At 38.9% G+C, this 57,060-nt stretch carries 58 protein-coding genes, 4 tRNA genes and 3 pseudogenes (1 of these 65 only partly in view); 29 read left to right on the top strand and 36 right to left on the bottom strand.

Annotated elements, in window-relative coordinates; all coding sequences use genetic code 11:
- The 4 genes in view from C1642_RS09185 to C1642_RS09170 are tightly spaced (at most 54 nt apart) and all read right to left on the bottom strand, a layout consistent with a single transcriptional unit that may run on beyond the window.
- Positions 1-1,054 carry the 5' end (the start) of an efflux RND transporter permease subunit gene (locus C1642_RS09185; protein WP_103236232.1) on the bottom strand. Its footprint begins 2,105 nt before the window's first position, so only the first 1,054 of its 3,159 coding nucleotides appear in the window; its start codon is at positions 1,052-1,054; its stop codon lies off the left edge, out of view.
- Positions 1,044-2,261 carry an efflux RND transporter periplasmic adaptor subunit gene (locus C1642_RS09180; protein WP_103236231.1) on the bottom strand — a complete coding sequence of 406 codons (1,218 nt, stop codon included), beginning with the start codon at positions 2,259-2,261 and terminating at the stop codon, positions 1,044-1,046. Before C1642_RS09180 ends, C1642_RS09185 begins: the two co-directional genes overlap by 11 nt.
- Before the next feature lie 2 nt (positions 2,262-2,263).
- Positions 2,264-3,679 carry a TolC family protein gene (locus tag C1642_RS09175; protein ID WP_103236230.1) on the bottom strand — a complete coding sequence of 472 codons (1,416 nt, stop codon included), beginning with the start codon at positions 3,677-3,679 and terminating at the stop codon, positions 2,264-2,266.
- A 54-nt stretch (positions 3,680-3,733) separates the two neighbouring features.
- Entirely contained in the window at positions 3,734-4,132 is a 399-nt protein-coding gene (locus C1642_RS09170) for a cation efflux protein, CzcI-like (RefSeq protein WP_001138085.1), read from the bottom strand.
- Between the two features lie 148 nt (positions 4,133-4,280).
- Here C1642_RS09170 and C1642_RS09165 point away from each other — a divergent pair, with 148 nt between their 5' ends.
- Positions 4,281-4,973: a hypothetical protein gene (locus tag C1642_RS09165; RefSeq protein ID WP_103236229.1), complete on the top strand. Its 693-nt coding sequence runs from the start codon at positions 4,281-4,283 to the stop codon at positions 4,971-4,973.
- A gap of 342 nt (positions 4,974-5,315) precedes the next feature.
- Positions 5,316-5,696, top strand: coding sequence for a tetratricopeptide repeat protein (locus tag C1642_RS09160; protein ID WP_001056509.1), 381 nt, complete (start codon positions 5,316-5,318; stop codon positions 5,694-5,696).
- Between the two features lie 42 nt (positions 5,697-5,738).
- Here C1642_RS09160 and ettA read toward each other — a convergent pair whose 3' ends face one another.
- Positions 5,739-7,400 (bottom strand): energy-dependent translational throttle protein EttA, encoded by a 1,662-nt coding sequence (gene ettA, locus C1642_RS09155; RefSeq protein ID WP_000090021.1) that lies wholly within the window; start codon positions 7,398-7,400, stop codon positions 5,739-5,741.
- Positions 7,401-7,697: 297 nt separating this feature from the next.
- On the opposite strand from ettA, the gene C1642_RS09150 reads away from it, so the two are divergent.
- On the top strand, positions 7,698-8,975 hold the full coding sequence (locus C1642_RS09150; protein ID WP_000221152.1) for an O-acetylhomoserine aminocarboxypropyltransferase/cysteine synthase family protein: 1,278 nt from the start codon (positions 7,698-7,700) through the stop codon (positions 8,973-8,975).
- A gap of 273 nt (positions 8,976-9,248) precedes the next feature.
- Complete coding sequence (locus C1642_RS09145) at positions 9,249-10,139, top strand: SDR family NAD(P)-dependent oxidoreductase (RefSeq protein WP_001035486.1); 891 nt, start codon at positions 9,249-9,251, stop codon at positions 10,137-10,139.
- A gap of 67 nt (positions 10,140-10,206) precedes the next feature.
- Here the strand turns inward: C1642_RS09145 and C1642_RS09140 are convergent, their stop codons facing one another.
- On the bottom strand, positions 10,207-12,396 hold the full coding sequence (locus C1642_RS09140; RefSeq protein WP_103236228.1) for a bifunctional SulP family inorganic anion transporter/carbonic anhydrase: 2,190 nt from the start codon (positions 12,394-12,396) through the stop codon (positions 10,207-10,209).
- 301 nt (positions 12,397-12,697) lie between these two features.
- A complete protein-coding gene (locus C1642_RS09135) occupies positions 12,698-15,046 on the bottom strand; it encodes a Tex family protein (RefSeq protein WP_000131196.1) in 2,349 nt (782 codons plus the stop codon).
- A gap of 655 nt (positions 15,047-15,701) precedes the next feature.
- On the opposite strand from C1642_RS09135, the gene ompR reads away from it, so the two are divergent.
- The 5 genes from ompR to C1642_RS09110 all read left to right on the top strand — a co-directional run bounded on the left by ompR (position 15,702) and on the right by C1642_RS09110 (position 20,209).
- Positions 15,702-16,466, top strand: a complete 765-nt coding sequence (ompR, locus tag C1642_RS09130) for a two-component system response regulator OmpR (protein WP_000060753.1) — start codon at positions 15,702-15,704, stop codon at positions 16,464-16,466.
- Positions 16,467-16,483: 17 nt separating this feature from the next.
- The gene (locus C1642_RS09125) at positions 16,484-17,941 is read left to right on the top strand and encodes an ATP-binding protein (RefSeq protein WP_000051217.1); all 1,458 of its coding nucleotides are present in this window, start codon (positions 16,484-16,486) and stop codon (positions 17,939-17,941) included.
- A gap of 27 nt (positions 17,942-17,968) precedes the next feature.
- A complete protein-coding gene (locus tag C1642_RS09120) occupies positions 17,969-18,097 on the top strand; it encodes a hypothetical protein (protein ID WP_086221416.1) in 129 nt (42 codons plus the stop codon).
- Between the two features lie 35 nt (positions 18,098-18,132).
- Positions 18,133-19,647 carry an acetyl-CoA hydrolase/transferase family protein gene (locus C1642_RS09115; RefSeq protein ID WP_000059344.1) on the top strand — a complete coding sequence of 505 codons (1,515 nt, stop codon included), beginning with the start codon at positions 18,133-18,135 and terminating at the stop codon, positions 19,645-19,647.
- 130 nt (positions 19,648-19,777) lie between these two features.
- Positions 19,778-20,209 (top strand): GNAT family acetyltransferase, encoded by a 432-nt coding sequence (locus tag C1642_RS09110; RefSeq protein WP_000469965.1) that lies wholly within the window; start codon positions 19,778-19,780, stop codon positions 20,207-20,209.
- A 169-nt stretch (positions 20,210-20,378) separates the two neighbouring features.
- On the opposite strand, the gene C1642_RS09105 is transcribed toward C1642_RS09110, so the two are convergent.
- The 3 genes from C1642_RS09105 to C1642_RS09095 all read right to left on the bottom strand — a co-directional run bounded on the left by C1642_RS09105 (position 20,379) and on the right by C1642_RS09095 (position 21,146).
- Positions 20,379-20,454 (bottom strand) — tRNA-Phe (locus C1642_RS09105).
- Positions 20,455-20,581: 127 nt separating this feature from the next.
- Positions 20,582-20,657: transfer RNA gene (locus C1642_RS09100), tRNA-Phe, on the bottom strand.
- A gap of 105 nt (positions 20,658-20,762) precedes the next feature.
- A complete protein-coding gene (locus C1642_RS09095) occupies positions 20,763-21,146 on the bottom strand; it encodes a GNAT family N-acetyltransferase (RefSeq protein WP_001123235.1) in 384 nt (127 codons plus the stop codon).
- Between the two features lie 102 nt (positions 21,147-21,248).
- Between C1642_RS09095 and hisB the strand changes: the two genes are divergently transcribed.
- From hisB to hisA, 5 genes are all read left to right on the top strand, one after another.
- Positions 21,249-21,842, top strand: a complete 594-nt coding sequence (gene hisB / locus C1642_RS09090) for an imidazoleglycerol-phosphate dehydratase HisB (RefSeq protein ID WP_000194096.1) — start codon at positions 21,249-21,251, stop codon at positions 21,840-21,842.
- Complete coding sequence (gene hisH / locus C1642_RS09085; protein WP_000196733.1) at positions 21,842-22,459, top strand: imidazole glycerol phosphate synthase subunit HisH; 618 nt, start codon at positions 21,842-21,844, stop codon at positions 22,457-22,459. The genes hisB and hisH overlap by 1 nt, the downstream gene beginning before the upstream one ends.
- Positions 22,460-22,612: 153 nt before the next feature.
- Complete coding sequence (locus tag C1642_RS09080; RefSeq protein ID WP_103236227.1) at positions 22,613-23,161, top strand: DUF805 domain-containing protein; 549 nt, start codon at positions 22,613-22,615, stop codon at positions 23,159-23,161.
- Positions 23,162-23,247: 86 nt separating this feature from the next.
- The gene (locus tag C1642_RS09075; protein ID WP_001287558.1) at positions 23,248-23,889 is read left to right on the top strand and encodes a 3'-5' exonuclease; all 642 of its coding nucleotides are present in this window, start codon (positions 23,248-23,250) and stop codon (positions 23,887-23,889) included.
- Positions 23,890-23,983: 94 nt separating this feature from the next.
- A complete protein-coding gene (gene hisA / locus C1642_RS09070; protein WP_000905538.1) occupies positions 23,984-24,715 on the top strand; it encodes a 1-(5-phosphoribosyl)-5-[(5-phosphoribosylamino)methylideneamino]imidazole-4-carboxamide isomerase in 732 nt (243 codons plus the stop codon).
- A gap of 56 nt (positions 24,716-24,771) precedes the next feature.
- On the opposite strand, the gene C1642_RS09065 is transcribed toward hisA, so the two are convergent.
- Positions 24,772-26,463, bottom strand: a complete 1,692-nt coding sequence (locus tag C1642_RS09065; RefSeq protein ID WP_103236226.1) for an ATP-binding cassette domain-containing protein — start codon at positions 26,461-26,463, stop codon at positions 24,772-24,774.
- 203 nt (positions 26,464-26,666) lie between these two features.
- Positions 26,667-27,218: a helix-turn-helix domain-containing protein gene (locus C1642_RS09060; RefSeq protein ID WP_000083600.1), complete on the bottom strand. Its 552-nt coding sequence runs from the start codon at positions 27,216-27,218 to the stop codon at positions 26,667-26,669.
- A 98-nt stretch (positions 27,219-27,316) separates the two neighbouring features.
- Between C1642_RS09060 and C1642_RS09055 the strand changes: the two genes are divergently transcribed.
- Positions 27,317-28,219 (top strand): DMT family transporter, encoded by a 903-nt coding sequence (locus C1642_RS09055; protein ID WP_103236225.1) that lies wholly within the window; start codon positions 27,317-27,319, stop codon positions 28,217-28,219.
- A 25-nt stretch (positions 28,220-28,244) separates the two neighbouring features.
- On the opposite strand, the gene C1642_RS09050 is transcribed toward C1642_RS09055, so the two are convergent.
- Genes C1642_RS09050 through C1642_RS09035 form a run of 4 tightly spaced genes read right to left on the bottom strand, consistent with a single transcriptional unit; the run spans position 28,245 to position 30,581 of the window.
- On the bottom strand, positions 28,245-28,556 hold the full coding sequence (locus C1642_RS09050; protein ID WP_000582730.1) for an antibiotic biosynthesis monooxygenase family protein: 312 nt from the start codon (positions 28,554-28,556) through the stop codon (positions 28,245-28,247).
- A gap of 3 nt (positions 28,557-28,559) precedes the next feature.
- A complete protein-coding gene (locus tag C1642_RS09045; RefSeq protein ID WP_001088854.1) occupies positions 28,560-28,952 on the bottom strand; it encodes a DUF4870 family protein in 393 nt (130 codons plus the stop codon).
- A 36-nt stretch (positions 28,953-28,988) separates the two neighbouring features.
- Positions 28,989-29,618 carry a DUF1294 domain-containing protein gene (locus C1642_RS09040; protein ID WP_001205591.1) on the bottom strand — a complete coding sequence of 210 codons (630 nt, stop codon included), beginning with the start codon at positions 29,616-29,618 and terminating at the stop codon, positions 28,989-28,991.
- Between the two features lie 12 nt (positions 29,619-29,630).
- On the bottom strand, positions 29,631-30,581 hold the full coding sequence (locus tag C1642_RS09035) for a homoserine kinase (RefSeq protein WP_000118179.1): 951 nt from the start codon (positions 30,579-30,581) through the stop codon (positions 29,631-29,633).
- Positions 30,582-30,693: 112 nt separating this feature from the next.
- On the opposite strand from C1642_RS09035, the gene hisF reads away from it, so the two are divergent.
- Entirely contained in the window at positions 30,694-31,452 is a 759-nt protein-coding gene (gene hisF, locus C1642_RS09030; RefSeq protein ID WP_000880078.1) for an imidazole glycerol phosphate synthase subunit HisF, read from the top strand.
- Positions 31,453-31,493: 41 nt separating this feature from the next.
- Here hisF and C1642_RS09025 read toward each other — a convergent pair whose 3' ends face one another.
- A complete protein-coding gene (locus C1642_RS09025) occupies positions 31,494-32,132 on the bottom strand; it encodes a hypothetical protein (protein WP_103236224.1) in 639 nt (212 codons plus the stop codon).
- Between the two features lie 109 nt (positions 32,133-32,241).
- Between C1642_RS09025 and C1642_RS09020 the strand changes: the two genes are divergently transcribed.
- Both C1642_RS09020 and aqpZ read left to right on the top strand, forming a co-directional pair.
- The gene (locus tag C1642_RS09020) at positions 32,242-33,246 is read left to right on the top strand and encodes an AraC family transcriptional regulator (protein ID WP_103236223.1); all 1,005 of its coding nucleotides are present in this window, start codon (positions 32,242-32,244) and stop codon (positions 33,244-33,246) included.
- 132 nt (positions 33,247-33,378) lie between these two features.
- Positions 33,379-34,068, top strand: a complete 690-nt coding sequence (gene aqpZ, locus C1642_RS09015) for an aquaporin Z (protein WP_001045987.1) — start codon at positions 33,379-33,381, stop codon at positions 34,066-34,068.
- 178 nt (positions 34,069-34,246) lie between these two features.
- Here the strand turns inward: aqpZ and C1642_RS09010 are convergent, their stop codons facing one another.
- The 3 genes from C1642_RS09010 to C1642_RS09000 all read right to left on the bottom strand — a co-directional run bounded on the left by C1642_RS09010 (position 34,247) and on the right by C1642_RS09000 (position 36,310).
- On the bottom strand, positions 34,247-34,489 hold the full coding sequence (locus C1642_RS09010; RefSeq protein ID WP_000476053.1) for a hypothetical protein: 243 nt from the start codon (positions 34,487-34,489) through the stop codon (positions 34,247-34,249).
- 45 nt (positions 34,490-34,534) lie between these two features.
- Positions 34,535-35,134: a LysE family translocator gene (locus C1642_RS09005; RefSeq protein ID WP_213064267.1), complete on the bottom strand. Its 600-nt coding sequence runs from the start codon at positions 35,132-35,134 to the stop codon at positions 34,535-34,537.
- Between the two features lie 96 nt (positions 35,135-35,230).
- The gene (locus C1642_RS09000) at positions 35,231-36,310 is read right to left on the bottom strand and encodes a DNA/RNA non-specific endonuclease (protein WP_000157128.1); all 1,080 of its coding nucleotides are present in this window, start codon (positions 36,308-36,310) and stop codon (positions 35,231-35,233) included.
- A 255-nt stretch (positions 36,311-36,565) separates the two neighbouring features.
- On the opposite strand from C1642_RS09000, the gene C1642_RS08995 reads away from it, so the two are divergent.
- Complete coding sequence (locus C1642_RS08995; protein ID WP_011860463.1) at positions 36,566-37,009, top strand: hypothetical protein; 444 nt, start codon at positions 36,566-36,568, stop codon at positions 37,007-37,009.
- 55 nt (positions 37,010-37,064) lie between these two features.
- Here the strand turns inward: C1642_RS08995 and C1642_RS08990 are convergent, their stop codons facing one another.
- A complete protein-coding gene (locus C1642_RS08990) occupies positions 37,065-38,942 on the bottom strand; it encodes a potassium transporter Kup (RefSeq protein ID WP_001181667.1) in 1,878 nt (625 codons plus the stop codon).
- Between the two features lie 118 nt (positions 38,943-39,060).
- Here C1642_RS08990 and C1642_RS08985 point away from each other — a divergent pair.
- Positions 39,061-39,150: transfer RNA gene (locus tag C1642_RS08985), tRNA-Ser, on the top strand.
- A gap of 64 nt (positions 39,151-39,214) precedes the next feature.
- Here C1642_RS08985 and C1642_RS08980 read toward each other — a convergent pair.
- The 4 genes from C1642_RS08980 to C1642_RS08965 all read right to left on the bottom strand — a co-directional run bounded on the left by C1642_RS08980 (position 39,215) and on the right by C1642_RS08965 (position 41,778).
- Positions 39,215-39,556 (bottom strand): DHCW motif cupin fold protein, encoded by a 342-nt coding sequence (locus C1642_RS08980; RefSeq protein ID WP_057054648.1) that lies wholly within the window; start codon positions 39,554-39,556, stop codon positions 39,215-39,217.
- Between the two features lie 81 nt (positions 39,557-39,637).
- Complete coding sequence (locus C1642_RS08975) at positions 39,638-40,096, bottom strand: hypothetical protein (protein WP_103236222.1); 459 nt, start codon at positions 40,094-40,096, stop codon at positions 39,638-39,640.
- Positions 40,090-41,046: an AbaSI family restriction endonuclease gene (locus tag C1642_RS08970; protein ID WP_031961442.1), complete on the bottom strand. Its 957-nt coding sequence runs from the start codon at positions 41,044-41,046 to the stop codon at positions 40,090-40,092. The genes C1642_RS08975 and C1642_RS08970 overlap by 7 nt, the downstream gene beginning before the upstream one ends.
- Positions 41,047-41,220: 174 nt before the next feature.
- A complete protein-coding gene (locus C1642_RS08965; RefSeq protein ID WP_002048205.1) occupies positions 41,221-41,778 on the bottom strand; it encodes an NAD(P)H-dependent oxidoreductase in 558 nt (185 codons plus the stop codon).
- A gap of 117 nt (positions 41,779-41,895) precedes the next feature.
- Here C1642_RS08965 and C1642_RS08955 point away from each other — a divergent pair, with 117 nt between their 5' ends.
- Both C1642_RS08955 and C1642_RS08950 read left to right on the top strand, forming a co-directional pair.
- Positions 41,896-42,231 (top strand): winged helix-turn-helix transcriptional regulator, encoded by a 336-nt coding sequence (locus C1642_RS08955; RefSeq protein WP_000128772.1) that lies wholly within the window; start codon positions 41,896-41,898, stop codon positions 42,229-42,231.
- A 27-nt stretch (positions 42,232-42,258) separates the two neighbouring features.
- Positions 42,259-42,477, top strand: coding sequence for a DUF6500 family protein (locus tag C1642_RS08950; protein WP_103236221.1), 219 nt, complete (start codon positions 42,259-42,261; stop codon positions 42,475-42,477).
- 65 nt (positions 42,478-42,542) lie between these two features.
- Here C1642_RS08950 and C1642_RS08945 read toward each other — a convergent pair whose 3' ends face one another.
- Genes C1642_RS08945 through C1642_RS08935 form a run of 3 tightly spaced genes read right to left on the bottom strand, consistent with a single transcriptional unit; the run spans position 42,543 to position 44,918 of the window.
- Positions 42,543-43,424, bottom strand: a complete 882-nt coding sequence (locus C1642_RS08945; protein WP_103236220.1) for a hypothetical protein — start codon at positions 43,422-43,424, stop codon at positions 42,543-42,545.
- Complete coding sequence (locus C1642_RS08940; RefSeq protein ID WP_103236219.1) at positions 43,408-44,559, bottom strand: DUF2515 family protein; 1,152 nt, start codon at positions 44,557-44,559, stop codon at positions 43,408-43,410. The genes C1642_RS08945 and C1642_RS08940 overlap by 17 nt, the downstream gene beginning before the upstream one ends.
- Positions 44,556-44,918 (bottom strand): hypothetical protein, encoded by a 363-nt coding sequence (locus C1642_RS08935; RefSeq protein ID WP_032046310.1) that lies wholly within the window; start codon positions 44,916-44,918, stop codon positions 44,556-44,558. The genes C1642_RS08940 and C1642_RS08935 overlap by 4 nt, the downstream gene beginning before the upstream one ends.
- Positions 44,919-44,997: 79 nt before the next feature.
- Here C1642_RS08935 and C1642_RS08930 point away from each other — a divergent pair, with 79 nt between their 5' ends.
- The gene (locus tag C1642_RS08930) at positions 44,998-45,660 is read left to right on the top strand and encodes a hypothetical protein (protein ID WP_005109310.1); all 663 of its coding nucleotides are present in this window, start codon (positions 44,998-45,000) and stop codon (positions 45,658-45,660) included.
- A 79-nt stretch (positions 45,661-45,739) separates the two neighbouring features.
- Here C1642_RS08930 and C1642_RS08925 read toward each other — a convergent pair whose 3' ends face one another.
- Positions 45,740-46,054, bottom strand: coding sequence for a winged helix-turn-helix transcriptional regulator (locus C1642_RS08925; protein ID WP_000654310.1), 315 nt, complete (start codon positions 46,052-46,054; stop codon positions 45,740-45,742).
- A 111-nt stretch (positions 46,055-46,165) separates the two neighbouring features.
- Here C1642_RS08925 and C1642_RS08920 point away from each other — a divergent pair, with 111 nt between their 5' ends.
- Complete coding sequence (locus C1642_RS08920; protein WP_072689039.1) at positions 46,166-46,582, top strand: carboxymuconolactone decarboxylase family protein; 417 nt, start codon at positions 46,166-46,168, stop codon at positions 46,580-46,582.
- 71 nt (positions 46,583-46,653) lie between these two features.
- Here C1642_RS08920 and C1642_RS08915 read toward each other — a convergent pair whose 3' ends face one another.
- Complete coding sequence (locus tag C1642_RS08915; protein WP_103236218.1) at positions 46,654-47,205, bottom strand: TetR/AcrR family transcriptional regulator; 552 nt, start codon at positions 47,203-47,205, stop codon at positions 46,654-46,656.
- A 769-nt stretch (positions 47,206-47,974) separates the two neighbouring features.
- On the opposite strand from C1642_RS08915, the pseudogene C1642_RS08910 reads away from it, so the two are divergent.
- Both C1642_RS08910 and C1642_RS08905 read left to right on the top strand, forming a co-directional pair.
- Positions 47,975-48,776: pseudogene (locus C1642_RS08910) on the top strand (helix-turn-helix domain-containing protein).
- A gap of 111 nt (positions 48,777-48,887) precedes the next feature.
- Positions 48,888-49,889 (top strand): aldo/keto reductase, encoded by a 1,002-nt coding sequence (locus C1642_RS08905; RefSeq protein ID WP_103236217.1) that lies wholly within the window; start codon positions 48,888-48,890, stop codon positions 49,887-49,889.
- Between the two features lie 46 nt (positions 49,890-49,935).
- Here C1642_RS08905 and C1642_RS08900 read toward each other — a convergent pair whose 3' ends face one another.
- Together C1642_RS08900 and C1642_RS08895 are read right to left on the bottom strand one after the other, a co-directional pair.
- A complete protein-coding gene (locus C1642_RS08900; RefSeq protein ID WP_103236216.1) occupies positions 49,936-50,328 on the bottom strand; it encodes a hypothetical protein in 393 nt (130 codons plus the stop codon).
- A gap of 24 nt (positions 50,329-50,352) precedes the next feature.
- Positions 50,353-51,096, bottom strand: a complete 744-nt coding sequence (locus C1642_RS08895) for a hypothetical protein (protein WP_000597377.1) — start codon at positions 51,094-51,096, stop codon at positions 50,353-50,355.
- 228 nt (positions 51,097-51,324) lie between these two features.
- Between C1642_RS08895 and C1642_RS08890 the strand changes: the two are divergent.
- A pseudogene (locus tag C1642_RS08890) lies at positions 51,325-52,211 on the top strand (DMT family transporter).
- On the opposite strand, the gene sxtR reads toward C1642_RS08890, so the two are convergent.
- The gene (sxtR, locus tag C1642_RS08885) at positions 52,208-53,128 is read right to left on the bottom strand and encodes a multidrug efflux pump transcriptional activator SxtR (RefSeq protein ID WP_025465816.1); all 921 of its coding nucleotides are present in this window, start codon (positions 53,126-53,128) and stop codon (positions 52,208-52,210) included. The pseudogene C1642_RS08890 and the gene sxtR overlap by 4 nt on opposite strands.
- 138 nt (positions 53,129-53,266) lie before the next feature.
- On the opposite strand from sxtR, the gene sxtP reads away from it, so the two are divergent.
- Entirely contained in the window at positions 53,267-54,511 is a 1,245-nt protein-coding gene (gene sxtP, locus C1642_RS08880) for a multidrug efflux MFS transporter SxtP (protein WP_103236215.1), read from the top strand.
- 124 nt (positions 54,512-54,635) lie between these two features.
- Positions 54,636-54,711: transfer RNA gene (locus C1642_RS08875), tRNA-Thr, on the top strand.
- 640 nt (positions 54,712-55,351) lie between these two features.
- Here C1642_RS08875 and C1642_RS08870 read toward each other — a convergent pair.
- From C1642_RS08870 to C1642_RS08860, 3 genes and pseudogenes are all read right to left on the bottom strand, one after another.
- On the bottom strand, positions 55,352-55,774 hold the full coding sequence (locus C1642_RS08870) for a GFA family protein (protein ID WP_000114353.1): 423 nt from the start codon (positions 55,772-55,774) through the stop codon (positions 55,352-55,354).
- Between the two features lie 8 nt (positions 55,775-55,782).
- Positions 55,783-56,610 carry an SAM-dependent methyltransferase gene (locus tag C1642_RS08865; protein ID WP_103236214.1) on the bottom strand — a complete coding sequence of 276 codons (828 nt, stop codon included), beginning with the start codon at positions 56,608-56,610 and terminating at the stop codon, positions 55,783-55,785.
- 4 nt (positions 56,611-56,614) lie between these two features.
- Positions 56,615-57,060, bottom strand: a pseudogene (locus C1642_RS08860) (monoamine oxidase); the annotation flags it as partial.

Genomic DNA, 57,060 nt, shown 5'->3' with positions numbered 1-57,060 from the left:
CTTTATTTACTAAGCTCGTCCGGTCATAAACCGTCTCAATTTCCACTCCTTTAGGCAAGGTAGATTGTATTTCCTTAATTTTGGCATCAACCGCCTGAGCAACTGTACGGCTGTTTTCTCCCATCATCATCATGGCAATGCCAAGAACGGTTTCCTCACCGTTGTAAGTTGCAGCCCCTGTTCTTAAATCGTGTCCAATAGAGACATTCGCCACATCTGCCACGCGGATCGGCAAACCATTTTTGGTACTTACAGTAATGTTTTGAATATCTTCAACACTACTTAACATGCCCGGCACACGAACGGTGAGTTGCTCTCCGTTTTCTTCGATAAAACCTGCACCGCGATTTTCATTATTTTCTTGCAGAGCAGTTTGAAATTCATTGATTGAAATCTGAAGCTGCTGCAAACGTTTTAAATCAGGTGACACAATATAGGTTTTATTGTAGCCACCGATACTGTTAATTTCGGCCACGCCTTTCACACGCTGCAATTGAGGACGTACAATCCAGTCCTGAATTTCACGTAAATCCATGGCTGTATAGGCGGTGCCATCTGCTTTCTTAGCGCCTGTTTTTGCTTTTACCACCCATTGGTAAATTTCACCCAAGCCCGTTGAAACAGGAGACATGATAGGATCAACTGATTCGGGTAGTTGGCCGTCCGCTTCTTGTAAACGCTGGTTAATCAGTTGTCTTGCCCAATAAATATCTGTCCCATCTTTAAAAATGATGGTGACTTGGGAAAGCCCATAACGAGAAATAGAGCGAGTTTGTTCCAGATTTGGAATTCCTGCCATCGCATTTTCAATAGGATAGGTAATCCGCTGTTCGACCTCTAAAGCGGTATACCCATTGGCTTGAGTATTAATCTGGACTTGGGTATTGGTAATATCTGGAACGGCATCAATAGGGAGTTTTTGATAACTCCAAATGCCAACACCAATCCACGCCAGAACAAAAAGCATGACCCAAATAGCATTTTGAATAGCAAACTGAATAACTCTGTCAAACAGTCCTTCTGGCTTGGGCAGCTCAGGTTTATTAATGTCCATGCTCAGCCTCTCCTTTTTCCAATTCGGATTTCAATAAGAAGCTGCCGTCTGCAACATAGCGCTGGTTTGGATTAATTCCTTTTACAACTTCAACCCATTGACCATCTTTAGAACGTTGGCCTAGCTGTACAGTGACAGGTTCAAACTCAAAACCTGTTTTGACCATTTTTGGTGTAAAGATAACGTCTTTACCTTCAACTTGTTGAACTGCTTGCGCTTTTACACGAGTCACTTTTTGTGTTGACTCTGCATTTAGCTCAACGTTAACCATCAAGTTTGGACGCAACTCACTGCTATTTGCCAAAACTTTGGCACGCACTTGTAAGCGTCCAGTCTGAGCATCTGCCTCTGTTGTTAAACTTTGAACCTGAGCAGAAAATGTATTCCCAGTTTGTAAAGATTTAAATTCAATCTCTTGATTTGGCTGTACATTGATATTTGCATTGCTTGGTAAAATAAATTCCAGCCATAACCGATCAAGCTGATTAATAATAAAAAGCTGATCTGCTAACTGTACGTTTTCACCCACTACAATATCTTTATTACTCACGATACCCGCAATTGGCGCTGTTAAGGTATAACGCCCTGCTGAACCAGAACCTGCCCCGAATGCACTTAAGCGTGAGCGAGCTGCTTTAACCTGAATTTGTGCTTGCTGATAAGCGTTATAAGCTCGTTGATAATCTTGTTTCGCGGAAATTCCTTGAGACCATAAGCTACGTTCACGCTCATAGTCCTGACGTGCTAACTCAAGATTAGACTGGGCTATTTGCAAATTGGCTTGCTGATCGACTAAATCTGGCACTAATAAGCTTGCAAGTACCTGGCCTTTTTTAACTTGTTGTCCTAGTTCAACATATACCGCTTCGACTCGACCACTAAAACTTGGCGAAACATGGGCTTGGCGGTCAGTATTGACTACTAGTTTGGCTGGATAAGTCTGAAGTTGAGGAACTTCACCTAGTTCAGCTTGTTCAATTTTTAAATTTTGTTCCTGCATTTGCTGAGCAGTGAGTAGTAGTGGTTTTTCTCCCTCATCATGGTGTTCTTCACCCTCTTCTTCAGCATGCCCGTGGCCTTCCGATGGTTCCGAAGAATTAGATTTATTTTTTGAATTTAAAACGAGTAAACCAATTAATATTGCAGTAATGGCAGCAATTACTCCAACCCAAAGCCATTGAGAATTTTTCTTTAAATTTGCCGACATTATTATTCTCCTGCCTGAGTTGAAAAAGTTTGAGCTTGTTGCCAAGCACGTTGATTAAGTTGCATTAAGGCATCTTTCGCCATGATCTGTTCTGGCTCTAGCCCAAGGCGTAAACTTTGAATTTCAATTGAATTTTGCCAAGCCTGTTTTAATAGCTCGACTTTACGTAAGCGCACATCTTGCAACTGCATTGTGGCTTGCTGCACATCGGTAACGGCAAACTTACCCAAACGGAAACCTTGCAATGTTTTTTGTTGAACCTGAACGGCAAGAGGAACTTGCTGATCATTTAATTGCTTGAACTGAATATGTAAGCCTTTTAACTCTGACATCAGAGTTTCAATATCCACTTGATTCTGCTGTCGATAAAAGCTCTGTTGTCGTTGAGACAGCTCTTGTTTGGCCTGAGCAATCTTGATTCCGTATTGTTGACGATTAAAAAGATTTAAAGGAATTTCCACCCCTAAGCGGATTTGATTTTCCGTACGCTGCTCTGGGGAACGAGTGTTATTCACCCCCAAAGTTACCGCAGGTTGTGGTCTTGCTTTTGCCTTCAGCTGTTGAATAGTGGCTTGCTGCGCAAGAGCATCTAGTTGAAAAGAGCGCTCTAGCAAATTGTTTTGTCGATCTTGACCAGACTCTACATCCGCTGCCAATACCCACAGCTGATTAGAACTTTGAGATAGTTGGATCTGATTTGAATCACCGCCCCATAAGTTGGCCAGTTGCTGTTTAGCAACTTGTAGTTTCAAATCGACCTGCTGATATAAACGCTGGTTTTCCAAGTGAGACATACGTACCCGATCTACATCAACCTGAGCAATACTCCCTGCCTGATAACGCTTTTCCGATGCAGACAAGTTCTCTTGGCTAACTGCTAACTGTTCTCCAATGAGAGACTTTTCAAGTTCAAGCAAGGCCACTTGTGACCAGAAATATTTAACTATTAACTCAAGCTCAGCCTTATAACGTTGTTCGGCCAAGTCAACCTTTGACATTTCTACTTTAGCTAAATGCTGTGCGGCCTTACGCTGCCCAAAAATATCTAAAGGCTGAGAGATGCCGATCGCGAGTTCTTTTTCTTGGTCACTCTGCAAACCTGTTTGCTCAATAGAAAGACTTGGATTTGCCCATAAGCGACTTTGTTTTAATTGCGCCTCAGCCATTTGCTGCTGTGCCTGCCAGACACCTTGTTGAGTTTGATAGCTTTGTGCTCGCGCTAATGCCTGTTCAAAACTAAAAGCTGCTTTTTGGGTATAAGAGCCCTGTTGAATATCAGAAGCAGCATTTGCCATTTGTCCCGCCAATAACATGACAATAGACAGGCTTGAGATGGTTACAACCTTTTTCAACGTTATCTTAACGTTACAACCCAATAAGTCGGGATGGTTCACCCGATTTGAAAAAATAGAAGACATGTTTTAGCCCCGCAATAAATAAAAGATGCGGTGGGCTTTTTTTGGCTACCCCACCTATAGCGGGGTTAAAACAGGAGGCGGTTTTAAGGCACTAAGATGTGGAGACTGGTAAGAATTAGACCAATGATAAATTTGTGAAAGTTCATGCACATGCAAAACAGGGGTTTGAGCTTGTTTTGCAACTTCTGTCATGACGACATGAAAACATGTCGGTAAATGATCATGATGGTCTTGTAAGTTTAAAGGTGCTTTATGAGCAGCATCTAAAGTCTCAGTATGTTCAACATGGGTATGTGAAGACGTTTGATATACATTTAAAGCTGCATGATGACCAAAATGATGTAGTGCTTTTTCTTGATTTTCATGCGCGCAAAAAGCCGCTGCTATATTCCATAAACTCTGGAATATAAGCAAACAGAATAAGACGGACATGAAAATTGCAGAACGTGGCAACAGTACACCATGGCTGTTAGAAATTGCACGAAGCAACTATAGCAGGCGAGCTACATGTAATAAAATTACAAAACGTTGATTTATGGGTTCCATTCTTAACCCAGATGTTTCCTAAGTTTTTTAAAAATAATTTTTAAGAGTAATGTTCATGTATAAAACATTGACCACTAGCCTACTAGTAACTTGTCTTGGCTTAAGTGGATGTGCAACTTCTATTTTATCGACTGCCCTTCCGAATGAGACGACTGAGGTCCAAACAACTATTTTAAAGACAGATCAAATTATTGCACTGGGGCAAACCATTAAAAACCAGCAAGAACAAGGCGTCGTATTTATAGGACAAGACTTTAATTATTTAATGACGGAAGGAAGTTCGGAATTTTTAAATATCATTAAAAATATTCCTGTAAATCAAAGAACTTTAATTATTCCATCTCCTCTGCTACTTGAAATGGATGACCCTACGCATTTTCATGGTGAACTCAAGTTTCAATACAATATTCCCGCTTCAAAACTTTCTGATCAACAGAAAGAAAATTTAAAAAATTTAGGTTTTAAAAATCATTTTATGGTTATGGAGAACCAAACACAGCTTTTATATCCCTACGCTATTATTCGTTTTAAAGGCCAAATTTATCAAACCAGTCCTACTTTAAAAGTTCAACAAACGATTCCAACTCCATATCCAATCGCCTTACAACAAAAAGATGAAATAACCAAGAAACATCCGTTTAAACGTGTAACGCGTATGGCGCTTTATCCTTTAGCGATGGCATTTGATATAGTGACGGTAGCCCCTTCTCTCATCTTGTCAGATTTACGAGGTGACTTTACTAAATAAGCACCCTTACTAATCTAAAAACAAAACCAGCCCTTAGGCTGGTTTTGTTTAAGAAAATTTCTTTTGTTTGATATTTATAAATTTTCTCAATTTTTTTATTTTGAATAATCATTTGTTCTTAAACTTTTTAAATTCTATTTTCATGTTTGTATACCAATACTTTTATAGAAATTTCGCTAAGCGTAAAAACACGTGTAACTTTTATGTAAGCTAAAACTTCATCATTTTTCATCCAAATGCGCTATATCAGATTTACAAAAAATAACATAAGATTTTCATATAAGGGACTAGCTTAAAAGTGTGAGTCAATTCAATCAAATTGAGGAACAAGGGGAGACTGTCATGAATATGAAAACAATCAAGCATGGGCTTAATCACTTGTTTGCCTTTGAAAACTTACCAGCCGATATGCATTCACAAGCTGAGGATGAAATTGAACAAGGCTTACGCTTTGAAGAGTTAGCCATACAAGATCATGAACGTATGCAGAATTGGTTAGATATTACCCCAAATGACCGCAATGCGATGTGGTGCTACCTCCGTGCAGCTTTAAGAGGTAATGCTGACGCTTCCTTTAAACTTGGTATTGGCTATTTAAATGGTCAATTTGGTTTAGATAAAAACTACACTGAAGCTGAAAAGTGGTTAAACAAAGCAGCAAGTCAGGGACATCCTGATGCTGAACGTTGCTTACAAGAAGCTTTTAGTAAACTTGCCTTCTAACAAAAAACCAGCCCTTAGGCTGGTTTTTAAATTTAGCAGTAATTAACCGCTAATTTTTTTGTATTTCTTGCGATGAGGCTGAGCGTCATCACCTAGCTTAGCACGGCGATAAGCTTCAAACTCGGTATAGTTACCTGTATAGAACTCTGGTTGTTCATCTTCAAATGACAAGATATGAGTCGCAATACGGTCAAGGAACCAACGATCATGCGATACAACCATTACTGTACCCGGGAATACCAAAATTGCATCTTCAAGTGCACGTAAAGTTTCTACGTCCAAGTCGTTTGATGGCTCATCCAGTAAGATAACGTTTGCACCTTGCTGTAAAATTTTCGCAAGTTGTAAACGGTTACGCTCACCACCTGACAATTCACCTACGCGTTTTTGCTGATCTTGGCCTTTAAAGTTAAAACGACCAATATAAGCACGTGATGCAATTTCATAATCGCCCACTTTCAAGATGTCTAAACCGCCAGAAACTTCTTCCCAAACCGTTTTGTTATCATCTAAAGTGTCACGAATCTGACCCACGTAAGCCACTTTAACTGAATCACCAAGTGTTACAGTACCGGTGTCAGGTTTTTGCTCACCTGTCATCATACGGAATAAAGTCGTTTTACCGGCACCGTTAGGACCAACAATACCTACAATTGCTGCTGGTGGTACGGTAAATGACAAGTTTTCGTAAAGTAAACGATCACCAAATGACTTGCTGATATTTTCTACTTCAACAACCTTGTTACCTAAACGTGGACCAGGTGGAATATAGATTTCAGAGGTCTCATTACGCTGTTGGAATTCGCGTGAGTTAAGCTCTTCAAAACGCTCCATACGCGCTTTGTTTTTCTTTTGCTGACCTTTCGCATTTTGACGAACCCATTCAAGTTCTTTTTTCAATGCTTTAGCAAAAGATTCTTCTTGTTTCTGCTCTTGTTCTAAACGAGCATTTTTTTGCTCCAACCAAGAAGTATAGTTACCTTGGTAAGGAATACCGTGTCCACGGTCAAGCTCCAAGATCCACTCGGCAACGTTATCTAAGAAATAACGGTCGTGCGTAATCGCCACGATTGTGCCAGGGAAATCTTTTAAGAATCGCTCTAACCAAGATACAGACTCTGCATCCAAATGGTTCGTTGGTTCGTCAAGAAGCAACATATCTGGTTTAGAGAGCAATAAACGGCAAAGTGCTACACGACGGCGTTCACCACCAGAAAGCTTAGTTACATCTGCATCCCAAGCTGGAAGGTTCAAGGCATCTGCCGCGATTTCAAGCTGGTTATTTAGGTTATGTGCATCCCAAGCATGGATAATTGATTCTAATTTTTCCTGCTCTTTCGCAAGCGCATCAAAATCAGCATCTGGGTCTGCATATTCTGCAAATACCTGATCAAGACGCTCTAAAGCATCTAAAGCTTCACGCACACCATCTTCAACGTTACCACGAACGTCTTTAGTTGGATCAAGTGGCGGTTCTTGCTCTAAATAGCCGATTTTAATTCCAGGTTGTGCACGAGCTTCACCAGAGAAATCTTTATCTACGCCAGCCATAATACGAAGCAAGGTAGACTTACCCGCACCGTTCAAACCGAGAACACCAATTTTGGCACCCGGGAAAAATGATAAAGAGATGTCTTTTAAGATTTCGCGCTTTGGCGGAACCATCTTAGACACTCGGTTCATCGTATAAATATATTGGGCCACGCAGGACTCCTCAATTGAAAAACCAATACATCGCAAGACGCGACAAAATAATCGCGCGTATTATACGATGAAAACACTAATGACTTGAAGTTATGATTTCCATCGTACGGATTTATCAAACAATTTTCTTTTTCAATAAGTTGCAAAATGTTTATGTATAAGATTTATACAACGTTTCAGCGTATATTTTTCTATCTATATTCCTAAAATTGGATAACAAACCAGAATTTCTGCAATTTTCTATATAAATTTTAAGCTAGACTCGCTCAATATTTAACTCACGAAGATGAAGTAATCATGACTTATAAAGATGAAACCTTAGCCATTCACGCAGGCTACACTCCAGAAGCAACCACTAAAGCTGTTGCAGTCCCTATCTATCAAACAACTTCGTATGCATTTGATAACACACAACACGGTGCCGACCTTTTCGATTTAAAAGTTCAAGGCAATATCTATACCCGTATTATGAATCCAACCACAGCCGTACTTGAGCAGCGCCTTGCTGCGTTAGAAGGCGGTATTGGGGCATTAGCTTTGGCATCGGGAATGGCAGCTATTACTTACGCAATTCAGACCATTACTGAAGCTGGAGATAATATTGCCTCAGTCTCAACTTTATATGGTGGAACGTACAACTTATTTGCTCATACCTTGCCAAAACAAGGCATTGAAGTTCGCTTTTTTGATTATCAAAAGCCTGAAAGTTTACGTAACTTAATTGATGATAAAACTAAACTTGTTTTTGTTGAGTCAATCGGCAATCCGCTTGGAAATATCATCGATCTAGAAGAAATTTCGAAAATCGCCCATGAATATGGCGTACCTGTCGTTGTTGATAATACAGTCGCTACCCCTGCTTTATTAAAACCATTCCAATATGGCGCCGATATCGTCATACATTCTTTGACTAAATATATTGGTGGTCATGGCAATAGTATTGGTGGTGCGATTATCGATAGCGGTAAGTTTCCTTGGGGTAAATATCCGGAGCGTTTTAAAGTATTGAACACGCCAGACCCAAGCTATCATGGTGTGAACTATGTAGAGGCATTAGGTGAAGCTGCCTATATAGCAAGGGCTCGCGTTGTACCATTACGTAATACAGGCGCAGCTATTAGTCCGCTCAGTGTTTTCTTAATTTTACAGGGTCTAGAAACGCTTAATTTACGGATGGAACGCCATACTGAAAATGCACAAAGAATTGCGGAATATTTGCAAAATCATCCGAAAGTAAAATGGGTCAATTACGCAGGCTTAAAAGATCATCCACAACACCAACTTGCGCAAAAATATGTAAAAGGTAAACCTTCTGCAATTTTATCTTTTGGGGTTCAAGATGGCCGTGAAGGCGGTACTCGCTTCATTGATGCCCTCCAGCTATTTACCCGCCTTGTGAACATTGGTGATGCGAAAAGTCTGGCGTGTCACCCTGCAACCACAACTCACCGCCAACTCAACGAACAAGAACTAAAAGCTGCTGGTGTAAGTGAAGATATGGTACGTCTTTCAATTGGTATCGAGCATGTTGATGACCTCATTGCCGATTTAGAACAAGCACTTTCATCCGTATAAATTTTAACCCCATCTAACAAGCCTCTGGAATATAGAGGCTTTTTTATTTTTAAGTGATTTAACTATTAAGAATAATTAATGGATTAGGGTAATAATTTAGAGTTTTTACTCTAAATAAATTGTTAAATTTCATATATTTACATACTAGACAATTTTTAAACATCTATTAAGATAAGGCAATATTTAGGAGTTCATCAGGATGAACCAACGGTTGTAAAAATAAAAATTACATACCGGAATAAATAGCCCCTGCCCCTACTTAGGTAAAATGCTGTGAATAAAAAATTAGAAGCTCTGTTCCAGGAAAAGGTACAAGGTAAAGTCATCTTAGTGACAGGCGCCTCAAGTGGAATCGGTTTAACGATTTCCAATAAACTTGCTGACGCTGGTGCGCATGTTTTACTGGTTGCCCGTACTCAAGAAACATTAGAAGAAGTCAAAGCAGATATTGAAAGCCGTGGCGGTCAGGCATCAATTTTCCCATGTGATCTGAACGACATGGAAATGATTGATCAGGTTTCTAAAGAGATTTTAGCTTCTGTTGACCATATTGATATTTTAATTAATAACGCAGGTCGCTCTATTCGTCGTGCCGTTCATGAGTCTTATGACCGTTTCCACGACTTTGAACGTACTATGCAATTGAACTACTTTGGCGCTGTACGTTTAGTGCTCAATATTTTGCCTCACATGATTCAACGCAAAGATGGGCAAATTATTAATATTAGTTCGATTGGTGTATTAGCAAATGCAACCCGCTTCTCGGCTTATGTTGCTTCTAAAGCTGCGCTTGATGCATTTAGCCGTTGTCTATCGGCAGAAGTTCATGCACATAAAATTGCAATCACTTCAATTTACATGCCTTTAGTGCGTACACCAATGATTGCGCCGACCAAGATTTATAAATATGTACCGACTCTCTCACCTGAGCAAGCAGCCGATTTAATTGCTTATGCAATTGTGAAACGTCCAAAACGTATTGCAACTAACTTAGGCCGTTTGGCTTCTATGACCTATTCAGTGGCCCCTGGCATTAACAATATGTTTATGTCGATTGGTTTCCGTCTGTTTCCAAGTTCAGATGCCGCAAAAGGCAAAAAAGCTGAAAAACTTAACTGGGTGCAAAAAGCATATGCACGCATTTTCCCTGGTGAGCATTGGTAATTTAAAATATTCAGCAAGCTTAAATAAAAAAGCGCCTCATGAAAGGCGCTTTTTTATTTGGTTCTATTTACGCATCTAAAAACTCGACATGCCCTGTTTTAACATCGTAAATCGCGCCAACAATCGCTATTTCACCACGATCCAGTAAGTCTTTAAGTACCCTACTGTTATTAATAATATATTGGATATTGTAGTGAACATTCATAGCAGTTACCTGATTTACGAAGGTCTTGTTTAATTCACGGGGTTGCATAATGTCATATACACTTTCTACCGAATGCATGAGCGGACCAAGCACATATTGAATATGCGGCATCTCTTTGACATCGGAGATTTGTTTTTGCTGTAAGCGTAACTGACATGCACTAGTCACTGCACCACAGTCAGTATGACCTAAAACTAAAATGACTTTTGAGCCTTTGGCCTGACAAGCAAACTCAAGCGAGCCTAATACCTTTTGACCTGCAATATTACCTGCAATCCTTAAACTAAATAGATCACCAATACCCACGTCAAAAATCATTTCAGTTGGAGCACGTGAGTCCATACAGCCCAAAACGGCAGCAATTGGGTGCTGGCCTTCATCTGCAGTAACACGAATTTGGCGATAAATATCACGTTGCAAGCGCTCATTTTTAACGAAACGTTCATTTCCTTCTTTAAGTAAAGTAATGACTTGCTGTGGACTTAATTTACGTTGTAGATCTCTCGTACTAATGTAGATATCCAGTACCGCATCATCTACCTCTTCATAGTGCTGCTTAAATCCAATAAGCTTAAGGTCGACTTGGCGTTTAACTGCCGTCTCATTTTGATAGTCTTGAATGACTTGATAAATATCCGGATCAATCGAATCACATTGAGTGGCATCAATAATCAACTGTTGATCTTTATGAACATGTTCCAAGGCAGAAATGAGCGCGGAACGATTCAGAAAAGTCACTTGTGAAGGAAGCTCAATACGCGTCACGATTCCATGTAAATGCTTTTCTTTATAAACACGAACACCTTTATTGAAGTTGCCATATAAAATAAATGCACTACTGGTAAATAGCCCCACCAAGATTCCGGTTAATAAATCTGTCAACAAGATCGCAACCAAGGTAATAATGAATGGTAAAAACTGTCTCCAACCTTTTTGGTAAAGCTGTTTGAATAACTTTGGATGAGTCAGTTTAAAACCAGTCACGATCAAAATTGCTGCAAGTGCAGACAAAGGAATCATGTTCATGAGTGGGACAAAAAATAGAATGGCAAGCAGTAACAACACACCGTGAATAATGGTTGAGCATTTACTACGTGCACCTGTATTGGCATTTACAGAACTACGGACAATCACTGAGGTCACTGGCATTCCACCAATTAAACCCGACACAATATTACCTGCTCCTTGCGCCCATAACTCACGATTAGGTGGAGATGAACGCTTTTGAGGATCAAGTTTATCTGCTGCTTCTAAATTTAGTAATGTTTCTAAAGATGCCACGATCGCAAGTGTAATGGCTCCGGTATAAATTAATGGTTCAGCTAAATAGCTAAAGTCAGGAAAAACCAATACCTCTTCTGGTGCTTGCAATATATTTGGTAGTTGAATCAAATTATTACTTTGCACAGCCCATGAAGAACCGATACTTATTAAAACAAAGTTAAAAACTGCTGCGAGTACCACGGCAATTAAGGCAGAAGGCAACGCTAACTTTTTAAGTGGGCTACTGTCCCAAGCTAAAATTAAAAATAAGCTCAATAGTCCAATCAATGCTGCTCCAGCATCAAATTTTTGGATAAACGTATCCGATGTAGCAGTCCAAACTTCTTTCCATGAAAAATCAGTCAACCCAAATAAATAAGGTAACTGTGTCACAATCAGAATGGCACCAATGGCTGCCAATAATCCTAAAATGACATTGTTTGGAATAAAGTTAGCAAAGAAACCCAACTTAAATACACCAAACAGAATTTGTAAAATTCCTGCAAATACAATACACAATAAAAAGGCGGCATAATTGCCGCCTAATTGATCGAGTTGTACAAGGATGACCGCAGTCAACCCTGCTGCTGGGCCAGAAACGCTGATATGAGAGCCACTCAGCAGGCCAACAATAATTCCACCCACTATTCCAGCAATAATGCCAGAAATAATTGGAGCACCTGAGGCTAAGGCAATACCCAAACATAAGGGTAAGGCCACGAGAAATACGACCACTCCCGAAAGGAGGTCGTTTACGTGAAATCTATTTTTCAGTTCTAAAGCCGGCATAAAAACAACCATTTATAATATAAAAAACAATCAATTTTTAATGTAACTGCCTGAAAGTGAGGAACTTACTTCAAGGCTTTATCGATATTGTCTGACAACTGAATCGGGTTAAAGTTGAGTTATGCTATAACGTTGTATAGTTGATTGTAGATTTCACGACGTTTTTGTTGATCTTAAGATTCACCTCATCTTTATGAGCGTGATGTTTTAATAAAACATAGCACTAGCCATTTGGAAGACGATTTAGAAACAATAAAAAAGCCTCCCGTTTAGGAGGCTTTTTTAAGTTCTCTAAAGGCTCTTATTTAGAACCCTTAATTCCTGCTTGTAATAATAATGCACCAAAACCACCAATTTTTTGCTCTTGTGGTTTTTCTTGCTTACTACGCTGCGGACGTTCAACTTGATCTTTACGCGGTTGTGGACGTTTACCTTGTGGTTTACGCTCAGAACGCTGTTCGTTATTTTGTTCACGACGTGGTGGACGCTGTGCTTTCACAGGTGCCGCACCTTCTGCACGCATACTTAAGTTTACACGGTTACGTTCAACATCAACTTGCATAACACGCACTTGTACGATCTGACCTGGTTTTACCACTTTATGCGGGTCAGAAACGAACTCATTGGCTAATTCAGAGATATGAACCAAACCATCTTGATGCACACCAATATCAACAAAAGCACCAAAATTCGTCACATTCGTTACAACACCTTCAAGCTGCATACCTTCAGTCAACTGAGCAACTTCAGTAATGTCTTCACGGAATTTAGCTGTGCGGAATTCTGGACGAGGGTCACGGCCCGGTTTTTCAAGTTCTGCTAAAACGTCTTGAATAGTTGGCAAACCGAATTTGTCATCAACAAACTCTTCTGCTTTAACCTGACGAATAATTTCGGTATTACCAATAATGTCTTTTACCGTTGTAGCTTTTGCTGCAACAATTTTCTCAACAAGACCATAACTTTCAGGGTGAACAGCAGATGCATCTAATGGCTCTGAACCATTTTGGATACGTAAGAAACCAGCAGCCTGTTCAAAAGTACGTTCGCCAAGACGCGGTACATTTTTAAGTGCCTGACGTGTGTCAAAACGGCCATGCTCTTTACGGTATTCAACAATTTGCTGTGCAATTGCTTTATTCAAACCTGCAATATAAGCCAAGATTGCTGGTGAAGCAGTATTTACATCTACCCCAACAGCGTTCACACAGTCTTCTACAACTGCATCAAGTGTTTTTGCTAAACCAGTTTGGTTCACATCATGTTGATATTGACCTACGCCAATCGACTTCGGATCAATTTTAACAAGCTCAGCAAGCGGGTCTTGTAAACGGCGCGCAATAGAAACTGCACCACGGATTGAAACATCAAGCTCTGGCAGTTCCGCCGCAGCAAGTTCACTTGCAGAGTAAACAGAGGCGCCTGCTTCACTTACGGTTACGCGAGTTAATTTAAGATCTGTATTTGCAGCCATCATTTCAGCTACAACAGCTTCTGTTTCACGGCTCGCAGTACCATTGCCAATAGCAATAAGCTCGACATTGTATTCACGACATAGACGTGCAAGCTCAGCAATTGAGCCTTCTTTATCTTCTTTAGGCGCAAATGGATAAATCGTGCTATGTGCAAGTACATCACCAGCTTCGCTTACCACAGCTAGTTTCACACCAGTACGAATACCAGGGTCGACACCCAAAGTCGTACGGCTACCAGCTGGCGCTGATAACAATAAGTGACGAAGATTTTCAGCAAACACCTGCATTGCTTCTGCTTCAGCAGCAAGACGTTTTTCTGTAAGTAATGAATGCTCGATTTGAGGACGAACTTTACCTAACCAGAATAATTTTGCAGTTTGTTTTAAAAAATCTTGACGTGTTTGTGGCTGAACCTGATCAAGGTTGTATTCAGTTTCAATACGAGCCAATGGTGCATCATCTTCGCCATCAACTTTTAAACCGAGTACATTTTCTTGGCGGCCACGTAACATCGCCAATAAACGATGTGATGGTAATTTGTTTAGGCCTTCAGAGAATTCAAAGTAATCACGGAACTTTTTGCCCACTTCTTTCTTCTCTTCAGATGCAACAGTACTTTTTAACACTGCTGTTTTTGCGAAAGTCGCTTTTAATTCTGTAGTAAGAGGAATGTTTTGTGCCCAGTCATCAATCAGAATATGCTGGATTGCGTCTAACTGACTTTCAACGTCCGGATAGTCTTCATGACTAAAACCAGCCAATGCTTCTGTCGGATCAATTTGTTCTGAAATAATTTTTTCGGCAATTGGTCCAAGGCCCGCTTCTTTCGCCTTGAAAGATTTGCTCGTACGTTTAGGACGGTACGGCGCATAAATTTCTTCTAAAGCATTTTTTGTTTCGGCTGCATTCACCCGCGCCAACAAGTCATCATTCAATTTATTCTGTTCTTGCAATGACTGAATGACCTTTTCACGGCGCTCATATAAATCACGTAAATACGCTAAACGAGTATCTAATTGGCGTAACTGCGTATCATCTAAACCTTGTGTTACTTCTTTACGGTAACGGGCAATGAATGGAACACTGGCACCTTCATCAATTAAGCGGATGGCAGCTTCTACTTGGTTTGGACGTACGGCAAGCTCACTTGCCAACTGCTGAACTAAGTCAGTCATCGTGTTTGATCCCACAAGGATAAAGTTTAAAAGCACTGATTATAAAGACCAAGACCATAAAATCCACACTTGTTTGCGTATTCAAAACGTTTTTTTGTATTGACTATGAATTTTTCACATTCTTATGGCCGTAAAAAAGTTTTTTCTGTGACTCATTTGGGCCTTTAAGCTAGCCTTTTACCTTTTAAAAAATATGAAATTTATAGATACTTCTTTAATTAAAGAAAATTTTTAATATAAATTATGAGAAAAAGAACATATTGATACATTGCCAGGACGTTCAAAATATAGTTTTTCTTATCTTTCCAAATAAATTATTAAGTTCTCATACTTAAACCACAAATGAATAAATTAAAAGTTAGAACTTAAGAACCAAAACCCATTTTTAAAATAATTTATTTGAAACAAATATTTATTAGAATTTAATCGATGTGAAAGAGGTAAATAGCCAAATATTTGAGTTTTTCTTTAAGGCTTTGCTAAATTATGGGCATAAGATGTTGTTTTTTGGTTTCAAGCCCCTACGAAAATTGTAATTTTGAGCAAATTGATACATAGTCTTAACAAGAACATCGGCATTATACTGAGGGCTTGTTGGCAATAAGCCTAACCGATCCAATAATATATAAATTATGACTTTAAAAGGGAGTACATCATGAGTTTAGTTGTACCTGCTGAACATCCTGAAACCGTACATAACGAAACGGATCGTGTCGAGCGCATTTTAGTGGTCGATGACGATGTGCGTTTACGTACCCTCTTGCAACGTTTTTTGGAAGATAAAGGCTTTGTTGTAAAAACTGCCCATGATGCCTCACAAATGGATCGTTTATTACAACGTGAGTTATTTTCACTTATCGTGCTCGACTTTATGTTGCCCGTTGAAGATGGTTTAAGTATTTGTCGTCGTTTACGTCAGTCAAATATTGATACTCCAATTATCATGTTAACTGCACGTGGTAGTGACTCTGACCGTATTGCTGGTCTTGAAGCCGGCGCAGATGACTATTTACCGAAACCATTTAACCCAAATGAACTTTTAGCACGTATTCGCGCAGTATTGCGTCGTCAGGTACGTGAAGTTCCGGGTGCGCCAAGCCAACAAGTTGAAGTGGTTAGCTTCGGTCCATGGTCTCTAGATTTATCTACACGTACACTAACTCGTGAAGGACAAATCGTTACATTGACTACAGGTGAATTTGCCGTATTAAAAGCTTTGGTACAGCATCCACGTGAACCTTTAACACGCGACAAGCTCATGAACTTGGCTCGTGGCCGTGAATGGGGTGCAATGGAACGTTCTATTGATGTTCAAGTGTCTCGTCTACGCCGCTTAATTGAAGATAACCCGGCACGCGCACGTTACATTCAAACTGTATGGGGCGTAGGTTATGTGTTTGTTCCGGACGGTGCTGAATAAGCTTGAGATAAAATAGAGTGAGTTTAGAGCCAATACCACCGCAAACCTTTACCGACTACGTTGCGTACTCAGAGCGTAAACGGACCCGATGGGAACGTTTTCTCGACAAGATTAAGCCACGTTCTGCGGCCATGCGTACCACAATTTTGGTACTGCTGGTGGTACTCTTTAGCTTATTTATGTCATTGTGGTTTTTTTGGCGAACCCTCTATTTACCTGAAATTCAGCAACATGCACGCTATCTAGCAGTTGAACTAGAACTGGTAAATAACCCTAATATTCGTATTTTTCATCGTGATAGCGAAGTTGACGTCGACACATGGTTACGCAATCGGGTTGGCATTGAATATGTCACGAACCCCAAAGAATATCCAAGTGTCCGCGATAAAATTATTGCCGAGTTTTTTACCAACCAAGTTGAGCAAAAACTGGCAAATGAAATTGGCGCAAAAGACGTTACTGTCTATTTCCAATTTAAACCTAGCCCACGTATCTGGATTCAAACGCCAGAAATGCATGGTAACTGGGTTCGTGAACCTTTAAAAACCTATGCCAACTATAGCCCCGAGCTACTGGTAGGCTGGGTTGTGGGTGTCCCATTAGTTTCGGCCATCATCATTTTAATTTTGGTTCGACAAATGAACCGACCATTACGTCGTTTGCAAAATGCTGCCAACGAATACAGTAAGTCTGGAACTGCACCTTATTTAGATACCAACCATGGCCCTTTAGAAATTCGCCAAGTAAACCAAGCGTTTAACCGTATGGTATATACACTTGAACAAACTGAGCGTGAAAGACGAATCATGCTAGCGGGAATTTCACATGATTTAAGGACTCCCCTCACACGTATTCGTTTAACTGCAGAGATGCTACCTGATGAGTTTCTACGTGAAGGTCTGGTTTATGACGTAGATGATATGGATGCGATTCTAAATCAATTCATCTCATATATGCGCGATGGTTCAGATGAGGAATTAAAAGACACCAATATCAATATTCTTTTGCAAGAATTGGTGGTTCAGTTTAAACCCCTTGATATTCGCTTTAACATGCAGGATGTTCCTATTATTCCTGCACGCAGCCTCTCTTTAAAACGACTTATTGCCAACCTCATTAATAACGCAAAGCGTTATGGTGCTGAACCGATCGAACTCAGTGCAAAGGTTGAAAATGAACATATTTTAATTACGGTTGCTGACCATGGTGAAGGCATTCCAGAAGATCAAATTGAAGAATTAATGCAGCCTTTTGTAAGAGGCAACTCGGCTAGAACGATTCAGGGAAGCGGTTTGGGTCTTGCCATTGTTAAACGTATTGTCGATATTCACCAAGGTGAAATCCAGATTCACAATCGTGAACAAGGCGGTTTAGAGGTAATTATTTCTTTACCAATTCCAAAACCCGCCCCTGAAGAAAATACAACGCACAATCCTTTAGAAAAAATCAAACAAACTTTAAGTGAGCGCTTTTAATTTGAGCAATTGAACATTTAAAGCGCTATTTTAAACCTCAAAAAAGTCAATAATAATCAATATATTAAAAATCATAAAAATAAGTTATACCCGCATTTATTTAAAAAATTAGACCTTAGCCTAACACCTATGCACTTTTCATTTTTTCATAGCTAAAATCCGGTATGTTTTGACAATATTGAGGATGTCCAATGTCTTTAAGTCGTATTCGCCTAGCTTCTCTTCATGACAAGGTCATCAGTGCTGAACAAGCTGCGCAATTCATCGAAAATGGAATGACCGTTGGTATGAGTGGTTTTACTCGTGCCGGTGAAGCTAAAGCTGTTCCACAAGCACTTGTAGAGCTTGCAAAAAAGAATCCGTTAAAAATCACGTTAATTACGGGTGCTAGCTTAGGTAATGACTTAGACAAACAACTCACGGAAGCAGGTGTTTTATCTCGTCGCATGCCATTCCAAGTGGATAACACTTTGCGCCGCGCAATTAACAACGGCGAAGTCATGTTTATTGACCAACACTTGTCAGAAACTGTTGAGCAAATGCGTAACCAGCAACTTAAACGTCCAGATGTTGCGGTCATTGAAGCAATTGCGATTACTGAAGATGGTGGTATTATTCCAACAACTTCTGTTGGTAACTCTGCAAGTTTTGCGATTTTTGCCGAAAAAGTAATTGTTGAAATCAACACTTCTTTAAGCGAAAGCTTTGAAGGTTTGCACGATATCTATATTCCAACTTACCGTCCAACACGTACGCCAATTCCATTAACAAAAGTGGACGAACGTATTGGTACAACAGCTATCCAAATCGATCCTTCGAAAATTGTTGGTATTGTATTTAACGATACACATGACTCTCCATCGACAGTCACTCCTCCAGATGATGAGACTCAAGGCATTGCCAATCACCTTATCGCATTCTTTGAAAAAGAAGTGGCTGAAGGTCGTTTACCGAAGAACCTTGGTCCACTCCAAGCAGGGATCGGTTCGATTGCGAATGCTGTACTGACAGGTTTAAAAGATTCTAATTTTGAAGACCTCATCATGTACTCAGAAGTACTACAAGACTGTACTTTTGAATTAATTGATGCAGGCAAAATGAAATTTGCTTCTGGTAGTTCAATTACGCTTTCAGCAAAATGTGGTGAAAAAGTTTTTGGCAATATCGAAGCTTACAAAGACAAATTAGTGCTTCGTCCACAAGAAATTTCTAATCACCCTGAGCTTGTACGTCGTTTAGGTATTATCGGTATTAATACTGCACTTGAGTTTGATATTTACGGTAACGTGAACTCAACTCACGTGTGCGGTACTAAAATGATGAACGGTATTGGTGGTTCAGGTGACTTCGCTCGTAATGCGCACTTGGCAATCTTTGTAACCAAATCAATCGCTAAAGGCGGCGATATTTCTTCTATCGTGCCAATGGTGAGTCACGTTGATCATAGTGAACACGACGTTGATATTTTAGTGACAGAGCAAGGTTTAGCAGACTTACGTGGTTTAGCACCTCGTGAACGCGCTCGCGCTATTATCGACAACTGCGTACACCCGCTTTACCGTGATGCATTAAATGACTACTTTGATCGTGCATGTGCTAAAGGCGGACATACACCTCACTTACTTCGTGAAGCATTGTCTTGGCATGCAAACTTCGAAGAAACAGGCCAAATGCTTCAACCAACACCAGTTGCAAAATCAGCTTAAGCCATACTTCTAATTTAAGCACTCCTACGGGGGTGCTTTTTTATTTGTGTAAATTATTCACAAACTACTGCTCAAGTTCGAATTTTTATTTTATCTTTTCAATACATCAAAACAAAAAGTAGAAATCCATATGTTCATTATTCGCCAATTTACAAATGCAGATCTGGATGATGTGGTCAATCTATGGGAAAGCTGTGGCCTAACTCGCCCTTGGAATAACCCTGAAACGGATATTTTCAGGAAAGTTTCGCAGCAGGACGATTTATTCCTCGTTGCTATTAAGGATGAGCAACTGATTGGCACGCTTATGGGCGGCTACGACGGCCATAGAGGCTGGATTAATTATCTGGCTGTTCACCCCCACCAACAACGCCTAGGAATCGCTACAGCGCTTGTTCAGCAGCTTGAGAAGCGCCTCATCGCTCGTGGCTGCCCAAAACTACAATTACTCGTCCGTAAAGACAATTTGAATGTGTTGAACTTTTACGAACAACTCGGTTACGACGAAGTAGAAGCCGTGTGTTTAGGAAAACGGCTGATTAATGATAGCCCTCACGATTAGAGACAAGTTTTCAGTTGAGCCATTTTTAGAAAGTTAAGGCAATATTGGGGATAACCCTCTTTGCTTGTGGATAAAATGAGATTTATACACAGGTAAGGTCTTAATATTTTTATTAAATAAACAGGCATGAAAAAAGCCCCATACATAATGTATGGGGCTTTTTCGAATATGGTGGCGAGACCCAGGATCGAACTGGGGACACACGGATTTTCAATCCGTTGCTCTACCAACTGAGCTATCACGCCGATGGCCTGTATTAAGCCGTATCTCAGAACAATAGTCAACAATTATCCTGAGTTTTTGATTTAAATGAGTATTTTTTATACTCAAAAAAAAATCCCTGATGGGATCAGGGATTGAAAACACAAATAATGGTGGCGAGACCCAGGATCGAACTGGGGACACACGGATTTTCAATCCGTTGCTCTACCAACTGAGCTATCACGCCGAAGTGGGCGTATTAAACAATGTTTATAGGAGGACGTCAAGCAACTTCCGCATTTTTTGTAACAAGTGTTTAATTTTAAATCACAAGTGTCGTAAAAATAGATTTTTAGCTATGCAATTTACCAATATGAGCTAAGCAGCGATGAATTGCACCACAACCTGGCTCAAAAATTTTAACGCCTTTTGCTTCTTCTATACGACAAGCTTCTTCAACTAGACGCTCTGCTACTCCGCGTCCACGATTTGCAGGGTGTACAACTATATATTCAAGCACCTTGCTTTCACCTTGTCCTGAACACCAGATTGCACCTATAATTTTGGTGTTAAATTCGGCAGTGTATAGCGTGGTATACTGTTGTAAATCTTGTTCAAGTTGTTCAATCGCATCGTGCCCGTCACCAAACTCCGGACTTGTGTCATACAGTCGCTCAAGCTGATCGCGGATCTCTGAATTATCTAGAGAACTATAAGCATGTACGGTAATAGGCATTGATTAACCCTCCTGAGCAAACTATGATGCTGTCACGAATTCGTCACAGCGAAATTGTCGTTAACATCCAATCATTTTTGACGTTTTTTGAGGAACGTGTCCATGACGCAACGTATCAGTGAAGTGGTTAGAAATACCAATGAAACCAAAATTCGAGTTCGTTTAAATCTCGATGGTACTGGTCAAGGCACACTAAACACCGGAGTTCCATTTTTAGACCATATGATTGATCAAATCAAGCGACATGGCTTATTTGATATCGATATTCATTGTGATGGAGACTTAGAGATTGATGATCACCATACCGTAGAAGACTGCGGTATCACGCTTGGACAAGCTTTTGCACAAGCTTTAGGTGATAAAAAAGGTTTACGTCGTTATGGGCATTTTTACGCGCCATTAGACGAAGCTTTATCTCGTGTGGTTGTAGATTTGTCTGGTCGTCCGGGTTTATTTATGGATATTCCATTTACTCGCGCGCGCATCGGTACCTTTGACGTAGATTTATTTTCCGAGTTTTTCCAAGGTTTCGTAAACCATGCGCTTATGACCTTACACATCGATAACTTGAAAGGTAAAAATAGCCACCATCAAATCGAGAGTGTATTTAAAGCACTAGCTCGTGCTTTACGTATGGCATGTGAAATTGATCCACGTGCTGAAAACACGATTGCATCGACAAAAGGTAGCCTCTAATGACACGTATCGCATTGCTTGATTATGGCATGGGTAATCTGCACTCAGCCGCTAAAGCACTTGAATATGTAGGTGCAACCGTCGATGTGACAAATGATCCAAAATTAATTGCACAAGCCGACAAAATTGTTTTCCCGGGTGTTGGGGCAATGCGTGACTGTATGCAAGGCATGCGTGAAGCAGGTATTGATGAAGTTGTACGTAAAGCAGCTTTTAATAAGCCTGTTCTTGCAATTTGCGTAGGCATGCAGGCACTACTACAAAGCTCAGAAGAAAACGGCGGTGTAGATGCCTTAGGTATTTTTGACGGGGTAGTAAAACACTTTCCTCAAATGGAAGGTTTAAAAGTCCCACACATGGGCTGGAACCAAGTTCATCAAATGGACCCAAGTCACCCGATGTGGAACAGCATTGAACAAGATGCTCGCTTCTACTTTGTACACAGCTACTATGTTGAACCTAAAGATGAAAATCTTGTGGCTGCTACATGTGAGTATGGCGTGAACTTCTGCACAGCAATTCACAAAGATAATTTATTCGCGACTCAATTCCACCCAGAGAAAAGTCACACTGCTGGTTTGCAGTTACTGAAAAACTTTGTGGAATGGAATATTTAATTCAATTCAAAAACTGAAACAGATCAGGTCAAGATAGCCTGATCTGTTTTTTTATTTATAATAATAACCAATCATTTATAGAATGATATTTTATTCAACAAAATATTGAATATTCATACTTTTAAATAAAACCAAATGATTAGGATAAACACAATGAATTCACCTTTTGAAAATCAGCCCATTTCACAAGATTCACCGTTTAAGGCAAATGGTCGTTTTGGACGACTCTCTTATGCAGCTTGGACATTCTTATTTACGCTAGTCCTTGTTACCGCCATTCTACTTATTATGTTTACTTTTGGTTTTACAAACCCTGAAGGTGCCCCAGACTTTTCTACGCCTGGCTTAATATGTATAGTAATTCTTTATATAGTCGGTATTTATATTAACTTCGTATTTACCATCCGCCGTTTGCATGACCGCAATAATACAGGGTGGCTCTCTTTACTGATGCTAGTACCGGTCGTGAATATTGGCCTTGCTATTTATTTATTCTGTGCAAAAGGAACTGAAGGTCCTAATGATTATGGACCTAAGCGTCCAACGCCAAGCTGGGAGCGTGTTTTAGGCTGGATTTATATTGTGCTTATTCCGCTTGCATTAATTTTTGGTGTTATTGCCGTAATTATGGCTCCAACCTATGAAGGTTATGTCGAGAAAAGCGAAAGTATTGCGATCGGTAGCCCATCTCAGTCTGAATAATTTTTAAAGATGCACATAAAGCCTAGTTCTCTAGGCTTTATTCATATATAAAGTGAATAGCCCTATTCATTTGTACGCTGTTAAATATGTCTGAAGCCTCTGCCCTTCTTGATAAAACTTCTATTCAGCAGCTCCCTCCTTTTGAAAATCTTAACCATCAAAATATTGTGGTGATTGAAAATAGCGAGCAATGCAAAACTATTGAAGAAGAATTAAGGGTAGCGACCTTTTTAGGATTTGATTCTGAATCTAAACCTACTTTTCAGGTAGGTGAAGTATCAACTGGCCCACATTTGATTCAGCTGGCTACAGAACACAAAGCCTATTTATTTCATGTCAATTCATCGACTTTAAAATTTTTACAGCCCATTTTGTCTAATCCAAAACAAATTAAAGTCGGCTTTGGCCTTAAAAATGATAAGCATATTTTTCACAAAAAAGGCATAGAGCTTGAAAGCTGCATTGACCTTGCTAAAGGTTTTAGCCATTTTGGCTTTAAACAACAAATGGGTGTACAAAAAGCCGTAGCACTATTACTTGGTCAGTATCTTGCCAAGTCGAAGAAAGTTGGAACTTCAAATTGGGCGCGAAAACCGCTTACTTCACCACAAATCAGTTATGCAGCTGCTGACGCCTATGCTGCCCTATTGGTATTTCTCGAGCTTAAAAAACGAAAGGTATTACCAATACATATTTCTGAAAAGATTCAAACCGCTCTTCAAGGGTAAAGTTATAAAAGTCTTTTCTAAGGCTTAGCGATTGATCAATACTTTGCTAAGATGTGCACAATTTCATAAACATGATGAAGCAAGGAGCGAAAGCATGCTAATCATTCCAGCAATTGACCTGAAAGATGGTAAATGTGTGCGTTTAAAACAAGGGCGTATGGAAGACGATACCGTTTTCTCTGACGATCCGGTTGCAACTGCCCAGCATTGGGTAAATGAAGGCGCACGACGTTTGCATTTGGTCGATTTGAATGGTGCTTTCGCAGGTACGCCTATTCATAAACCTGTTGTTGAAGCAATTGCAAAAGCTCAGCCAGAATTACCAATTCAAATTGGTGGTGGTATTCGCTCATTAGAAACGATTGAACACTATTTAGAAGCTGGCGTGACTTTTGTCATTATCGGCACTAAAGCTGTTCAAGAACCAGAATTTGTAGAAGAAGCTTGTAAACGTTTCGCAGGCCACATCATTGTTGGTATTGATGCCATGAATGGTATGGTTGCAACTGACGGCTGGGCAAATGTTACTGATGTGAAAGCAACTGATTTAGCGAAACGCTTTGCAGATGCTGGTGTGTCTAGCATTGTTTACACGGACATTGCGCGTGACGGCATGATGCAAGGTGTAAATGTTGAGCAAACTGTAAACTTGGCTCAATACTCAGGCTTACCAGTCATTGCTTCAGGTGGTGTAACCAACCTTGATGACGTTCGTAACTTAAAAGGCCAACCGGGCATTTTAGGTGCAATCACAGGCCGTGCAATTTATGAAGGTACTTTAAACCTTCGTGAAGCTCAGCTTTTGTTAGATGAAAACCGTCTTTAATTTTTTAAGATGTAAAAAAGAGCCTGATTAGGCTCTTTTTTATTTTTTGATGATCTTTAGTTTAATAATTTTTCTAAATCAATCACCTCATCTGCAAGCTCCATTGCATAAGGTGAATGTGTAATCATAATTATGGATGGAACAACTTGCTGAATATATTCAAGTATATTTTTGGCAGTATCTACATCTAAAGCTGCTGTCGGTTCATCTAATATGATGAGTTGTGGACGAGCTAAAAGACCTCGAAGAATACAAATTCTTTGTTTTTCTCCTCCTGAAAAATTCTTATAAATTTCAGTTAGATCATCATCGAGTGTTAACTGATGCTTTTTCAAAATATGCGATAAGTTAAACTGCTCAAGCATCTGTAGTAAATAAGAGTCTTCGTAAATATATTGAGAGTTATAGACTAGATTCTCTCTTAAAGAATAAGGGAAAATTATAGGTTGCTGGGCAACATAGACCACTTCATTAAAAATATGTTTAGAAAAATTATGACTAATATCAATATTTTTATACAAAAGCTGGCCTGACTGAATCTGATATACCCCCATTAAATAATTCATCAGAGAAGTTTTACCTAGCCCTGTTTGACCAATCACGACATACGTTTTATTGGTTGATATTGTTAAATTAAAATGATCTACGTTTCTTTTTCCTAATGAAAATTTAGCATTTATAAATTGGTAGAGAATTTCCGTATCTTTAACAGTGGAGTGTGTATATTGCTCTTTATTCAAATTAAAGTACTGCCGATATTTTGCTAGAGCAACAAAATTTCCATTTAAGCGCATCAAACTTTGGGAAACCGCCAGAAACGGATTGGTGAGTTGAATAATATAGGTACTTATCAATACAAAAGCACCAGGGGTCAATTGCTTTTCAGTGGAAAGAAATACTGTAAACAACATAAACATGAGTAAGAATAAGAAGATCATGAATAATTGAGAAATCATCAATAGTCCTATTTTCTTATTCCTATCTTTGGCTGTGGTGATATACAAATTTAATGTTTCATTAAACTTTGATAATTGAAACGGTACTGCATTTTTTACTTTAATTTCATAGGAATTCGAGATCTGATGTATCAAATGGCTATTTACCTGATTATTTTTTTGATACATAGCATCAAATAGTGAACTACTTTTTTTATTTATATGAAATGAAACTAGAAAAATAATAATAGCTACCACTAAAAAGCTAATACTAAAAAGTAAACTAATGGTCGTGAATAAAACTGCGAAAATCATAACCAATTGAAAAATAATTGGCCCTACATGAAGAAGCAATGTGAGGTTAACTTCACCAAAAGCAGAACTCCCTCTTGTAAGATCACTAATTACTGCTCCTGCCTCAATTTGATCTTGTTCTTCTTTTTTAAGATTTAAATAATTTTTTAAGCCCGCAAAAATTAATGCTCCTTTGAAATCTACCATCAAATAAGCGCTAAAAATATTTTTGGTCCAGTTACACAACTCATTCGCTAACCATGCTATAGCGTAGGCAAGTACGATGAAGTATAAGAAATTAAATGGAAACTGAATATTGAGCAGAAAGTTATATTCACGTGCAGAATAATCGATAATAATTTTCAGCAAGTAAGGTAATAATGTTGTAAAAAATGCAGAAAACAGCACTAATAAAAACATGAGAAACATACTACTCTTTTGTTTCACATAGTTTTCTTTAGAAATATTCCATATAAATTTATAGTTCTGAATATCTTGCGAACTTAATAAAAACTTCATTTCTGTATCTTTTTTCTATAAATACGAGTTAAAAATAATTCCTTTACACAAGAAATATCATAACTTCCTTATTTATTTTATTCGTGTTTTTTATTTAAAATTAGATTTATAGATTTCTAAAGCCGAACATATTTGTCATATAAGCTTCTATAAACTGCATTATTTTTAAATATCTGGTGTTTATTTAAAAATTAAATTTTTAATCAATACACCACATTACGAATAAATTTAAGTACTTGGCTACCGCTATTGATATAGGTATAAGTCACTGAACTGGCAAAAATAAAAGATGAACCAGCCGCAATGGTTTTTGAGCTGTCTGTAAATTGTATGGTCAATTCGCCTTCTAACACATAAATCAGTTCTTGCCATCCTTCGGCATCGGCTTCAGCAACATAAGACTCCCCAACAGCCAAAGACCATGTCCAAAGTTCAACTTGAGAACGGGAAGGAACTGAAGCAAGAAAAGTTGCCTTACTTTCTTCCTTTTCACCTTGCCAAGCGAGTGCATTTACTAGGGCATGCTCTTTTAGCTCAGGCGCACTCACAATTGTTCTAAAATCTACTCCCAATACTGCCGCAATCGCATCGAGTTTAGCTAAGCTAATGTTGACTTGGCCTGTTTCCAAAGCAGCAATGGTACGTCTACTTACACCTGCCCGATCAGCCAAGTCCTGTTGGCTTAAACTGCGCTCATCTCTTAATGAACGGATATTTGTGCCTACATGTTGTAAAACGCTACTCGACTGGCTCATAAAATAGATGAATAAAGAAAATTTGAGCAATATATTGCACAAAACAGAAGAATAGCGCAATATGTGCAGTATATTGCACAATTCCCTTTAGTTTGAGTATGTCACCAACTTATCTGAGTTCAAGCAAAGTTCCTCAATTAGCTCTCATTTTGATTACGGTCATTTGGGGTGGAACATTTCTTACTGTGCAGTACGCACTGAATTTTTCATCACCTATGTTTTTTGTCGGCTGCCGTTTTGCCGTAGCTGCCTTAACGCTATTACTTATTTCATTAAAGAGCATGAAAGGCATTACATTAAAAGACTTGGGCGCTGGCAGTGTAATTGGCCTTGTCATTGCAGCGGGCTATGGCACGCAGACAATCGGCCTGCAAACTATTCCGAGTAGTGAATCAGCTTTTTTAACGGCGCTGTATGTTCCGCTTGTTCCTATTTTAATGTGGCTCATTTTTAGAAAAATTCCACATATCATGACTTGGGTGGGAGCAGCTCTTGCTTTTACTGGCCTTGTTTTATTGACGGGTAATGGTTTTAAGCAAATTTCCTTAAGTTTTGGACAACTTTTAACAGTGCTCGGCGCCTTTGCGATTGCCTTAGAAATTATTTTTATTAGCTACTTTGCTGGAAAGGTAAATTTGCGTCGCGTCACCATTATTCAACTTGGTGTCGCCTCTCTACTTTCTTTTGCCATTATGCCTATAGTAGGTGAACATACAATTCCAGCATTTTCATGGCCTCTAATACTCATTGCTGTCGCATTAGGTTTAGCGAGTGCACTCATTCAATTTGTAATGAACTGGGCTCAACGTGTGGTTGATCCTTCACGTGCTGCAATTATCTATGCAGGAGAACCTGTTTGGGCAGGCATTATTGGTCGAATTGCAGGTGAGCGTTTACCAGTTATTGCCCTTTTTGGGGGTGCTTTAGTGGTCTTAGGTGTTTTAGTCAGTGAGTTAAAAATTAAGCTGCCTATTAAGAAAAACAAAAGAGTCCGAGAATAAAAAAGAGAGCTTAACGCTCTCTTTTTTATATATCATTTTTCTTTAATAAAATAGAGGGTTCGTAGTACTCAACTGTCGGCATTGGATCATAAAATGGATGAAGCAATTTTTTCCATTCTTGATAAGCCTCCGACTTTCTAAACCCTTCTGTATGATTTTCAATTTCATCCCAGAAAATCATTAAAATATAATGATGGGGATCAGTTGCATGCTTAATCAGTTGGACTGAATTGAAGCCTTCCATTGGATAAACAATATGTTTAGCCTGCTCGAATGCCTTAAGGAATGCTTCACTTTGCCCAGACTTTATACTCAAATGTACATGTTCAATAATCATGATTTATTGATACATCGGACGGTTATCATTTAGCGCAATCAAACCGCGAATGGCACGATATACAATCCAGATCCATGCTGCCGCGATAACACCCACACAGAACACAGTCGATGAGATTGCAACGCCTGCAAATAGATCGGTATTTTCACCCGTGAAGAACAAGAAAATAAATGGCAAAAAGGCAATAATATTCCAAGCCAAGTACCACCAGAATGTTCTGATTTGCCATGTAAAGTGGCTCGCAAAAATTGAACCTTGCACATCAGAACGTTTTACATAGTTAATAATTAAAGCAATAATCGCAAGTAAGCCGCCTGTAAAAATGGCAACAATATAAAGTACATATAAAATAAGTGTTAAAGTACGATTTGGATCTTGGTCGATAGAACTATTCATTTTTATACCTCTCAAGTTTAATAAAACAATTTACTTTTATGATCCCCGCAAAACGTTTAAAGGAGAAATTAGCCACAAAATCAAAAGTAAATGAAAGAATATGGTACAAAAATAAATCTTACGAAATGGTTGTTTTTGTGTTTTATGTCTCAGTTTTTGTTGTGCCCACCACGCAGCTGGCCATCCCCCTAAGAAACTGACAATGTGCAAAGTCTGCTCAGGAACACGGCGATTGCCCAATTGCGCTGCTTCTTTATCTTGTGAATATAGCCAGTAACTCAACACATTCATCATTAAGACAAACAATAAGGTATAAGCCGGCAAAATATGAATAAAACTCATAATGCCCATTAAAACGAAATAAAACACAATCCCCATTTGCATAGCAGACCATGGGCTGGCCTGAAAAGAAGATTGTGTTTTTGCAGGTTTTAAAGCCTTACGGGTTTGAGATGCCTTTAAATAAGTGACCTGCTGAGCACGAAAACGGCCTCTTTCATCAAGGATTACCAGATATTCCAGTGCACAGCCAATAATTGGCCGAGGTCCAGGGCGTGCAAAATCTTTGATATGCAAAAAGACTCGCTCTTTTTCAGCATCATCCGGCTGAATAAAGCCATAACCCTTTTCGTCGAACCATTCGACTAAACGCCCCTGATCTCGCATCTTTATTCCCTTTTATGCTTTTACATGGCTTAAACGGTCTTGCATCATTGCTCGCATTTCTTGCGGGTCTTTTTGCAAGATGTCATCGCCGGTACGTCCTTCTTCTTTATTTTTTTGAGCAACTTGTAAACGCATTGACCAAAAACGGCAAGCCGCCATTGCCAAGAATACATCTAAACATTCAAGTTCATCTGAAGTCAGCGCACGAATTTTTTGGTATGCCTCTAAATAAGCGTCTACTTTGTCTGAGTTTAAATGCGCTGCTGGATATTCGGTACAAAAATCATTAATGGTAATCGCAATATCAAACAGCAACTCATCTTGATTTAACTCGTAAAAATCTAGAATACCTTGTAGTTGCTCGCCTTCAAACAAAGTATTGTCACGGAACAAATCTGAGTGAATAAAACCTGTCGGTCGATTTGAATACTGCGCTGTTTTCGCATTAAAGGCTTGATAAACCTGCTCAAGTAACGTTTGGTCATCTTGAGTCATATTTGGTTTAAGCTGCTCTGCAACACCTGTCCAATATTGATGATCACGGCGATATTCACGTTCAAGCGGAAAATCTTGTAAAGCTACATGTAACTTCGCCTGTGCATCTGCAATTGCAGCAACTTGGGCTACTGTCGTTTGCATGGGATGGTGGCCCATAAGACGTGGTGCAATTTGTGCAGGTTTACCCGCAATAAAATGAACCGCTTGGCCGCTGTGCTTTAATGGCACGGCAACGGGTACATCATGAGTACCTAATTGCTCAAGCACAGGAATCAGTTCGCCTGCACCTTGTGCATCTAACTCTTCAAATACGGTGAGTACATATTGTTTGCGGTTTACATCAACCAGAAAATAATTGGTGTTTTGAATACCTCCCTGAATTGGGTTCAGCTCCAACACCTCTAATCCATAAGGTGCAGCAAAGGTGCGAACTTCATCTAAACTCAACGGGGTATAAACCGACATGGAAAACCTGCAAAAAACATCTGTGAAGTTTGATAGAATACCTCTTCCCTCCATGAAGGTGTAGCGCCTGTGTAGGAACTTTCACCAACGGCGATTATTTTTGGAAAAAGCTATGCTTGCTAAACGTATTATTCCTTGCCTAGACGTTGATAACGGACGCGTAGTTAAAGGCGTTCAATTCCTCGATATTCGTGATGCGGGCGACCCTGTTGAAGTGGCACGTCGCTATAACGAACAAGGTGCAGACGAAATTACTTTCTTAGACATTACCGCTACACATCATGGACGCGATACCACTTACCGTACTGTTGAACGTATGGCCGAGACTGTATTTGTGCCATTAACTGTCGGTGGTGGTGTACGTAAAGTTGAAGATATTCGTGCGTTATTAAATGCAGGTGCAGATAAAGTGAGTATTAACTCGGCTGCCGTATTTAACCCTGAATTTGTTCAAGAAGCTTCTCAGCATTTTGGCGCACAATGTATTGTGGTTGCGATCGATGCCAAAAAAACTGGTGACAACAAATGGGAAATCTTTACTCATGGTGGCCGTAAACCAACTGGTATTGATGCCATTGAATGGGCTGTAAAAATGGCTGACTACGGTGCGGGTGAGTTGCTGATTACTAGTATGGACGCCGACGGTACTAAAGCGGGTTACGATATTGCTTTAATGCGTGCCATTAATGACCGCGTGACCATTCCAACGATTGCCTCAGGCGGTGTAGGTAACTTACAACACCTTGCAGACGGTATTTTACAAGGTGGTGCCGATGCAGTATTGGCAGCAAGTATTTTCCACTTTGGCCAATATACAATTCCAGAAGCTAAACAATATTTGGCTGAACAAGGCATCGAAATGCGCTTGTAAGCTTATGTATATTTAAAGGGGTAATATGCCCCTTTAATTTTTTATGCAGCACCTTCTATCGCATTTACATCACTAACGAGTTTAGGCTGTTCTTTTTTCTCGACCCATTTTACTGGAAAGATTTTTTCTACAGCTTGAGAGAGTGGCCGAGCAAGCGCAGTAGGTAACCGTATCCCCAAAGGATTTTGTTCTTTTAAATCTGCCGAAGACACCACACGTGTTCCCATTACATAGTCAAACCAAGGTTTGGTCACACACCAATTGGCATCTTGATTAGAGTTCATATGGTGGTCGTAATGCCACGGAATTTTACGCTTTGCCCAGTCAGGCTCTAAATGTGCACGGCGATGAATATAGTAATAATTACCAGCACTGTACCAAGCTGCAAGTGCCATACCTTTTGAAAAGGGGTAGAAAATTGCACTTGAAACGGTTGCCACCACGGCAAGTGAAATTAACTCATTTTTGGTTCGCCAGTTTCCAACGCCCTCAACATAACAATCATCATGAAACTGTTGTTTACGGACTTCACGATGGTGTGCCCAATGCGACTCCATACTTTTCGGCACTGGGCTATAGCGCGGTTGTCCGGCACGGTGTACACCATGCAAAATATATTTGTGTGCTACCCATTCAAATGCATTGGCAACTGCAATTCCGGCAATAAACCCTTTTAACATCGCTTTACTCCTTTTTCTTTTTATTCAGCATATAAAATTCGTTATGCTAGGTATTGACCAGAATTTATGGTTTCATTGACAAATCACGACAAGAAAGAGGTGGTTAGGGATGCCACAACTAAAAAATTATACAGGCTCGGTATATGGAGGACTGGGGCACTTATTAAAGGCTTATTGCGAAGCCAATGAGTTAACTATTCCTGAACAATTAGAACAAATCCAAAATCTGGAACGCTTTGACTATGTGGTTTGGCGTGACCTATTAGAAGTTATTTATAAACTGGACCCAAAGCCGGGTTTAGGGCTAGAAATTGCCAAATATGTACAACCCAAACATTTAGGCATTATTGCCTACCTTGCTCTCTCTTGCGATAACTTAGGTGAAGCCTTAATTCGTTACCATGACTTTCACCGTCTAATTTATGACGGGAGCCCATTAGTGGTTGAGCTACAAGGGAGATATGGTTCTATTCGCTGGGAAGCGACTGAGCTACACCCTACCCAGCTTACCGATGAAATCGCGATTGCACTGGTGATTCAGTTCTTACGTCTTTTTATGTCTCATGAAGATGTGCAGTTACATGAAGTGCGTTTCTTAAATGCTGCCCCTAAAAATATCAGAGTTTACGAGCAGTACTTTCAATGTCCCGTTCGTTTTAGCCAGCCTCGTACAGAGTTACTTATACCCATTACCGAAATTCACAAGCCGCTTAGCAGCGCAGACCACACATTACAGCAACTATTGGTTCAGCAGGCCCAAGCACTTTTAGAACAGTTACCCAATTCAACCCAACTCGATCAGCGTTTACAGCATTCAATTTTGACTGGTCTGCAAAAGAATCAGTATCAAATTGAATATATTGCAGCTCAATTAGGCCTATCGGTTCGACAGCTCCAAAGGCACTTACAACAGCAGAACACCACCTTTCAGGAACGTGTTCAGCAAGTACGCTTTATGCTGGCAACCGAGTATTTAAAAGATCCGCATTTAAGCCTACAAGAGATTGCACTTTTGCTGTGTTATTCAGAACAAAGCGCATTTCAAAGAGCATTTAAGCATTGGACCAAGCAAACACCACAACAGTGGAGAGATCAATTTTTAAACAAAGAATAACCAACCAAAACTTACAAATCTTTTCTTGATTAAAACAACACTGAAAACAAAAATTTCATATAGTCACATGCTTAATTTTTTGTGACGCATTTCACATTAATTAAAAAATAGATCAATAGATGAGTAATCACAATGAATAAATATTTTGCTGAATTCTTAGGTACGTTTTGGCTAGTCTTTGGTGGTTGTGGTAGCGCAGTTTTAGCCGCAGCTTTCCCTGAACTTGGTATTGGCTTTGCAGGTGTAGCCCTTGCCTTTGGTTTAACCGTACTCACAGGTGCTTATGCTCTAGGGCATATCTCAGGTGGACATTTCAATCCCGCGGTAAGTGTTGGCCTTTGGGTCGGTGGCCGCTTCGATGTTAAAGATTTAATTCCGTATATTGTTGCGCAAGTGGTTGGTGCGACCGCTGCTGCATTTGTTCTTTATATTATTGCTCAAGGCCAAGCAGGCTTTAGTGGTGTTGGCGGGTTTGCGACCAATGGTTTTGGTGACTTATCACCAAATAAATTTGGTTTAGGTTCTGCTTTCATTATTGAAGTGGTTCTTACTGCTTTCTTCTTAATCATTATTTTAGGAGCAACTGACCGCCGTGCGCCTGCTGGCTTCGCTCCTATCGCGATTGGTTTAGGCTTAACACTCATTCACTTAATCAGTATTCCGGTTACGAACACTTCGGTAAACCCTGCACGTAGTACAGGTGTTGCGTTCTTTGCTGAAACGGCTGCTTTAAGTCAGTTGTGGTTGTTCTGGGTAGCACCGATTTTAGGGGCTGTGATTGGGGCAATTATTTATAAGGTAGTTGCTGGGGATAAGGATTAACTGCACAACCGCAAATACCACGGTCACTCAAGTTGTAGTTGTATAGGTAATGCCTCACTTTTGAGTGAGCAAAAGTGACAAAACTCATTCGTTTCACTGACGTTACTTCCATGTAACGCAGTGAAACAGGCGGCATCCGTGCCACCATCGCGATAGCAAATTGAGTAAAATATATTTATTACAAAAACGGATTATTAATTTCTTGTTCAGCTGGACGTTCAATTTTCTCAGGCAATTCTTCTTTTTCCAAAGCTGCAACTATATCGTTTAAAAAACTCTGCAATGCCTTTGCCTGCTCTAACCCAACTTTGTCTTTAGTGATTTGCAAATTGCCATAAATACTCACGCAATCGACATCATTTTCTAATGTTAGATCTTCAATTGAAGAAGACTCAGTACCCTTTTCAAATGGCTTAAACATAGCTGTTGTCTCGTTGTTATATCTTCACAGTGTAATACGACCAATTTAAAAAAAATCAATCAAAATTAAAAGAGCCGATAAAATTAAGAAAGCGCCCATCAGGATATTAAAATATTTCAAACGGTTGCCCTGATTCAGTACCACTGAAAATTTATCACCACATAATCCCCAAAAGAACAAGCATGCATAGCATGTGAAGAAATAAATAATAATAAAGATCGGCAACGACTGCGGGTTTTCAATGCTAGTAAACATGGTAATACCCGACACACAAGCCAACCATGCTTTTGGGTTAAGCCACTGTAATAAGAAACCATCTTTAAAATTGGGAATAAGCATGTGCTCTACAGGTGCACTTGAAATTGAAATATTGGCAGCAGAAAGAATAATTTTTATGCCGATATAGCAAACAAAGAGCGTTCCACAAACTGCAAGAATTTTTAAGACAACTGGAAACTGAGTTAATACACTTTGAAGGCCAAAAGCCATAAAAATCAAAAGTAAGGTAAAGCCAATGGTGGCACCTGAAATATAGGGAAGTGATCTTTCTAAACCATGATTTAAGCTGGTCGATAAAATGACTGTATTGACGGGACCGGGTGTAATCGACATTGCAAAAGAAAAAAGAAACATCGAGGCAAACATTGTTATTATCCTTATTCGAATAAATAAATGAGCAGACAGATCTGTCTATTCATCTTATTGTATCGATTCAGGCTTCACAACAGTGCTAGAAGCGTCTTATTTCATTATCTGCAAGAAATAGTTCACCAAGGCTTCAACCAATTGTTTCACAATGGCATTTCTAGTTTCTTCATCAATACTTGGAACTTTTGCTTCCATCGGTTCAGAAGAACCAGTTTTTTGCTTTTTAAACTGATCTTGTAACGCTTGAATTTGTTCTGCGCTTAGGTCTTGTTCGCACTGGCTTTCACCATCCCAATGCAAATAGTCGAGCTTTTGGTTAGGTTTAACTTGGCTAGCAGTTAACGGTAAGCGATAAACATTGCGTTTTTGCTGTTCGGTTAACTGTGGAAATAAGTTAATACCAAGCTTTTCTTCTATATAACAAACACTCACTACCTTCACTTGCTGCGAGTTATTGTTAGGTGCGTAGTAAGCCCCAATAGCGCCAGTTTTTGGCATATACACCGCTTTATAAACTGCGGTAGGTACAATCACGCCCTGCCCAATCGTTTTGAGACGTTTACCCTCAAAAACAGGTCCTGTCACGACATATACATCTTGTTTTTGCTTGGTGACAATGGCACGGGTTGCTTCTTCAAGTTTACGCCAGACTTCTTGGTTATTTTTAGGCGCTTGCGGCACCATGTTGCTAAGCGAGAAACTATCAGACTGGGATTCTTTATTTGGCATATCACCATTTGGTGCCATGTGCCCACGGTCATACCCTGAACCACGGTAGTCACTTAAAAGTGCCCGATGCTTTTGAGGAACACGCGTTTCTTCATGGAAGTTATCTTCACGTTTAATTTTGACACTTAAACGTTCTGCATCTAAATGCTCGGCTGACCATAATGGTGTTTTAGAAATGCCAGAATAGAGGACATTAAAACCGTTAAAGCACAGCGGATAGCTGTCTTTTTTTAAGCTTTCTTTATTTAACGCAGGCGGAACTTCACGATAAAACTGGTTAAGACAAGTCGAGTTAGTACTTAAAGGCGAAAACCACTGCGAAATCTTTTCACTGCCGAAAGCAATTGCAAAGCTTCCGGCTGCAATACAAGCAAGAATAATCTTGCCAAAATGCTCACTTAGAGAAAATGAATTTGTACCTTTACTACGTTTTTTACTTGCCATGTTTCTATCAATACCACTGTCCACACGCAGCTTAACAATCCTGCTTTTTTAAGTATATCGCTTATCTTTCAAATGGTTAAAACGTGGTCATCTTTTTTGTAACTCTAATCGGTTTTACGTAACAGTCTGTTGGCATTATGAGAGCCTTTGGCTATTGAATTGCGCCAATTGCGTATCTTTCGTTGAAATGCACTTATGGCTTATGACATGGTTAGCTCCACAAATTTGGATAAAAATATAATCGGAGTCCATTTAATGATCCATTCAAAGATTATTGGTATTGGCGTAATCACAGGATTGTGTAGTATGGCTGCTTTGGCTGAACCAGCAGTCCAGCCAGGTGATACTTTAGAAAGCTTATCTAAAGTAAAAGTGACTACAACCGTCAACGGCCAACCAGGTTCTATTAGCGATTTGGTCAATAGCGGACAAGTACAGCAAGTTTCTGCTGCACCAACAAGCGCAGCGCCTACCGGTGCTCCTATTCCGGCAGATGTTCCACCAGCACCTCCAGCGGGCGGTGAAATGGCTCCTCCAGCTGCACCAACTGATGCAGTGCCACCTGCACCGAATCAAGCGGCTCCAGCGCCACAAGATCCGAGCACTCCACCGCCAGCTGCTAACCCGAACCAATCAGCAGACCCAATGGCAAAAGATGGGGCGTTACCAGCAGATGCACCTATGCCACAAGCTCAATAATCCGAGCCATAAAAAAACCAAGACATATGTCTTGGTTTTTTTATTACATCAATTTTTATATTTCGATTTGACTACCTAACTCAACCACACGGTTGGTTGGAATTTGATAGAAATCACTGACCGGACTGGTATTACGCTGCATTGAAATAAACAGCTTTTCTCTCCATGGCGACATGCCGTCTCCCACAGAGTGAACAATACGATCACGCGAAATAAAGAAGCTGATATGCATCAAGTCATATTCAAGGCCTAATTGTTCATAGGCTTGCATCAATGCTTTCGGCACATTCATTTCATCTTTAAAGCCGTAGAAAATTTTAATACGGAAGAAATGTTCGGCTAAGGTTTCTGTCGTAATACGCTCTTCAGGTGCAACAAACGGTACATCTTCAATCACTACAGTGACCAAGATATTACGCTGATGCAGTACTTTGTTGTGCTTAATATTATGCAGCATGGCATGTGGCACAACATTTGGCGTACCCGTCATAAATACAGCATCGCCCGGCACCCAGTGCACACTATTACCAATACTTTTTACAAACAAATCGAGTGACAAAGTATCGTGTTCAAGCTTAGCAAAAGTAAGCTCACGGCCACGTTTCCATGTCATTAAAATGGTCACTGCAATCGCACCAATCAGTAATGGCACCCAACCGCCAGACAAGATTTTAAGTGAAGTTGCACCGACCAATACCGACTCTAAAATAAAGAACGGAATAATCAGGAGAAGCACTTTTGGCAGGCTCCACTTCCACGCCGAGTAGATAAATACAGCAACCAAAATCGTGTCACAGAGCATGGTCAAAGTTACGGCCAAACCGTATGCACTTGCCAAGTTCGAGCTGGTTTTGAAGATTAAAATTAAGATAATAATTGCGATTAAAAGTAACCAGTTTAAGAAAGGTACATAAATCTGACCTTCTTCAGATTCAGACGTATGTTTAATACTTAAACGCGGTAAATAACCCAATTGAATCGCTTGGCGCGCAAGAGAAAACACCCCAGAAATTACAGCTTGAGAGGCAATGACTGTTGCCATGGTTGCCATAATAATCATTGGGTACAAGGCCCACTGCGGCACCAGTAAATAGAACGGGTTTTCAATTGCCGCTGGGTCTCTGAGTAATAATGCGCCCTGTCCTGCGTAGTTTAAAACCAAGCATGGCAATACCACAAAGAACCACGCCAGACGAATCGGAACTGGTCCGAAATGTCCCATATCGGCATATAGCGCTTCACCACCAGTCACTGTTAACACCACAGCACCCATCACAAAAAATGTCATGATCGGATGGTGATAGATAAACTGGATCGCCCAATGCGGACTAAACATGCCTAGTACCACAGGGGTTTGGATGACACTGTGAATACCCAAGATTCCTAAAGATAAGAACCACACAAGCGTAATTGGACCAAAAAACTTACCTACAAACGCCGTGCCGTGCTTTTGCACCAAAAACAGCGTGACGATAATGGCAATTGCAATAGGCATAATGAACGGGTCAAACACATCGGTTGCAATAGACAACCCTTCGACCGCAGACAATACTGAAATGGCTGGGGTAATAATGCCGTCACCAAAGAACAGTGATGCCCCAATAAAGCCTATCGCAATCATGTAGATTTTTTTGTTGTCGGCAATTTTCGCTTTACGCAAATTCAACGCGAGTAAGGCCATGATGCCGCCTTCGCCATTGTTGTCTGCACGCATCACAATTGCGACATACTTGATGCTAATAATCAGCATTAAGCACCAAAAAATAATGGATAAAATTCCTAATACGTTTTCAGGCTGAATTCCCAACCCATGCGCTGCATGGAAGGACTCTTTCAAGGCATAGAGCGGACTTGTTCCGATGTCTCCAAAGACCACTCCAAGAGCTGCCAAAGCCGTGGCAGGCAAGGTCGCTTTTTTGGCCGTATTTTGCATTGTGTAATTAAACCAATATGATTTTTAGCGCAATCTTATCACCTCTATTATTTTTTTTCTGTAAAGCTCGTCTTAAATCTTGGCAGGACTCGTTTTTTTAGTTACTATCGCACGCCTTGGTGAGGTGTCCGAGTGGCTGAAGGAGCACGCCTGGAAAGTGTGTATACGTTTACGCGTATCGAGGGTTCGAATCCCTCTCTCACCGCCAGAATTCAAAAAAGACCTAATCGTTTTGATTTAGGTCTTTTTTATTTAACTTAAATAAAATTAATTTAATCAACGATAAGTAACTTCGCACCATTCAGGCTAAAAGACTGGTGTGGCTCTGAATTGTCTCCGACTTGATAACTCATACCTGAAGTTAAAGTAAATTTTCGTCCATCTTTCAATCTACTTTCTAACTCACCTTCTAGGCAAAATAAAATATGTCCTTTTTCACACCAATGGTCTGCCAAGTAGTTTGAAGAGTACTCTACAAGCCTTACTCTTATTTTATTTCCTTCTTCACCAAAAAATTGAGTTTTCCAATAAGCTTTTCCAGTTTCACCGCTATATTCAGTGACTTCTATTTCTTCCCAATTTGTAATTTGAAATGGAAAAGGTGCGATATTCATAGTTTTTCCAAAGACGTATTATTGTGTTTTCAACTTATAGACAAAATTGGTTTTTGCAAACACTTTAAAAATAATTATTTATTAGCCCCCACTGCCCAGCTCAGTAACGAGCCAATTAGATTTTGGATCTTTTTTTACAACAGTTACAAACACGATATAGGTTCCCGCAGGGTTACTAGCAAGATCTGCATGTACTGTTTTTATCTTTATGGTAAGTGAAATCATTTTATAAAATTGTTGATAGTAATCAGGTCTATTTTTTGCCGAGTCGTAACGAACTTTTAGCACTTCTAAAACTTTTGAGTCTTTATAAATTTGGGGTATTTCAGCATTTCGAATATTTAAGTTCTCGCCTGACCAAACATATTTGTATGCTGTAGCTGAGTCTCCATTAGAAAGTGAATTAAAAAAGGAAATAGCAACTCGACTTGCCTGTTCTTTTTCAACGTTAGTCTTTTTCTCGTATGCCTCAAGGACTGTAAATAAACTTAATCCAGCAAGAAGTAATCCGATAGTTATAAAGATTCTAGGCTTTAGCATTTGGTTTCCTTGGGAGAATACGTTTGAACTTCACATTCCACCCGTTTCCATACCGCTCCATCTTTTAAATCCGCTTTTTGAAATTCATATAAGCCCATAAAACGGTACATAGCCCGACTACTCAAATTATCTTTAACTCTTGCAAAGACAATTCTTTTCTGTGGACCATTTTTCCACTCTTCTAATTTTTTAAGGGTAATAGCTTCATCCGTCGACTTTTCAGTAATCGTTAAGCCATCAGGCGATATAGTATTAATCCAATCCTTATTTTCATAAAGTCTAGGAAACCAGATTAAGGTATCTTTTTCATATGGATGAAGTGCTCCACCTCTCTGATAATTTTTATAGTTATAACCAAAGCAATTACAGACATCTTTTGTTGTTTTTAATACTACATTGTCAGCTAGGCTGATGCGTCCTAAATCAATATAAGTTTGAGGGTTATATTCTGTTTCTATATTCCATTCTTTAAAAGTAGAAGCCTCTATTAGCTTATTCTTTGCAGTCTTAATTTCTTCTATAATTTTATCAATTTGTTGATGGATGCTCTCTAAATTTTGAGGTTGACCTTCCTGATTTTTAAAAACATTTACCCTAAAAATTTTATGTCCAGTAATACTAATAATATCTTCTTCTCTCATAGCGTCACTTTCTGTTTGAGAGATACTATAAAGAGGCTCATCTATTTGGTTGAGTGAATACTCCATTTTACTATTTCTTAAAAAGTGATGCCCTTCATCAACTTCAATATGAATACCAAGTTGAGGAAAATATAAATCAGTTAAAGCAATTTTCTTATTTGATAATCTAACAAACTGTTGAGTGACAAATTTTAAAGTAAAGTCGTTAAGTAAATGAATAATTCGACTAACTACATATGCTTCATAACGTTTATTTTTAGTCCGACCTAATTGTCGAATGACATAATCTGTTAAATCTGAACTGAACATAACTGAATTTTTAGTAATCTATAAGTAAAGCTGTAATTTTACTCCTCTAAATTTCCATTGTCGCTTAATTGAAAAAATAATAATTATTTAAATCATAAAGATATCTTACACTGAAACTATTTATTTGTAAGGAAAGACCCAAACCCTCACGCTTAGGCCTTTCTATCTTTAAATTTACTCAGACAATGCTAATAACTTCTGAACATACTGAACGGCACTGTTATCTATTTCTTGGTGAGTTGGAATAGCATCATCTGGTGAAGGGTTTGTGTCTAAACCATAAAATGCATAAAGTGGTTGATAGACTGCCCCAACATATAAAGCGGTGAGTTCAAAAGAACTAAAAATCTGCTCTAACGTAAGCTTATATTCGCCTTGCTCTGAATAAACTTTTTCTTGAGCACCCGCAGACACCGCCAGCATAAACTTTTTATTTTTAAGCTTGTCACCTGTTGAACCGTAAGCCCAACCATACGCCAAAACTTCATCAAGCCATTGTTTCAAAAGCGGCGGACAGTTAAACCAATACACTGGAAATTGAAAAACTAAATTTTCGTGTTCTTCTACAAGCGCTTGTTCTTTGGCAACATCAATTACGCCATCTGGGTAGGTTTGATAAATCTGGTGAACTGTAAATTGGTCGGGATATTTTTCTAACTCCTCTACCCATCTTTTATTAATTACAGACTGGTCTATGTGAGGATGTGCAACGATCACTAATGTCTTTTTCATTATAAAAACACTCTTATCGAAAAGTAGATAAATCGATTATAGAAGTGTGCTTTCCTAAATATAAGTACGGTAATTTTTGTTATATACTATACTAAAAGATAGTGTAGATTTAAAAAAATGACTGACTGCCTTCCATCAAATACGCCATTAGAAGAAACAGGTTTTGGCTACACTCTTTCTTTAATTAATGGCAAATATAAGATGATCATTATGTATTGGCTGTATGGAAAAACCGTTATGCGTTTTAATGAGTTGCAGCGCTGTATTGGCAATATTTCATTTAGAACGCTGAGCAATACACTTAAAGAGTTAGAAAGAGACGAACTGATTATTCGTAAGGAATATCCTCAAATTCCACCAAAGGTTGAGTATCGTCTTTCTGAAAGAGGACAGTCTTTAATTCCTTTGCTAGATATGATGTGCCAATGGGGCGAGCGGAATATGAACTCTTAGTTTTATAGACTGAAAGTGATACTCAATATGAGACATGAATTAAGAGAAATTTTTATTAAGGGAAGCGACGATAAAATTGAAAAGAAGGGAGACAATGTCGGACTGTCTTTTTATGCTTTTTTTAAAAATAAGAATGATAACCCTGAGCTATTGATGGAAGCAGCCCATTGGTGGATTATGGTGCATAAGCTAGATCACTTCGAGAAGGCTGTGAAGATTAAACAATTGGTTTTGAGTGAAAGCTAAAAATAGAATTATTTAAAAGGCTTAAATTTAAGTAAATTAAGCCTTTTTTTTTATTTTAAAAACTTCTATTTAACATATGACCAAACATCAGGATCTGTATATTCTTCATCGATATGATAGCCCTCAGCCTTAGCTTTTCTCTCCTCCTTTTCCCGATATTTTTTATTTTCAATTAATCTCTTTTTAAACGCTTGCTCGAATTCACTAGGTGTCATTTTATCAGAGTCAGGAATTGAGTCTCTTTCATTGTATCGAACACTCTGAAAGCTAAATCTAAGCATATATTGCTCTTCATTACGCTCATTCTTAGCTGTTCTTTTTAAACTGATATCTAAAATAATCCCATTAGCGTACAATCTATAACCCAATGATTTTGTTGGGCTGTTGTTTATTATATTTTTCCACTCCTCAAAGCTAAAAATATAACTAGGATCAATGACATCACGACTTTTCGATAGATGCTTAATATTATCTCCTTTAGCAATACGCGGAGCATCTGTAAAGAAATAGTTTTTCCAGCCAGCCTGATTAATACGTTTCATTAAAGCTACATAGCTTTGATAAACCTGCTCTGGGGTAGCAAATTCTTCTTTTGTGAGGCCAGCATCAATATCTAAAACTTGGATCCCTTCATTTTTGTCATATTGAGTTCCTAATACAGAGAAAACATGGTCAATCGATAAACTGTTAGGACCATTATCTATAGTTAATTTTCCTAAGTTAGGAGGAGAAAATTGAAGCTCTCTAAAGCTAACGTCAGCCGGATGATTATCGACATTACCATTACTATACTTTGAAAAATCTTGAATACCTTGTTCACCCATATGCAAAGTGTAGGCTTGCTGATTCATAGTCAAATTCTCATTATGTTCTGATGTTGGCTGACAAGCGGAAAGTAATAATCCAAAAATAAAGATTAGGAAATATTGTTTAAATTTTGCCATCATTACTATCTTTCCCTACTTTAAACTCTGCTTTGCTATTTCCCCATCCTGCAATAGTTTCTAATTCTTTTTCTAAAAAGTCTCTTCCTTTATCACTTTGCATTAATCGATGATACTTAGCTGCTGCAACTTTAATCCATTTCATACGACTATCATAAACTTCAACTTGTGTACCCTCTAATGGTTCGCTATAAACCGTTTCAGGCAATTGGGATAGAACCCCTGCATGACGCCCTTTATACTGTCCTTGTTTATTAGGTTTAACTGCATCGACCCCATAATCGCTAGTTAAAACAAGAGTACTATCTGGTAAACCAGTAAATCGTTGTAAAGAAGCCTGTTTCTGTACTTTCCATTCCTTCCACACAAGTTCTTGTAAAATATTGTATTGTTCTTGAACTGCTATCGCCATTAGGTGGTCAAAAAGGTTTTTAGCGGCCGTTTTAAAATTATCGTTTCGAGTTTTCCCTGCTCGCTTAAAAGTACTTTCAATATCAGGTAAATACCCAAAACCCTCTTCTATCTGGTCAGTCCATCCTAATTGTTTAATAACTGATAAGGAGTTAGACCAAGGCAAATTCTCAACTTCTTTTTTAATATGTTTAAAACCTGATACTTTTCGGGCTTTCATACAACTTTTAAAGGAGGCTGAAGAAGCACTCCATGCATAATGCCATGGTGCAATATCCATAAATAACCATAAATTGCCCTTAGCAAAAGAATGTACTGGGTCTCGAATCATAGAATTAATTACAGGGGCTGTTAAAACACCGCCTATGGCACCAGAAATCACAGGTGCCCACTTGTATCCCCATGCAGTCAATCCATGTTTAAAAATAGCAGCTACTGTTTTAGAGGCAAATGCCCCAAGCCCCATCCAATAGTAACGCCCCTTAAATAGTTTATTACCTGAGATTTCTTGTTCTAAATAAATTCTGGCATAAACAGAAGCAATACGCCTTGCTCTGGCCTCATACCCAGGTTCAAGTTTGTAATGATTCGCACTTTTAAGGTTAGAAACTCTTTTTATGGCCTCTTGCTGATAAATTTCCCAGAAAGTTAAGCAATCACATTGAACGGTTTTACAGCTATTTTCCGTAGTATTGGTATTACTGTCCCAATCAAGACTTCCACTCATTTAGCATCACCATTATTGTCAGCAGAATCAGCCTCGAAACTTATCCAATTTAAATCCAACTTTAAATTTTCTTCCTTTGAAGTATGAATACGCTTAGATCTACCCTTGTCATCTGTTTGAGAGATGTACTCATTTCCATCGGTAGAAATTTTATAATCTACTTTTTTCATGGGTTCACCCGAAGGTAATAACATTTGGAATTTCTCGTTATATGCCTCATAAGCGGGTAATCCTTGAATATTTACCCCGACTTCAGCCCCACCTTTAAATAGGTGCTGTCCAGCCTTTACCTCAAACTTTGCTGGAGTAATTAATGTAATACCATTTTTATTGATAATAATCTGAGAACCGCCGGCCATATACAAAACCTTATCTGGTAAAAATTTATTTGTCTTCCTACAATAGATTTCATGAAATTAACTAAATTATCTTAATATTATGACCTTTATTCTTGCTATTCAACTTGAGGATAGTATTGTGATTACAGCAGACACACGTAGTACTATATCGTATCAGGATAATGGCTCATATTTATATCAAGACGGTGTTCAAAAGTTCTTTCCATGGGAAAACGGTATTATTACAGGAACTGGCGAATTAAACCTTATCCAAAATGTTATGCTTTCTTTCAATAATTTTACGAAACAGAATATTCATGAGCTACCAAATTTATTGAAGACATCTAAATTAATACGTGAACAAGAAATTTCACATTCACAGTTAGAAATCACAAAATTATTATATTCGACTTATAGTAAAAATGGGGCACAAATTTACTCAATTCAACCTAATAAACTAGAAGAATATGAAGTAATTAGATGTGAGAAAAATGAAATTTTGCTATGGACATTTAACCCAGATATTCGGCCTATTATTAATGCACTGACAGAATTATATTCCAGCTTAAAACCATTAAAAGTATTTAATAATATGGCTGACTGTATTTATTATTATTTAAACCAAATATCTCCTATTTTTCGTAAGCAAGCTCAACATGACTCTATGATGAGCAAAGAATTTAACTTCTTTTTTCAAACCAAAGATGAATATTTTTTTGGAGAATTTTTAAATAATAGCTCTAACACACTGAATAGAAAATAATCTTTTAAGGTAGCCTCTATTAGCCTTTCCCCCTCCCACCTTTAAAATAATCAAACAACTCCTCTTACAACAAATAAAACTATCTCGATTTAAGCCATCCACCTATTTCTTTTAATACATCTACTAATTTTTCTAGTTTTCGGCCTTCCTCAGTTAAAGAATATTCAACCTTAACAGGCACTTCTGCATAGACTTCTCTTGAAATAAATCCTTCTTCTTCTAAAAAACGTAACTCTAAAGTTAGCATTCTCTGAGAAATATTAGGAATTGCTCTGCGTAACTCATTAAAACGCATTGTTCTTTCTAATAAAAAAGAAATAATGAGCATGCGCCAACGACCACCTAACACCGTCATGGCTTCTTCGACTGTACAGCCTGAAATGTTATCTTTCATAGATGATTACTAAGTATAATAAATATACCTACATAACAAAAAAATGCCTAATTTACAACCTATACCTAATTATAAATAATGCTTCTATCTAACCAATCACGGATATTTACTGTGGAATATAAAGAAATTTCAAAGAAAACCATCGGGCATTTATATTCAGCTCATTCTTCTATTAGATCTTCAGATTTAGACCCAAAACTAATTGCTTTAGCCGAGCTGTATGTCTCTCAAATCAATGGTTGTGCGTATTGTTGTGCTTTTCATTCCAAGGAGTTAAGAGACTTTGGCATAGCTCAAGAGGTTATCGACCAAATACCGGGGTATAAACATTCAAAAGCTTTCTCTGAAAAACAAAAAGTCGTTTTGGAGTTTGCGTCTGCAATTACCTATTTAAATGACCCGAAACAAATTGAAGCGACCAGAGAAAGTTTGGCTCAGCATTTTAGTGAAAAAGAGATTGTAGATTTAACGGCGAGTATTTCTTTAATGGGGGCATTAAACAGACTAAGAATTACCTTAGGCGATTAAGCCCCATAAAATATATGATTGAGTACTCAAATTTTTAAATTTTAAAAAGGCCTAGCTATAGGCCTTCCCCCTCATACCCGACTTAGAAAATAATCAATCAGATGCTCCCTTTCATCAGTTTGATTTGAGCTTAAAAGCTGCACCATCGCGCCATCGACCACGAACAAAAACATATGCGCATCTTCAACTGTAGCGGCAGGTTTTACGGTTAAAAGTAGTTTGTGAATTTCCTGAATAAGCCAGTTTCGATAATCAACCACCACTTTATAAGCCGAAGGATAATGTTTTTCTATTTCAAAAATTGCTTTAAAAGGCAAACGATAAAACCCTTCTGAGTCAGCATGTAAAAAGAAAATTTTCTTGAGTTTATCGAACACCATCAGTTCACTGTACGAATAGATCGTGGAAAATACCTCTTCTTTTAAAGCGTCTGTTTGAAAAGTTAAGCTCATCTGAATGAGTCTTTCTTTTGAGTGGAAGTAGTTGTAAAAGGTGGCTTTGGGAATTTGGGAGTCGGCAATAATTCGGTCTACCCCTACCTTATGAAACCCGTATTGGTTAAATAAATTTTTTGCCGTGTGGAGCACTCGCAATGCTCTAAATGAAGCTTCTAAATTTTTCATGTATATCGCTTAAAATAATTTTTTGTTGTAAATAAAAGAGATAGAAATGCCGTCGCTCTTAAATTGAGCGCTAAATACAGGCGTGCAAAAGCAGCACAAAAATGGTGTGCTCGCCTATCTCGGATTTTATTGTTGCTATGATTTTTTAGTCGTAATGACCTATGGCTTAAAACCTAGAGTCGGTTAAACCGTTTTAAAGACCAGTTGGGTATAGAGTCAAAGATTTTGGCAAAGGTTGCCAATAAGAGAGATAAAATAGTACGCATATGACGGATTCCTGTACAAATAAGGATTCTGCCTATCTCTGCTAAAAGATGGTGGCAGAACGAAAGGGGGTTAGCAGACTGGGTACAGAACCAGCACACCCGAAGGTGTCCCCCTCTCGCCCTACCGCAACGTGAGGGAGACGGGTTGAATACATGCAGATCTCTCCCTCAGAAGGAATAAATCTGATGTAATCTGTACGACGGTCTGCTAAAACCGACTGGCAATGTAGGCCAGCAGGCAAAGGATAATCCGCGTGTTTTTAAGTGTCAATGTGATATTGGCTATTCATTTATAAAGATTATTTTTATTTTTCATTGGCATAGTGCTTTAAGAATATATTTTCTTAAAGTTTAGTTTTTCTGGTTACTTCATTGTTAATTTATCGTTCATTTTCAAACCTGTTTAAATGAACAGATTGATCACGCCATAAATAAAAGCTACAGTAAATAAAGTTTGAATTTTATAACTTTAAATAAATTGATAATGCATGCAGGCAAAAAACATGGAAACCATACATGATTTTTATCGCCGCTTTTCTTTAACCAGAGATAGCGATTACTCGGTTCCATCAACTTGAACTTCACTACGCCAACCGCTGGATACGAGTCGACCGCCCTGCTTTACTGTTTTCAAACCCAATGGTGCCCTACGCTTGGGAAATTAATTCGCCTGAACAAGCAGGCTGGTTTTGTCTATTTACCGAAGAGTTTGTAAACCAAGAATCTAGACAAAGCTTTTTAAAAGACTCACCGCTGTTTAAAGTCGACGGCGACCCCCTATATTTTTTAAACGATCAACAAGTTGAAGAAATTTCATTTATTTTCAAAAAGATGATGAATGAAATAAATTCAGACTATATTCATAAATACAATGTTTTAAGAAATTATTTGCATCTGATTGTGCATGAAGCCATGAAAATGCAACCGACCCAACAGTTTGAAAAACATAGTAATGCTTCGGTGCGCATTTGCCATTTATTCTTTGAGTTATTAGAGCGCCAATTTCCCATCGATTCGCCACATTTTCAGCTTAAACTCAAAACTGCAAATGACTTTGCCTATGGCTTGTCTGTGCATGTGAACCATTTAAACCGAGCTGTAAAAGAAGCCACAGGTAAAACCACGTCTGAGCATATTAGCTCGCGCATTACGCAAGAAGCCAAAGCCCTGCTACAACACACCAGTTGGAATATTTCCGAAATTGCCTATAGCTTAGGCTTTGAATATTCAGCATATTTCACTAACTTCTTTAAGAAAAATACCGGATTTTCGCCTAAAAAATTCCGTGAAGACTGTGTAGCCTAAAAACAGATTATTTGAATTTTATAATTATTGGTTTGAATGTTATACGTCAGTTTGAGCCAAAGCATTTTATAGTTTTTCTACTCAAGTGATTTTGCAAAAAGAGTGTGAAAAATGAAATATAGAACTTTAGGACAAACAGGCGAAAAAGTATCAGCACTTGGTTTAGGTTGCATGGGAATGAGCTTTGCCTATGGTGCCTCAGATGACACACAAAGCATTGCCACTCTAGAAAAGGCATTAGACCTCGGCATTAACTTTTGGGACACCGCCGACATGTACGGCAACGGCGCAAACGAAGTTTTACTCTCAAAAGTTTTAGAAAAACACCGCGACAAAGTATTTTTGGCGACCAAATTTGGCTTTCGTTATAAAGAAGATAACCTTAACCCGAAAAACTCTTTAGAGTCTTATATTGATGGTTCTCCAGAGTGGATTAAAGTTGCGGTCGAAAACAGTTTAAGACGTTTAAATACAGACGTGATTGATTTGTATTATGCACATCGCATTGATCCAAACATTCCAGTTGAAGACACCATTGGCGCAATGGCTGACTTGGTCAAACAAGGTAAAGTTCGTTATTTAGGGCTGAGTGAAGCATCGGCTGAAACCATTCGTAAAGCACATGCGATTCACCCGATTGCAGCGGTTCAACATGAATATTCGCTACTTACCCGTGAGTTTGAGCAAACTCATTTGCAAACGATTCGTGAGTTAGGCATTAGCCTTGTGCCGTATTCACCGTTATCACGTGGTTTAATTACCAATACGCTTGATGTGAATAACCTAGACGAAAATGATTTCCGTCGCCAGTTACCACGTTATCAGGGCGATAACTGGAAAAATAACCAAAGCTTGGCACAAGCATTTAGCGAGTTTGCTCAAAGCAAAAATGCGACAGCGGCTCAACTGGCTTTGGCTTGGATTTTTGCGCAAGGTGACGACATTATTCCAATTCCGGGTACGCGTAAAATCGAGCGACTTGTAGAAAATGCGGGTGCTGTAGACCTTCATTTAACACCAGCAGATTTAGCAGAAATCGAAGCGATTATTGCAAGATATCCAAACATGGGCGCTCGCTATAACGCTCAGCAACTTGCTGCGGTGAATCACTAATATATAGGCCATAAAAAAGTCCGACTCAGTGTCGGACTTTTTTTATTTAGTCTTTGCTATATGTGCCTTGCTGGCGTCCACCTTCCCAGATCGCATCTAAGGATTTATCCGAAATCGTTAGGCTTTCAGGGAAAATACTTAAATCTTTTTTAAATTTAGTCTCTGGTTTTAAACCAATACAGTCTCCATTTTTCCACCATATGCCTTCGGCATATTGGTCTAAAGCACCCACAGCGAGCATCCATTGAAACTTGCCATCTGGCTGAAGTAAAAGCTCTGAACCGACTTCCATCACACCATGTAAATAATAGTGCCCACTCCAAGCCTGATCGGCCTTTTGGAATTTCACTTCCTTACAGGTACTAGTCGGCTCTGCATAAATGTGAGCAGAAAAAATAGCTGTAGACACAAGCAGTAAAGGTGCAAATATATTTTTCATTATTGTGTTCCTATATGTTTAATCTTATTTTCCAGACTCAACTTTTAAATACGTTCCATCGGCATAAACGTTATGTCCAAAGCCACACCCCGACTCACCTTCGCTTTGTTTAACCTGAATATAATTTCCTAATTTCGCATTAGATTTAAAATCGAGCTGAATACGGCAGTCTTGATCTTTATAAATGGTTTGCTTGGCATTGGTCGGCATTTTGGTGTCAAACTCACCCATATTTGGGCCGTAAATTAAGCTTCTAAGTCCCATATAAACGCCCGAATAGCCAATGGTATATTGGCCCTGTTTACGGCTTACCGTGATGTGATCCCACTCACCAAAACCTGAGTAACGGACGTACTCACCCGACAAATCATTTGATGCTTTAGGTTGAGGCAACTGCTTAAGGTTAAATTGACTAGACTTTGATTTTTCATCGAGCATAAACCATGCTCTTGCCCAAAGTGGCTGACCCAATTTGGCATAGGCTAAGCCCACGTTATTGTTGGCAACTTCAATATCACGGTCGGTAAATTTAACTGTGGTTTCATCTGCATTAGCCTTACAAAAAGCAGTCCAAGAGGCTTGGTTCTGGAAATTTTCGAGCGCTTTTTTATATTGTTTTTGATCGTAGAATTTCTTACCTAAGCTCGCGTATTGCTTCACTTTATTACAGCCTTGTTGTAATTCTTGTTCATAAGAAAATTCTGCATGGGTCACCGCCAAAGCTGAAAGTGTAAGAACCGCGCAGCCTGTAATAATCGATTTAATCATTTTTAAAATTCTTTAATAATTAACTAATTATATAATATGAGCTGGCGCTATAAATCACAATTATTTGAAACAAAAGTCTATTAGAAGAGTTTAGGTTTTTATAAAAATAGTTAAATCCATACAAAATAAATTTTTGAAAACATTCAACCTTAACTGGTTATTTTAATTGAATATTCAACCAAAAAATAATGTAGACTGCATGCGTAAAAATTAGGAAGAATTATAAGAGTGAATAATTTAATTATTGGAACCCTATTTGCACTGTGTGCAGCGGCTTTAAATGCATCTATTGGTGTAATTAGTAAATTACTCATGCACAGTGGTTTAAACCCACAAGACATTGCCTTTTTAAAAACCATTATCGCCTTTTCTTTTTAAGTGTGTTTTTATTTAAAGTGCCTGTCAGCCAAAAGATTGCTTTTATTAGCAACACGCCAAGTAAACTCAGCGTTTTTGCTCAAATTGCTATATGTGCTTTTTTAGGAATTTTCTCGCTATTCTTTTTTGAGACCATTGCTTATAACCACGGTGCTGCGGCCAATGTGGTAGTGGTACTCATGGCTTCGGCTGCCATCTCTGCCCTATTTTTTGGGCGGTTCATTTTAAAAGAAAGCATCTACATTCATTCGCTTATTGGAACATTATTGGCAGTTGCGGGGATTAGCATTATTTCGTGGAAAGGTGAAAATAGCCTTTTAATGCTGATCAACGCTTCTATTGCCGGTACGGGTTATGGCTTATTTTCGGTTTTAGTGAAAAAGTTCAAATTAAACGGCGGGTTGTTTCTGACTAAATACTTACTGCTGTTTGGTAGCGTTTATCTTGCGGTTCCGTTTTTAGTAAACTTGCATAGCATTACTTTTAATAGTGACATCATTTTAGGTTTGATTGGTTTAGCTGTTCTACCAACCATACTCGGCTTTTTCTGTACCACTAAAGCGTTGTCATATATGAGTGCCGCAAAGGTACAAGTGACCGAGCTTTCAGAACCCATTTTTGCAGCGCTCATGGCTTGGGTTTTCATTCATGAACAGCCGACTTTATCGTTTTTATATGGCGCGATTTTTATTATTTCAGGCATCTTTTTAATGAACAGAGCGCCGAAATCAAACTAGCTGATTTCATTTATTTTGTTGGCGTGGTGACAAGCCACTTGCACCACACTGGCAAAGTTAATCGCCAACTGTGAAGGGGCATGTTTTTTATAGGCAAGCCCTAAACCCACCGTAGGTATAGGTGCTTTCAAAGACCGATAAGCCACACCTTGTATTTGCAATTGTTTGGTCGACTCGGGAACCAAAGACACCCCTAAGTTTGCAGACACCAACGATAAAATTGACACAATTTGCGGGGCATTTTGTCCAATTTTCGGTTCAAAGCCACGCTCATGACAGGCCTGTTTAATCGCATCAAAAAGCCCTGCACTCACTGAAGGTGGCGAGACAATAAAATCAAGCTCTCGCAGCGCAGTTAAATCAATTTCTTGTGATGCATCGTCGAGTTGAAAAGACTCTGAAGGTAAAGCAGCAATGAGCGGCTCAGCTAATAATTCTTGTAGAATGAGGCTATCCGGCATATTGCGTGGCGAACGAATAATTGCGACATCTAAACGGTCTTCAAGTAATAGGTCGATGAGCAGCAAGGTATTGGCTTCTTCAAGCTTTAAATTTACTTTCGGATATTGCTGCTGGAAATAGCGAACGCATTTAGGAATTAAAGGGTTCAACATTGAAGTGCCTGTAAAACCTAATCGTAGTTGACCCACTTCGCCATTTGCCACTTGTTTAACAAGGTTTGCTGCATCTTCTACACGCTGCTGCACTGGCTGAATTGCATTTAAAAAGGCAAGCCCCGCTTCGGTCAGCTCCACCCCATGAGGCGAACGAATAAATAAATCTGCACCGAGCTCTTCTTCTAAGTCTCGTATTTGCATACTTAAGGGTGGCTGGCTCATGTTTAAGCGCTGCGCAGCTTTGGTAAAGTTTTTTTCTTCTGCTACTGCCAAAAAGTAGCGTATATGCCTGAGTTCCATTGTTATATATAAAACATATCGTGTCCCATTATTAAATATATTAGAAAAATACCTTCTAAATTGCTAATTTTAATTTATCGAATTTTCTCGATTCAGCATGCCTTTAGGCACTGCTCTTTTTTCTGTCATGGTCATGATATGAACTCTTCATCTACACCCAGTATCTTAAACACTGAGGCAACGTCTGTTCTTTCCCGTGAGTGGATTCATAAAGGGACTAAAGCTTATAAACATGCAGGATTTGCTTTATTCCTCGTAGGTTTTGCTAGCTTCTCTCTAATTTATTGTGTACAGCCACTCTTACCTGCATTTAGCCAAAGCTTTCAGATTAGTCCTGCGAGTAGCTCTTTGGCACTGTCATTAACGACTGCCTTTTTAGCAATTTCAATTGTGCTATCGAGTGCCTTTTCACAAGCGATTGGCCGTCGCGGCGTGATCTTTACGTCAATGCTGTGTGCCGCAATTTTAAATATTGTCTCGATGCTTACACCGAACTGGCACAGTTTACTCATAGCACGTGCGTTAGAAGGTTTACTGCTTGGTGGCGTACCCGCAGTGACTATGGCTTGGATTGCCGAAGAAATTGCACCTGAACACCTCGGTAAAACCATGGGTTTATATATTGCAGGGACAGCCTTTGGTGGCATGATGGGCCGTGTCGGTATGGGTATTTTGGTTGAATATTTTTCATGGCGCACCGCCTTAGGCCTACTTGGAGCAATCTGTTTTATTTGCTCAATTGCATTTTTAAAATTACTTCCCGTATCGCGTAATTTTATGCAGAAAAAAGGGCTGAATTTAGGCTTTCACATGCAAATGTGGCGTGCTCATTTAAGCAATATTAAATTATTACGCCTGTTTGCCATTGGTTTCTTGCTCACCAGTGTTTTTGTCACCCTGTTTAACTATGCAACCTTCCGCTTAAGCGGTGCACCTTATTCACTGAGTCAAACACAAATTAGCCTTATTTTCTTGTCGTATAGCTTTGGTATGGTGTCTTCATCGTTGGCAGGTAGCTTAGCTGATCGCTTCGGTAAAAAAACCATGATGATGAGTGGCTTTGCTTTGATGATCGTGGGTAGTCTAATGACCCTGCTCAGCTCTCTTTTCGGCATTATTATTGGCATCGCATTTATTACCACAGGCTTCTTTATTACCCACTCACTTACGAGTAGTTCTGTGGGTGCCGAAAGCAAACAAGCTAAAGCTCATGCCAGTTCGCTTTACTTGCTGTTTTACTATATGGGTTCAAGTATTGTCGGCTCGGCGGGCGGTTGGTTCTGGTTACACGGTGGCTGGAGTGCGATTGTCGGTTTAACCGTGGTCTTGTCTTTAATTGGAATATTTTTAGCGGTTTATACTTCACATGCTAAAGCGCATTAATATAGTAAAACCCTAACTTTTTTAGGCTAAACCCGATGAGTATTTAAAAATCATATGAAAAAATTTAAATGCTCATTTTTTGGCTTGTATTTTTTTTAAGAAACTGTAAAATTCACTCCACATCGCCGGCATAGCTCAGTTGGTAGAGCAACTGACTTGTAATCAGTAGGTCCACAGTTCGAATCCGTGTGCCGGCACCATCATTAAACCTCATGAATATTTGATTTATGAGGTTTTTTGTTGTCTATAGGTTTTGGAATAGACCTTTTGACTGTGCTGCCTTAGGTGGTAAAGAAATTCGTTAATAAGAAATGAAAAAAGCCCAACATCCTGTTGGGCTTTTTTCGTATTTCGTTACTAGGCATACATCCTGTAATACCTCACGTCCTGGTACTTAAACTTATTATTGTTGTTTTACGTTTTGGAACTTCCTGTTACTGATGAGTTCATCATAGGCAATTCATGAGGTCATAGAAAGACGTCAATTTCCTGAATGGATGTAGGAAAAAGCGTACATGGTTCTTTTAAATTTAAAACTTGATTTATCTATCATGGAAATAAAAATATGAATTTATAAGAAGTTATGTTCTTCAATTAAATAAGAAAACGATATAATGAGTTTATTACTTTATTTCTAAAATAAATTTAAAAACAACAAGGAACGACATGTCTAATCTACCTTTAAACCTTTTTCAATCTTTAGTGATCATACTTGCATGCCTTATTATCCTTGTAAGTAAAATGCCTCAGCTAAAATTTAGAAAAACCATATTATTTTTAGCTCTTGGCAGTCTTACTTTAATCTGTGCTTTGGCAATATTTGGCTTCTTTAATTAAGCCTTATTTCTTGCTCTTCTCTATCATTTTTTCAAAGTGTTTAAGGTTTGGATTCAGCATGTCCCAAGCATAGGTCTGACTCACAAAAACCTCCGCTTTAGGATGATAGAGACTTGGGTCATCCAAAGTGCCTGCGCGTATTGAAATCATTTCAGGAACGAGTTCAGGTAAGCCAAAAAGTTGAGAACCACAAGTCGGGCAAAAGGCTCTTTTAATGGGACGACCAGAAGAACCTAATGTCTCAAAATATTTAAGTTCGCCACTTATTTTCAATTCAGATTGATGAAAAAAAGCGATTGGTGCATAGGCCGAACCTGTTGCCTTTTGGCAATCTCGACAATGGCAATTAAAACTATAACGTGGCTCTGCATCGCTTTGATAGCTCACAGCTCCACATAAACATGATCCTTGATATTTAACTGACATGGCTCACCCTATTTTTTTATTGCTGTTATTTGAATATAACGTACATACCCATTTTGATAGAGTTGTTGGCATAACTTTGCAGTCATTTGGATTTTAAAATTTGCCAACCCTCGGTTATGGCTTTGTGCTTGTTGATTTTGAATATACTGTGAAAAACCTAATAATACCTGTTCTGACAAATCTTCGATTTTAATATCTGTAAAACCTTGTTGTTCCAAGGTAGTTCTCAGTATCTCTTCCGTGAGTAAGGCATCCCAAGTGACATCGGCTGCTTTAAGTAAATAACGGTACTTTTGTTCTTGAAAGGCTGTCATGTTTTGACATGAGTCGGCACGCATCAAGTAATGAAAACCTAATCGTCCTTTTGAATTTAAAATGGAAGTAACCGAATCCAGAAATGAATTTAAATGACTGTGATAAGCCGCATCGATACAGAGCACCACATCGAAGCGTTGTTTAAATTCAAATTGTTTTAAATTTAAAAATGAACCACAGAAAATCTGACTTATTTCAGGAATAAGTTTTTGAATTTTATTAACACACGAGGCTTGTAGTTCAACTGCATTCAGGCTTTTGGGGTGATAGTGCTGTAACCAGTGCAATAAACTTGCACCCTGTCCACAACCTAAATCTAAGAGATGATCTTTTGAATTTAAATTGACAGCTTGTGCCAAATGATCAGCCAATTGGCGACAAGCTTCACGGTAGGTTTGGGTATTTTTCCAAAAACCCAAGTTTGTCCAAGCAAGCTCTTTACTATCCCCCAAACTTGATGCATCAATTGCATATTTATGAGGGATAAATCGAGAAAGAGCTGCTCGAACTTTTGCTTTCACAATTTTAGTAACCGAGTTCAGGGGCAACTTCGACCTTAGGCTTTAATCCCACGAATGGTAAAGGTGCACCCAAAATTTCAGCAATATGCATCGCAGAAGTCACTGCTGACTCTAAAATTGGCAAACCATCACATGACCATGAACCACAGTAGAATACTTTACGGTTTGGTTCTAAGTGACGTTGTTGTAGCTCTTTGTTTAAAGCAATAGTTTGCGAGTCTACAACTGCACGCGTTAAGGTCACTTTTGAAATGACTTTTTTAGGGTCAATATCAACTACTGGACGCCAAGTTTGGAATACAGGATTTTTACCTACTAGTGATGGCTCAACGGCATTCATCCAAACTGTAAACTGCTGACGAGTAAACTTACGGTCCATCATATAGCTCAGCACTGACCAGTCTTTACGGCGTGGTGGCATTACTGTTGCATCTGTATGAATAACCAAGT

The sequence above is a fragment of the Acinetobacter sp. AKBS16 genome, from assembly GCF_002899995.1.
Taxonomy (GTDB): domain Bacteria; phylum Pseudomonadota; class Gammaproteobacteria; order Pseudomonadales; family Moraxellaceae; genus Acinetobacter; species Acinetobacter baumannii.
The sequence above is the reverse complement of the archived record's forward strand: the minus strand, read 5'-3'. Positions and strand labels throughout refer to the sequence as shown.

Bases quoted from the DNA above. Each gene is read 5' to 3' on its own strand.
- C1642_RS09180 (WP_103236231.1), bottom strand. From the start codon at position 2,261: ATGTCGGCAAATTTAAAGAAAAATTCTCAATGGCTTTGGGTTGGAGTA.
- C1642_RS09175 (WP_103236230.1), bottom strand. From the start codon at position 3,679: ATGTCTTCTATTTTTTCAAATCGGGTGAACCATCCCGACTTATTGGGT.
- C1642_RS09165 (WP_103236229.1), top strand. From the start codon at position 4,281: ATGTATAAAACATTGACCACTAGCCTACTAGTAACTTGTCTTGGCTTA.
- C1642_RS09160 (WP_001056509.1), top strand. From the start codon at position 5,316: ATGAATATGAAAACAATCAAGCATGGGCTTAATCACTTGTTTGCCTTT.
- C1642_RS09150 (WP_000221152.1), top strand. From the start codon at position 7,698: ATGACTTATAAAGATGAAACCTTAGCCATTCACGCAGGCTACACTCCA.
- C1642_RS09140 (WP_103236228.1), bottom strand. From the start codon at position 12,396: ATGCCGGCTTTAGAACTGAAAAATAGATTTCACGTAAACGACCTCCTT.
- C1642_RS09135 (WP_000131196.1), bottom strand. From the start codon at position 15,046: ATGACTGACTTAGTTCAGCAGTTGGCAAGTGAGCTTGCCGTACGTCCA.
- ompR (WP_000060753.1), top strand. From the start codon at position 15,702: ATGAGTTTAGTTGTACCTGCTGAACATCCTGAAACCGTACATAACGAA.
- C1642_RS09115 (WP_000059344.1), top strand. From the start codon at position 18,133: ATGTCTTTAAGTCGTATTCGCCTAGCTTCTCTTCATGACAAGGTCATC.
- C1642_RS09110 (WP_000469965.1), top strand. From the start codon at position 19,778: ATGTTCATTATTCGCCAATTTACAAATGCAGATCTGGATGATGTGGTC.
- C1642_RS09095 (WP_001123235.1), bottom strand. From the start codon at position 21,146: ATGCCTATTACCGTACATGCTTATAGTTCTCTAGATAATTCAGAGATC.
- hisB (WP_000194096.1), top strand. From the start codon at position 21,249: ATGACGCAACGTATCAGTGAAGTGGTTAGAAATACCAATGAAACCAAA.
- hisH (WP_000196733.1), top strand. From the start codon at position 21,842: ATGACACGTATCGCATTGCTTGATTATGGCATGGGTAATCTGCACTCA.
- C1642_RS09080 (WP_103236227.1), top strand. From the start codon at position 22,613: ATGAATTCACCTTTTGAAAATCAGCCCATTTCACAAGATTCACCGTTT.
- C1642_RS09075 (WP_001287558.1), top strand. From the start codon at position 23,248: ATGTCTGAAGCCTCTGCCCTTCTTGATAAAACTTCTATTCAGCAGCTC.
- hisA (WP_000905538.1), top strand. From the start codon at position 23,984: ATGCTAATCATTCCAGCAATTGACCTGAAAGATGGTAAATGTGTGCGT.
- C1642_RS09065 (WP_103236226.1), bottom strand. From the start codon at position 26,463: ATGAAGTTTTTATTAAGTTCGCAAGATATTCAGAACTATAAATTTATA.
- C1642_RS09060 (WP_000083600.1), bottom strand. From the start codon at position 27,218: ATGAGCCAGTCGAGTAGCGTTTTACAACATGTAGGCACAAATATCCGT.
- C1642_RS09055 (WP_103236225.1), top strand. From the start codon at position 27,317: ATGTCACCAACTTATCTGAGTTCAAGCAAAGTTCCTCAATTAGCTCTC.
- C1642_RS09050 (WP_000582730.1), bottom strand. From the start codon at position 28,556: ATGATTATTGAACATGTACATTTGAGTATAAAGTCTGGGCAAAGTGAA.
- C1642_RS09045 (WP_001088854.1), bottom strand. From the start codon at position 28,952: ATGAATAGTTCTATCGACCAAGATCCAAATCGTACTTTAACACTTATT.
- C1642_RS09040 (WP_001205591.1), bottom strand. From the start codon at position 29,618: ATGCGAGATCAGGGGCGTTTAGTCGAATGGTTCGACGAAAAGGGTTAT.
- C1642_RS09035 (WP_000118179.1), bottom strand. From the start codon at position 30,581: ATGTCGGTTTATACCCCGTTGAGTTTAGATGAAGTTCGCACCTTTGCT.
- hisF (WP_000880078.1), top strand. From the start codon at position 30,694: ATGCTTGCTAAACGTATTATTCCTTGCCTAGACGTTGATAACGGACGC.
- C1642_RS09025 (WP_103236224.1), bottom strand. From the start codon at position 32,132: ATGTTAAAAGGGTTTATTGCCGGAATTGCAGTTGCCAATGCATTTGAA.
- C1642_RS09020 (WP_103236223.1), top strand. From the start codon at position 32,242: ATGCCACAACTAAAAAATTATACAGGCTCGGTATATGGAGGACTGGGG.
- aqpZ (WP_001045987.1), top strand. From the start codon at position 33,379: ATGAATAAATATTTTGCTGAATTCTTAGGTACGTTTTGGCTAGTCTTT.
- C1642_RS09010 (WP_000476053.1), bottom strand. From the start codon at position 34,489: ATGTTTAAGCCATTTGAAAAGGGTACTGAGTCTTCTTCAATTGAAGAT.
- C1642_RS09005 (WP_213064267.1), bottom strand. From the start codon at position 35,134: ATGTTTGCCTCGATGTTTCTTTTTTCTTTTGCAATGTCGATTACACCC.
- C1642_RS09000 (WP_000157128.1), bottom strand. From the start codon at position 36,310: ATGGCAAGTAAAAAACGTAGTAAAGGTACAAATTCATTTTCTCTAAGT.
- C1642_RS08995 (WP_011860463.1), top strand. From the start codon at position 36,566: ATGATCCATTCAAAGATTATTGGTATTGGCGTAATCACAGGATTGTGT.
- C1642_RS08990 (WP_001181667.1), bottom strand. From the start codon at position 38,942: ATGCAAAATACGGCCAAAAAAGCGACCTTGCCTGCCACGGCTTTGGCA.
- C1642_RS08980 (WP_057054648.1), bottom strand. From the start codon at position 39,556: ATGAATATCGCACCTTTTCCATTTCAAATTACAAATTGGGAAGAAATA.
- C1642_RS08975 (WP_103236222.1), bottom strand. From the start codon at position 40,096: ATGCTAAAGCCTAGAATCTTTATAACTATCGGATTACTTCTTGCTGGA.
- C1642_RS08970 (WP_031961442.1), bottom strand. From the start codon at position 41,046: ATGTTCAGTTCAGATTTAACAGATTATGTCATTCGACAATTAGGTCGG.
- C1642_RS08965 (WP_002048205.1), bottom strand. From the start codon at position 41,778: ATGAAAAAGACATTAGTGATCGTTGCACATCCTCACATAGACCAGTCT.
- C1642_RS08955 (WP_000128772.1), top strand. From the start codon at position 41,896: ATGACTGACTGCCTTCCATCAAATACGCCATTAGAAGAAACAGGTTTT.
- C1642_RS08950 (WP_103236221.1), top strand. From the start codon at position 42,259: ATGAGACATGAATTAAGAGAAATTTTTATTAAGGGAAGCGACGATAAA.
- C1642_RS08945 (WP_103236220.1), bottom strand. From the start codon at position 43,424: ATGATGGCAAAATTTAAACAATATTTCCTAATCTTTATTTTTGGATTA.
- C1642_RS08940 (WP_103236219.1), bottom strand. From the start codon at position 44,559: ATGAGTGGAAGTCTTGATTGGGACAGTAATACCAATACTACGGAAAAT.
- C1642_RS08935 (WP_032046310.1), bottom strand. From the start codon at position 44,918: ATGGCCGGCGGTTCTCAGATTATTATCAATAAAAATGGTATTACATTA.
- C1642_RS08930 (WP_005109310.1), top strand. From the start codon at position 44,998: ATGACCTTTATTCTTGCTATTCAACTTGAGGATAGTATTGTGATTACA.
- C1642_RS08925 (WP_000654310.1), bottom strand. From the start codon at position 46,054: ATGAAAGATAACATTTCAGGCTGTACAGTCGAAGAAGCCATGACGGTG.
- C1642_RS08915 (WP_103236218.1), bottom strand. From the start codon at position 47,205: ATGAAAAATTTAGAAGCTTCATTTAGAGCATTGCGAGTGCTCCACACG.
- C1642_RS08905 (WP_103236217.1), top strand. From the start codon at position 48,888: ATGAAATATAGAACTTTAGGACAAACAGGCGAAAAAGTATCAGCACTT.
- C1642_RS08900 (WP_103236216.1), bottom strand. From the start codon at position 50,328: ATGAAAAATATATTTGCACCTTTACTGCTTGTGTCTACAGCTATTTTT.
- C1642_RS08895 (WP_000597377.1), bottom strand. From the start codon at position 51,096: ATGATTAAATCGATTATTACAGGCTGCGCGGTTCTTACACTTTCAGCT.
- sxtR (WP_025465816.1), bottom strand. From the start codon at position 53,128: ATGGAACTCAGGCATATACGCTACTTTTTGGCAGTAGCAGAAGAAAAA.
- sxtP (WP_103236215.1), top strand. From the start codon at position 53,267: ATGAACTCTTCATCTACACCCAGTATCTTAAACACTGAGGCAACGTCT.
- C1642_RS08870 (WP_000114353.1), bottom strand. From the start codon at position 55,774: ATGTCAGTTAAATATCAAGGATCATGTTTATGTGGAGCTGTGAGCTAT.